General features: G+C 44.0%; 51 protein-coding genes and 3 pseudogenes (2 of these 54 cut by a window edge). 34 read left to right on the forward strand and 20 right to left on the reverse strand.

Features of this window, described 5'->3' with window-relative positions; all coding sequences use genetic code 11:
- From yccS to AB4263_RS01715, 5 genes are all read left to right on the forward strand, one after another.
- A protein-coding gene (yccS, locus tag AB4263_RS01695; protein WP_372097306.1) for a YccS family putative transporter crosses the window boundary here: on the forward strand, positions 1–1985 show its 3' portion. It extends 199 nt beyond the left edge of the window; 1985 of the gene's 2184 nt are visible here — the last part of the coding sequence; the start codon falls outside the window, past its left edge; it ends in the stop codon at positions 1983–1985.
- 332 nt (positions 1986–2317) lie between these two features.
- Entirely contained in the window at positions 2318–2503 is a 186-nt protein-coding gene (locus AB4263_RS01700) for a hypothetical protein (protein ID WP_065584591.1), read from the forward strand.
- Between the two features lie 121 nt (positions 2504–2624).
- Positions 2625–2945: a hypothetical protein gene (locus tag AB4263_RS01705; RefSeq protein ID WP_102332914.1), complete on the forward strand. Its 321-nt coding sequence runs from the start codon at positions 2625–2627 to the stop codon at positions 2943–2945.
- Between the two features lie 161 nt (positions 2946–3106).
- Positions 3107–4369, forward strand: a complete 1263-nt coding sequence (locus AB4263_RS01710; protein WP_372097308.1) for a hydroxymethylglutaryl-CoA reductase — start codon at positions 3107–3109, stop codon at positions 4367–4369.
- A 75-nt stretch (positions 4370–4444) separates the two neighbouring features.
- The gene (locus AB4263_RS01715; RefSeq protein ID WP_372097310.1) at positions 4445–5356 is read left to right on the forward strand and encodes a LysR family transcriptional regulator; all 912 of its coding nucleotides are present in this window, start codon (positions 4445–4447) and stop codon (positions 5354–5356) included.
- A gap of 75 nt (positions 5357–5431) precedes the next feature.
- Here AB4263_RS01715 and AB4263_RS01720 read toward each other — a convergent pair whose 3' ends face one another.
- The 3 genes from AB4263_RS01720 to AB4263_RS01730 form a co-directional block, all read right to left on the reverse strand.
- Positions 5432–6346, reverse strand: a complete 915-nt coding sequence (locus AB4263_RS01720; protein WP_372097311.1) for a YjjW family glycine radical enzyme activase — start codon at positions 6344–6346, stop codon at positions 5432–5434.
- Between the two features lie 56 nt (positions 6347–6402).
- Positions 6403–7968, reverse strand: a complete 1566-nt coding sequence (locus tag AB4263_RS01725; protein ID WP_017060897.1) for a YjjI family glycine radical enzyme — start codon at positions 7966–7968, stop codon at positions 6403–6405.
- Between the two features lie 338 nt (positions 7969–8306).
- Positions 8307–8906: a class I SAM-dependent methyltransferase gene (locus AB4263_RS01730; RefSeq protein WP_017060898.1), complete on the reverse strand. Its 600-nt coding sequence runs from the start codon at positions 8904–8906 to the stop codon at positions 8307–8309.
- 161 nt (positions 8907–9067) lie between these two features.
- Between AB4263_RS01730 and AB4263_RS01735 the strand changes: the two genes are divergently transcribed.
- Positions 9068–9946: a LysR family transcriptional regulator gene (locus tag AB4263_RS01735; protein WP_016797108.1), complete on the forward strand. Its 879-nt coding sequence runs from the start codon at positions 9068–9070 to the stop codon at positions 9944–9946.
- Between the two features lie 57 nt (positions 9947–10003).
- Here the strand turns inward: AB4263_RS01735 and AB4263_RS01740 are convergent, their stop codons facing one another.
- Entirely contained in the window at positions 10004–10354 is a 351-nt protein-coding gene (locus AB4263_RS01740; protein WP_017060899.1) for a hypothetical protein, read from the reverse strand.
- A gap of 305 nt (positions 10355–10659) precedes the next feature.
- Between AB4263_RS01740 and AB4263_RS01745 the strand changes: the two genes are divergently transcribed.
- A complete protein-coding gene (locus AB4263_RS01745) occupies positions 10660–11556 on the forward strand; it encodes a cation diffusion facilitator family transporter (protein WP_065584587.1) in 897 nt (298 codons plus the stop codon).
- 78 nt (positions 11557–11634) lie between these two features.
- On the opposite strand, the gene yddG is transcribed toward AB4263_RS01745, so the two are convergent.
- Together yddG and yjjG are read right to left on the reverse strand one after the other, a co-directional pair.
- On the reverse strand, positions 11635–12567 hold the full coding sequence (yddG, locus tag AB4263_RS01750; protein ID WP_371721354.1) for an aromatic amino acid DMT transporter YddG: 933 nt from the start codon (positions 12565–12567) through the stop codon (positions 11635–11637).
- Positions 12568–12726: 159 nt separating this feature from the next.
- Entirely contained in the window at positions 12727–13401 is a 675-nt protein-coding gene (gene yjjG, locus AB4263_RS01755) for a pyrimidine 5'-nucleotidase (RefSeq protein ID WP_372097314.1), read from the reverse strand.
- A 234-nt stretch (positions 13402–13635) separates the two neighbouring features.
- On the opposite strand from yjjG, the gene AB4263_RS01760 reads away from it, so the two are divergent.
- From AB4263_RS01760 to AB4263_RS01770, 3 genes are all read left to right on the forward strand, one after another.
- A complete protein-coding gene (locus AB4263_RS01760) occupies positions 13636–13788 on the forward strand; it encodes a hypothetical protein (RefSeq protein WP_170962431.1) in 153 nt (50 codons plus the stop codon).
- A 260-nt stretch (positions 13789–14048) separates the two neighbouring features.
- Entirely contained in the window at positions 14049–15197 is a 1149-nt protein-coding gene (gene yiaY, locus AB4263_RS01765; protein ID WP_017069430.1) for an L-threonine dehydrogenase, read from the forward strand.
- Between the two features lie 195 nt (positions 15198–15392).
- Positions 15393–16316 carry a hypothetical protein gene (locus AB4263_RS01770; RefSeq protein WP_029235256.1) on the forward strand — a complete coding sequence of 308 codons (924 nt, stop codon included), beginning with the start codon at positions 15393–15395 and terminating at the stop codon, positions 16314–16316.
- 104 nt (positions 16317–16420) lie between these two features.
- On the opposite strand, the gene AB4263_RS01775 is transcribed toward AB4263_RS01770, so the two are convergent.
- Positions 16421–16855: a YccF domain-containing protein gene (locus tag AB4263_RS01775; protein WP_004730224.1), complete on the reverse strand. Its 435-nt coding sequence runs from the start codon at positions 16853–16855 to the stop codon at positions 16421–16423.
- 247 nt (positions 16856–17102) lie between these two features.
- On the opposite strand from AB4263_RS01775, the gene AB4263_RS01780 reads away from it, so the two are divergent.
- Positions 17103–17228 (forward strand): hypothetical protein, encoded by a 126-nt coding sequence (locus tag AB4263_RS01780; protein ID WP_017060906.1) that lies wholly within the window; start codon positions 17103–17105, stop codon positions 17226–17228.
- A gap of 102 nt (positions 17229–17330) precedes the next feature.
- Here the strand turns inward: AB4263_RS01780 and AB4263_RS01785 are convergent, their stop codons facing one another.
- A complete protein-coding gene (locus tag AB4263_RS01785; RefSeq protein WP_372097316.1) occupies positions 17331–18407 on the reverse strand; it encodes a low specificity L-threonine aldolase in 1077 nt (358 codons plus the stop codon).
- A gap of 306 nt (positions 18408–18713) precedes the next feature.
- Between AB4263_RS01785 and AB4263_RS01790 the strand changes: the two genes are divergently transcribed.
- From AB4263_RS01790 to AB4263_RS01800, 3 genes are all read left to right on the forward strand, one after another.
- Positions 18714–19331, forward strand: coding sequence for an NAD(P)H-dependent oxidoreductase (locus tag AB4263_RS01790; RefSeq protein WP_010428887.1), 618 nt, complete (start codon positions 18714–18716; stop codon positions 19329–19331).
- Positions 19331–21253, forward strand: a complete 1923-nt coding sequence (locus AB4263_RS01795) for a monovalent cation:proton antiporter-2 (CPA2) family protein (RefSeq protein ID WP_016769169.1) — start codon at positions 19331–19333, stop codon at positions 21251–21253. Before AB4263_RS01790 ends, AB4263_RS01795 begins: the two co-directional genes overlap by 1 nt.
- Before the next feature lie 541 nt (positions 21254–21794).
- Positions 21795–23018 carry a DUF819 domain-containing protein gene (locus AB4263_RS01800; RefSeq protein WP_046223963.1) on the forward strand — a complete coding sequence of 408 codons (1224 nt, stop codon included), beginning with the start codon at positions 21795–21797 and terminating at the stop codon, positions 23016–23018.
- Between the two features lie 86 nt (positions 23019–23104).
- On the opposite strand, the gene AB4263_RS01805 is transcribed toward AB4263_RS01800, so the two are convergent.
- Entirely contained in the window at positions 23105–23980 is an 876-nt protein-coding gene (locus tag AB4263_RS01805; RefSeq protein ID WP_372097318.1) for a hypothetical protein, read from the reverse strand.
- 182 nt (positions 23981–24162) lie between these two features.
- Positions 24163–24303: pseudogene (locus AB4263_RS01810) on the reverse strand (L-threonine 3-dehydrogenase); the annotation flags it as partial.
- Positions 24304–24426: 123 nt separating this feature from the next.
- Between AB4263_RS01810 and AB4263_RS01815 the strand changes: the two are divergent.
- From AB4263_RS01815 to AB4263_RS01845, 7 genes and pseudogenes are all read left to right on the forward strand, one after another.
- A pseudogene (locus AB4263_RS01815) lies at positions 24427–24739 on the forward strand (IclR family transcriptional regulator C-terminal domain-containing protein); the annotation flags it as partial.
- A gap of 499 nt (positions 24740–25238) precedes the next feature.
- Positions 25239–25451 (forward strand): DUF1656 domain-containing protein, encoded by a 213-nt coding sequence (locus tag AB4263_RS01820; protein ID WP_010429574.1) that lies wholly within the window; start codon positions 25239–25241, stop codon positions 25449–25451.
- A gap of 10 nt (positions 25452–25461) precedes the next feature.
- The gene (locus AB4263_RS01825; RefSeq protein ID WP_102332923.1) at positions 25462–26328 is read left to right on the forward strand and encodes an HlyD family secretion protein; all 867 of its coding nucleotides are present in this window, start codon (positions 25462–25464) and stop codon (positions 26326–26328) included.
- A 9-nt stretch (positions 26329–26337) separates the two neighbouring features.
- Positions 26338–27693 (forward strand): FUSC family protein, encoded by a 1356-nt coding sequence (locus AB4263_RS01830; RefSeq protein ID WP_154723769.1) that lies wholly within the window; start codon positions 26338–26340, stop codon positions 27691–27693.
- Positions 27694–28018: 325 nt separating this feature from the next.
- Complete coding sequence (locus tag AB4263_RS01835) at positions 28019–29677, forward strand: hypothetical protein (RefSeq protein ID WP_102332925.1); 1659 nt, start codon at positions 28019–28021, stop codon at positions 29675–29677.
- A gap of 190 nt (positions 29678–29867) precedes the next feature.
- The gene (locus AB4263_RS01840; protein WP_102332926.1) at positions 29868–32006 is read left to right on the forward strand and encodes a carboxylesterase family protein; all 2139 of its coding nucleotides are present in this window, start codon (positions 29868–29870) and stop codon (positions 32004–32006) included.
- Positions 32007–32088: 82 nt separating this feature from the next.
- A complete protein-coding gene (locus tag AB4263_RS01845) occupies positions 32089–33546 on the forward strand; it encodes a phospholipase D family protein (RefSeq protein WP_102332927.1) in 1458 nt (485 codons plus the stop codon).
- Positions 33547–33648: 102 nt separating this feature from the next.
- Here the strand turns inward: AB4263_RS01845 and AB4263_RS01850 are convergent.
- From AB4263_RS01850 to AB4263_RS01895, 10 genes and pseudogenes are all read right to left on the reverse strand, one after another.
- Positions 33649–34526, reverse strand: a pseudogene (locus tag AB4263_RS01850) (aspartate/glutamate racemase family protein).
- 111 nt (positions 34527–34637) lie between these two features.
- Positions 34638–36356 (reverse strand): autotransporter assembly complex family protein, encoded by a 1719-nt coding sequence (locus AB4263_RS01855; RefSeq protein WP_102332935.1) that lies wholly within the window; start codon positions 36354–36356, stop codon positions 34638–34640.
- 201 nt (positions 36357–36557) lie between these two features.
- Positions 36558–37709, reverse strand: coding sequence for a BamA/TamA family outer membrane protein (locus AB4263_RS01860; protein ID WP_102332928.1), 1152 nt, complete (start codon positions 37707–37709; stop codon positions 36558–36560).
- Positions 37710–38017: 308 nt separating this feature from the next.
- Complete coding sequence (locus AB4263_RS01865; RefSeq protein WP_102332929.1) at positions 38018–38932, reverse strand: LysR family transcriptional regulator; 915 nt, start codon at positions 38930–38932, stop codon at positions 38018–38020.
- Between the two features lie 159 nt (positions 38933–39091).
- Positions 39092–39445, reverse strand: a complete 354-nt coding sequence (locus AB4263_RS01870) for a hypothetical protein (RefSeq protein WP_372042757.1) — start codon at positions 39443–39445, stop codon at positions 39092–39094.
- A gap of 88 nt (positions 39446–39533) precedes the next feature.
- A complete protein-coding gene (locus AB4263_RS01875) occupies positions 39534–40706 on the reverse strand; it encodes a patatin-like phospholipase family protein (RefSeq protein WP_102332931.1) in 1173 nt (390 codons plus the stop codon).
- Between the two features lie 225 nt (positions 40707–40931).
- A complete protein-coding gene (gene pdxY / locus AB4263_RS01880; protein ID WP_102332932.1) occupies positions 40932–41789 on the reverse strand; it encodes a pyridoxal kinase PdxY in 858 nt (285 codons plus the stop codon).
- Positions 41790–41990: 201 nt separating this feature from the next.
- The gene (locus AB4263_RS01885) at positions 41991–43589 is read right to left on the reverse strand and encodes a bifunctional aspartate transaminase/aspartate 4-decarboxylase (protein WP_102332933.1); all 1599 of its coding nucleotides are present in this window, start codon (positions 43587–43589) and stop codon (positions 41991–41993) included.
- Positions 43590–43742: 153 nt separating this feature from the next.
- Complete coding sequence (gene aspT, locus AB4263_RS01890) at positions 43743–45458, reverse strand: aspartate-alanine antiporter (protein ID WP_154723770.1); 1716 nt, start codon at positions 45456–45458, stop codon at positions 43743–43745.
- Positions 45459–46383: 925 nt separating this feature from the next.
- On the reverse strand, positions 46384–47091 hold the full coding sequence (locus AB4263_RS01895; RefSeq protein ID WP_102333082.1) for a KilA-N domain-containing protein: 708 nt from the start codon (positions 47089–47091) through the stop codon (positions 46384–46386).
- 198 nt (positions 47092–47289) lie between these two features.
- Here AB4263_RS01895 and AB4263_RS01900 point away from each other — a divergent pair, with 198 nt between their 5' ends.
- The 13 genes from AB4263_RS01900 to trbC form a co-directional block, all read left to right on the forward strand.
- The gene (locus AB4263_RS01900) at positions 47290–47796 is read left to right on the forward strand and encodes an EAL domain-containing protein (RefSeq protein WP_235612492.1); all 507 of its coding nucleotides are present in this window, start codon (positions 47290–47292) and stop codon (positions 47794–47796) included.
- Positions 47797–48412: 616 nt separating this feature from the next.
- On the forward strand, positions 48413–48784 hold the full coding sequence (locus AB4263_RS01905; protein WP_102333079.1) for a hypothetical protein: 372 nt from the start codon (positions 48413–48415) through the stop codon (positions 48782–48784).
- A gap of 174 nt (positions 48785–48958) precedes the next feature.
- Positions 48959–49261 (forward strand): type IV conjugative transfer system pilin TraA, encoded by a 303-nt coding sequence (locus AB4263_RS01910; protein ID WP_102333078.1) that lies wholly within the window; start codon positions 48959–48961, stop codon positions 49259–49261.
- Positions 49262–49310: 49 nt separating this feature from the next.
- Complete coding sequence (gene traL, locus AB4263_RS01915) at positions 49311–49616, forward strand: type IV conjugative transfer system protein TraL (protein WP_016800278.1); 306 nt, start codon at positions 49311–49313, stop codon at positions 49614–49616.
- Entirely contained in the window at positions 49616–50176 is a 561-nt protein-coding gene (traE, locus tag AB4263_RS01920) for a type IV conjugative transfer system protein TraE (RefSeq protein WP_102333077.1), read from the forward strand. The genes traL and traE overlap by 1 nt, the downstream gene beginning before the upstream one ends.
- A complete protein-coding gene (gene traK / locus AB4263_RS01925) occupies positions 50173–50895 on the forward strand; it encodes a type-F conjugative transfer system secretin TraK (RefSeq protein ID WP_102333076.1) in 723 nt (240 codons plus the stop codon). The genes traE and traK overlap by 4 nt, the downstream gene beginning before the upstream one ends.
- Entirely contained in the window at positions 50895–52307 is a 1413-nt protein-coding gene (locus tag AB4263_RS01930) for a TrbI/VirB10 family protein (RefSeq protein ID WP_102333075.1), read from the forward strand. The genes traK and AB4263_RS01930 overlap by 1 nt, the downstream gene beginning before the upstream one ends.
- 11 nt (positions 52308–52318) lie before the next feature.
- Positions 52319–52702 (forward strand): type IV conjugative transfer system lipoprotein TraV, encoded by a 384-nt coding sequence (gene traV / locus AB4263_RS01935; protein ID WP_102333074.1) that lies wholly within the window; start codon positions 52319–52321, stop codon positions 52700–52702.
- Positions 52703–52706: 4 nt separating this feature from the next.
- A complete protein-coding gene (traC, locus tag AB4263_RS01940; protein ID WP_102333073.1) occupies positions 52707–55250 on the forward strand; it encodes a type IV secretion system protein TraC in 2544 nt (847 codons plus the stop codon).
- Positions 55247–55594: a TrbI F-type domain-containing protein gene (locus tag AB4263_RS01945; protein ID WP_102333072.1), complete on the forward strand. Its 348-nt coding sequence runs from the start codon at positions 55247–55249 to the stop codon at positions 55592–55594. Before traC ends, AB4263_RS01945 begins: the two co-directional genes overlap by 4 nt.
- Before the next feature lie 4 nt (positions 55595–55598).
- Positions 55599–56324: a type-F conjugative transfer system protein TraW gene (traW, locus tag AB4263_RS01950; RefSeq protein WP_102333071.1), complete on the forward strand. Its 726-nt coding sequence runs from the start codon at positions 55599–55601 to the stop codon at positions 56322–56324.
- 32 nt (positions 56325–56356) lie between these two features.
- Positions 56357–57337, forward strand: coding sequence for a conjugal transfer pilus assembly protein TraU (gene traU / locus AB4263_RS01955; protein ID WP_102333083.1), 981 nt, complete (start codon positions 56357–56359; stop codon positions 57335–57337).
- A gap of 11 nt (positions 57338–57348) precedes the next feature.
- Positions 57349–57671: the start of a type-F conjugative transfer system pilin assembly protein TrbC gene (gene trbC, locus AB4263_RS01960; protein ID WP_102333070.1), read on the forward strand. The gene runs 364 nt beyond the window's last position; the window shows 323 of its 687 coding nt (coding positions 1–323); it begins with the start codon at positions 57349–57351; its stop codon lies beyond the right edge, outside the window.

Consider the following 57671-nt stretch of genomic DNA (forward strand, 5'->3'; position numbering starts at 1 on the left):
CACTCACGCTGACCTTTATCTGTTTCGCCGTTGCGGCTTTCTCTATTGAGCTTCTCTTCGATACGCCTTGGCTGTTCGCGATAGGGCTTTTTGTTTCAACCTTCTTTTTTATCATTCTCGGGGCAATTGGCCCTAAATACGCGAGTATCGCGTTTGGTTCTCTCTTGGTTGCCATCTATACCATGCTTGGTGCACACGAGAGCACCAACCTTTGGTTTCAACCGCTTCTACTGTTAACTGGCGCCGCTTGGTACTACTTCATGTCGATGATTTGGCAGATAGTGTGGCCAATGCAACCCGTGCAGCAAAACTTAGCCACGGTATTCGATCAAATCGGTAACTACATCGATTCAAAAGCGGAACTCTTCTACCCCGTTTCAGACTTGATTCCCCAGCCACACCGAATCATTGAAGCCAAACTCAACGCGAGTACCGTTAACGCACTCAACATGTGTAAGGCGACGCTACTTAACCGCTCTAAGCGCGGACACATTGACGGCCCTAGTGACCGATTTCTTAACACCTACTTTATCGCACAAGATATTCATGAACGCGTAAGCTCAAGCCATTATCGTTATCAAGAGCTAGCAAAACACTTTGAACGCTCTGACGTGTTGTTTCGATTTAAGTATCTACTGGAAGCGCAGGCCACTGCGTGTAAAGAAGTGGCGAGCTCGTTGAAAGTTGGCGCTGAATACCAGCATGGTGACAAGTCTGTATTGGCACTCGATGAGCTGATGTCTTCGCTCAATCATCTGCACCAACAGAATAATCCTAAATGGAAATCACTGCTGAACCAGTTGGATTACTTATTCAATAACCTAGCAACCGTCGAAAAACAGCTCTCGAATATCAGCAACCCAGATGCAGAGAAGATTGAAGAAGGTGTATTGAACGATACCAACCCTCATACTTTGACGGCAATGTGGCACAAGATCAAAGCTAACTTGCACACCGATTCTATGCTATTCCGCCACGCGATTCGCATGGCGATCACTTTGACGCTGGGCTACGGGATTATCCAGGGTTTTGATATCGAACGAGGTTATTGGATTCTACTGACGACACTGTTTGTGTGTCAGCCAAACTACAGTGCAACCCGTCAAAAACTGACGGCGCGTGTCATTGGCACGGTCGCAGGCTTATTGATCGGAGTACCGTTACTGACTTTCTTCCCGTCGCAAGAGAGCCAATTAGTGTTCATTGTGATCAGTGGCGTGATGTTCTTTGCGTTTCGAATCAATAACTACGGGTTTGCGACCGGCTTTATCACACTGCTTGTGCTCTTCTGCTTTAACCAATTAGGTGAAGGCTACGCGGTAGTATTGCCAAGGTTAGCGGATACCTTTATTGGTTGTGCTCTCGCCGTGCTTGCTGTCATTTATGTGTTACCTGATTGGCAGTCGAAGCGACTGCACAAAGTGATGGCGAATGCGCTCGATTCCAATAAGAACTATCTCGCTCAGATCATCGGCCAATACCGTGTCGGTAAGAAAGATAGCCTAAACTATCGTATCGCTCGACGTAGTGCGCATAATAATGATGCAAACCTGACTGCCGCGATCAGTAGCATGTTGGTTGAACCGGGTAAGTACCGCACCTCTGAAGATGAGAGCTTCCGATTCTTAACACTCAATCATGCTCTACTTAGCTATATCTCGGCTCTGGGTGCTCACAGAACGCGTATTGATGATGAAGCGACACACAAACTGGTGCTAGATGCGCACAGAGTAATCCACCAGCATCTCGACGCTCTAAATGATCAACTCTATTCTCATAAAGAGCATTGTGAAGTGAAAAACGCTTATGACCCGGAGCTGGATAAACGTTTGAGTGAATGGCGAGAAGAAGATGAGAATTCTGTCAAAATGGTTCTACAACAGCTCCATTTGATCTATCGAATGCTTCCAGAACTGCATACCTTAGCGACCAAGTTTGCAGTTAAGGTTAAGATCGACAAGTCGTTTGAAACAGAAGCTTCTTGAGCAACAAACAAAATACCGTAAAAACAAAAAGATAACGCCAATTGCTTATCTTTTGATCATCACAAATATTTATACATTGCTTTACCCATACCCCTAATTGGGTAGAGAAATTACTTACCTACCCTTGTGCCACAAGGGTTGAAGGTGTTTTTACATTGTAGGAATTTTCTGGCTTTGATTGACCAAGCCTTAACTTTTCCTAACATTTCTCGGACAAAAAACGACCACAGGAATTTATAGTTGTCTTAGTTTCAAGAAACTTCAAACATCATTTAAAATTCACTTAATCTTGTTTGATTTCCTGAATCAGTAGACTATGCTCTAAAGAGCATATGGATTTGAACAAAGGTCACACTATGAATACACAGCAATTTGAAGCATTTAAGCAGCAAATACAGCTTCTTAGCCCACAACAATTAAAAGCACTTCAGAGTGAGATCGACGGCAACCTCGAAACAGAGAAGCCTTCTTTGCTTACTGATGAAGAATTAAACGCGCTAAATGACCTGTTCAGTTAATAGACAGACATCACTATTTTAGCTTAAGTTCACATTTTCACCGTAAATTTCATCTGTTCACCATTGCGCTCAAAATATCGTCCGCCTAGACTCATTCCATACGTCAATAAAAGGTTCTGATATGTCGATATCTGGTATTCAATCTGGTTACGCCATTATTCAGCAATCCACCAACATGGCTGAAGAAGCCGCAATCGAGCTCAACCAAGCCTCCAAACACGCTCTAGAATCCGACGACACTTTCGAAGCTAGCGATCTCAGCTTTAATCAAATAGAGCCTGAACAAGCCATTTCCTTTAAAGACAAAGAACCTGAACCTGCTTCATCTTCAACCGATTCCTTGATTAAACTGACACAAAGCGCAAGTTATAACCGCGTTGGTGCAAGTGTGGTTGATCGTCAAAACGAAGTCATCGGTAGCCTTCTCGACATTCATATCTAAATTTCGCTCAAATACAGCCTATATTTCGCGAAACTTCGCTGCTTTTTGCTTCAACAACCACACAAACTGTAACTCATTATATCAGGCGCTTGTTTCTGGTTTATTACTCGGTAGAATCAGCGCAAACCAATTTGCTGCACAAACTTTACTTCATACTATTTATGCCAAAACTAAATCTGCATCGCCGTGACTATGTTTCTATTTTAGGAGGCGACATCTCCGCAGACGAATTAGAAAAAAAGCTTCAGCCTCATTTTGAAAAGCCAGTAAATAAGCTGACACCTAGCCCCTACCTGACAGAAAAGAATCTCACACGTCGCTGGACAGCGCTCGATAATGCAGATTCACAGCAAGAACTGCTCGACCCTCATACACAAAGTCAGTTCCAAGCTTATGAGAAAAACATTGAGCACTTTATTGGCACCGTTAAAGTCCCTGTGGGAATATCTGGCCCTTTAAGAGTCAATGGCCTATTTGCTACGGGCGATTACCTCGTACCACTCGCGACCACAGAAGCTGCGCTTGTCGCGTCTTATAACCGTGGTTCTAAGCTGATTACGGCTTGTGGTGGCGCAAGTGCTATGTTGCTCAATGAAGGCGTAACACGTACTCCTGGCTTTGCATTTCAAGGATTAGTTGAAGCCGGACAGTTTGTGGCTTGGGCTGTGACTCAGTATGACCAGTTCAAGAGCTTGGCAGAATCAACAACATCACACGGCAAGCTGACCGACATTAATATCAACATCGAAGGTAACCATGTTTACTTGGTGTTCGAATTTCTAACCGGAGACGCTTCTGGTCAGAATATGGTGACCATCGCAACCAATGCCGTGTTTGAGTACATCATCGAAAATACGCCAGTTAAGCCTGACCATGCTTTCCTTGATGGCAACTTGTCAGGCGATAAGAAAGCCAATACCCAAACCTTGCGCAGCGTTCGTGGCAAAAAGGTAACTGCTGAGGTTAATATCCCTGCAGAGCTTGTCGCGAAGTACCTACACACGACACCAGAGAAGATGGTCCAGTTTGGCCAAATGACCACAGTCGGTGGCGCTTTGAGCGGCACTATCGGTATCAACGCCCATTATGCGAATGCACTGGCGGCACTTTACATCGCTTGTGGCCAAGACGCGGCCTGTGTCGCCGAGTCAGCGATTGGTATGACGCGTATGGAACTCAACAAAGAAGGCGGTTTATACGCTAGCGTGACACTGCCTAACTTAATGGTTGGGACTGTCGGCGGTGGTACTGGCTTGCCAAGTCAAAAAGCCTGTTTAGATTTACTTGGGCTGCATGGTAACGGTAAATCACAAGCCCTAGCTGAAGTTTGTGCTGCACTGTGTTTAGCGGGTGAACTATCGATTGTGGGCGCATTTTGCGCAGGCCACTTTTCACGAGCGCACCATAAGCTAGCTCGTAAATAACCTTTATCCAATTTGGCTTGTTCGATTTTGTCGTTCATGCAAAATCACAAGCCAATCTGAATGCGTGAGTCATAAATGGATTACTTACACTTATCTAGGGTGAGCCTTAAGCACCTCACTGCGCTTCATATTATGCTGAACACCCACAGCGTCACTCAGACCTCAGAGCAACTCTGTGTCAGCCCTTCGAGTGTAAGCAAAACCCTGTCTCAGTTGCGTGACATCCTGAATGATGAGCTTTTCTATCGAGATGGTACCAAGCTTATCCCGACTCCCTTTGCTCTGAAGATAGCGCCCACTGTTCACGCAATTCTTTCAAGCATGAATGGACTGCTTCATCAAAAGTGTTTTACCCCTCAAGAGTACCAAGGCAGTTTTTCACTTTCGATGCGTGAAAGTACCTTCGAAGTATTTGCCTCTAAGATAAGTAAAATCACTACTGAACTGGCGCCAAACGCGAAGCTCAACATCTATTCGAAACAACAGCTCGGCTTCGATGCTTTACTCAGTGGCAAGGTCAATTTGATCTTGTTGCCTCATGATATATCTCAGCCGCCGACCGATAACAAAGAGCTGGTTTGGGAAACAATTCTTCCAGATGAAATGGTTTGTTTGATGGGCGCACACCACCCTCTCGCTCAGCAAGAACTGACGGTAGAAGGCTACTTAGATTACAAGCACATTGGGATTTTAGATAACGAACTGTCTCAGCCTTACTTTGAACAAAACTTGGTTCAATGCCACCAACCAAGAGAGATGGCAATATCGGTCGCGGACTTCGGCGCTGCGGCTGTGTTGTGTCACCACACACCTTTCCTGTTCACTTGCTCTAAACAGTGGGCTGAGCATGCTAAACAAGCTCAGGGCTTAGTGAGCAAGCCCTTGCCTTTTGATTACGGTAAGGTGGCGTACAGCTTGGTGTGGAATAAACCCAACATGAATGATCAAGCGATCAAATGGTTGTGTGACCTATTTTTAGAAGCTTAATATTTTTAGAGACTTAATATCTTTAGAAAGTTAACGTTCTTAGAAGCCTGATTGACCGCCTAAGAAATCTAAAGACTAGGTATAAACCTCAGGAGTTTGCATCGGTCTTTGAACTATGGTGTAGAGCTTATCGTGAAAGCTCTGCATCTGTTTTTCGGTGCATTTCGGCCAATCTAACGCGTCGCCAATGACACCATGATGCTGAAACGCATTGAGTCGAATTCGAACATCACTTGGTAGAGTCTTCAAGTAACGCCCCACTTGTTCAATTTCGTCCTCAAGATCGCTTTTATTTGGGATATGTAGCAACCTAACTTCGTGCAGTTTTCCTTTATCTGCTAAGTAGTTAACGGTTTCAAACACCCTATGATTACCTCTACCCACTAACCATTGATGTGTTTCCGATTGCCATGATTTTAGGTCAATCATCGCGCCATCAAGATAAGGCAACACCTTGTCCCACCCTTGAAGTGACAGCGAACCATTACTATCAATAAAACACGTGAGATGCGCTAACTGTGGATCACGTTTAATCGCTTGAAACAGCTCTATGATAAACGGCAACTGCATGGTCGCTTCACCGCCAGAAACGGTAATGCCACTCAAGAAAAACTGATTATGCCTGACAAGCTCCAGAACCTCTGAGACCGTCATTGTGGTAATTTTGGGGCTCGACTTATGGTCGCAGATATCAATGCACTTATCGCAGTTGGTGCAAGCTGCTGGGTCCCACTTCACTTTGCCATCAACCATGCTTAAAGCACGGCTTGGACAGCCACTCACACAATCTCCGCAATGGTTACAGTGATTAATAGTGTGTGGGTTATGGCAGGTTATACAATCGAAATTGCACCCTTGTAGAAACAGCACTAGGCGATTTCCCGGTCCATCAACACAAGAAAAGGTCAGCACACGGCTGACCTTCGCTTGTTTTTCTGTCTTATTATTTTTAACCCTAGCCATTTGAGTTGTTAGATCAGAAATTTTCATAATTCACATTGTTCGTATTCGAAACGCACCATACACATAACGCACGCACGTTAAAGCTATTCGTATGTCGGCGACATCTCTAAACTCGCCACGCGTGGTTTACGCTCTAATATGCCCGTGTTCTTCGCAGCTTCGGCACCTAAAAAGGTGGTATTGGTGCGTGAGCCTTGCTCGTCATATTTGGCAATGTCAGATAGCTTAATCATGTAACCCGTGACACGAACCAAATCATTTGATGCAACGTTAGCCGTGAACTCTCGGTAACCCGCTTGAATCGCGCCTTTACACAGGTTAAACATCGCTTCAGGGTTAGATTTCACTGTTTCGTCGATGGTCAGAATGTCACTGATGCCCGAGGTGTAGAACTTATGGTGACCCGCGGTTGCACGAACGTAAGAGACAGGATCCGGTTCGGTACCATAAGGAATACGGACACCCGGCGTCACATCTTCATCTAAGCTAATACCGCCTTGAGCATGCAGCAGAGCTTTACCTTCTAATCCATATTTCACTTCAGAGCGTTCAACGATCTCAGCCAGCTTTTCAGAGATACGATGACCAAGCTGATTCGCCAGTTCATCGTGACCATAACGCCCTGCTTGACCTTCTTTCTCCAACAAGATGTTGACTGCTTCCGCCATGCCGTAAATACCAAACATTGGCGCAAAGCGATCCTCTTCGATCAAACCTTCTTTGGTTAAGAAGCCTTCGAAGAAGTTAGACTCTTCATGCAAGAAGCGGCTTCGAACGTTCATCAACTCAACCATGATGCCACTGTAGTTCGGCAGTACTTGTTGTAAGAAATCAGCACTGTCCTCAGACTTCAACGCCACTTGCTTTAGGTTCATACGCACCAAGGTGTTTGAACCACCCGCTAATGGCAGAGAGTTATAGCAGCTCACAATACCAAAACGCTTATCGCCGTAAGCCTCGGCATGCGCTGGATAGTTTGCAATATGTGGTTTACTGCATTCACAGATGTTGCTCGCCGCATGACGAAGTAGATCATCAGGTGTCACGGCTGGGTCGTACATAAAGGTTAAGTTTGGCGCGATCTGCTTCAATTCAGCGTCTACACGTAGAATCGTACGGCAGATAATGTTGTCTGTCGGGCCGATATTCACATGCATAAAGGCGTCTGGCAGTGTGCGATCCAACATGATCCAGAACAGCTTAATCTTTTGGTATACCTGCTCTTCTGTTAAGTCGCCCACGAAAGGCATCAACACATCATCCAACTGACCTAGGTAAACCGGAATTGAAGTGACAGACGGAACATGGTGGTAAAGGATGGTAAGCATGTTCAATGCTTCATCGAAGTTGGTTGCCGCGCTAAGCTCTAAATACTCTGAGCCTTGATGTAAGTATTTAGAATAATCTGGAAGTACATAGCGCGGCTTAAATGGGGCGTGCCCTTCAAACATGTCACACAGCACACCTTGTTGTAAGGCTTGCTCTACTTCTTTGCTTACCGGCATATACGGTAAGCTGGCTTCAGCTTCTAAGGCAAGATAGCTCGACTTCTGTTTTGGTGACAGGTTGGCATCTGAAATGATATTGCTAAAGCGTTGTTGTTGCTCTGAAAGTGGTGAAGAAGTAGATGACGCAGATTGGTGGCTCATGATTAAACCCTTAGTGTTGTTATGGGCTTATTTTATATCTCACCGTTATATTTCCACTAATGAAATGTATGCAAGACTACATTTCCAAAATGGAAATAAATAATTTGTAAATTAGCGGTGTTGAGTTTTCTATGAGCGAGATGAGAAACAGAGAAATAGAGAAATAGAGAAATAGAGAAACCAGAGTTAGTAGTGAAGAAATGAGAAAGCGCTAATTCGTTCTGTTTAAAACGATAGCGCCAAAAAGAGAAAACCCACATAACTGACGGTAGAGTCGTTAATGTGGGTTTAGTAGTTTAAATGAGCATTCTGAATGCTAGCTCAAGGCATACACACGATTACAGATCTGGAAGCGCTTGTTTACGTCCAACACCCATTAATACCTTTAACTCTCCTTGTGGAGTGTCAATCGAGAACGGTGTGGAGACTTCAACGACTGCAAAGCCCGCTGCACTCAATACATTTTCTGAGCGCTGTTGGCTTACACCGTAGTCTTCATTGTCGCTTTCCAAGTACCAATCCCAGTGTACAAACGTGCCGTCGTTTTCAAGCAGCGTGTAAATCAGACTGACTGTGTCTTGTAGGTTCGGGATAAAACCACACACCGAAGAGGCTACCACTAGGTCAAACTGGTTTCTAAATGCTGGATGCTGCGCTGCAAGTCCGCGCGATAAAATATCAACTACCGGTTCAACGTTAGGTAACTCTTTCTTATCTAACTCTTCAATCATCCCTTCAGAGATATCAAGTGCGATGATCTCTTTTGCTAAAGGAGATATTTTCTGGCTGAGTAGTCCTGTACCACAACCAAAATCAAGGACACGGGTTCCGTTTAAATCAACGAGCTGTGTTAACTGGTCAAATACGGATTGTGCGAATACTGCAGTTGCGGGATCTTTATCCCAATCAACGGCGTATTCGTCCCATTGTTTCGCCATCATGGCCTCCATCTTTACTTCTTGTAGGTTCGGAACTTCCCCAGAGTAAACCAAATTAGTCAATTCGTCATAGATTTATCATGCAAAGATGGACTATTTCTAAGATAGTCAGCACAATATTCAGATAATATGCACCAACCCCCGCTCAATATGGAAATGAAATGAACCTTTCTCAAGTCCAAGCCTTTTGTTCCGTAGCTGATTTAGGATCAGTTTCTGAAGCTGCACGCCAGTTAGAATGCAACCGAACCAAACTCAGCATGTCGATTAAAGCCTTGGAAAAAGAGTTAGATGTCGAGCTGTTCGTCCGCAGCGGAAACCACGTTGAGCTTTCAGAAGCGGGTAAAGCGATTTACAAAGATTGCGAAGGCATGTTGGTGACAGCCGCGCGTATTAAACAAACCTGCTTGCATGTTTCGGGCGAATTCAACGCAGAAATTTGGATAGCACGAGATGACTCCCTACCCGATGAAATGTGGCAGGACTTATCTCACGCCTTAAATAACAAGTACCCTTCTACCTCATTCAACTTCGTTCTCGCATCGAGCGGTGACTTAGCTAACCTAGTTGAAACTCAGCAAGTCGACTTCGCATTTGGTGTCGATTACGAACGCGTCGATGACCCAAGAATTATCTACAACCCGCTTGGTAAGATTCGAATGATGTCTGTATGTAAGAAAGGACATGATTTGAGTGCGATGCGACGAGTGTCTGATGAAGTACTGAGAAATTCGATGCAAGCAACCATGGTTTATCTTAATGAAAAGGATAATCCTGAGCTTGAGCCCTTCTCGCGTCGTTACATTGGCTTCTCTAGCTTCGACTTTATGTTGGATACGATTCTACGTGAAGAAGCATGGGGCGTAATGCCTGAGCCATTGATTCGCCATTTACTGCGTGAACAAGAGCTTGCCGTGATCAAACACACCTACGGTTTAACACAAGAAGACTACTGTATGTTTACCGCGGCTGGCATGGCAGAGCACCCAGGAATGAATTGGTTGGCCGACCAGCTTAGTGATTATTTGTTTGATTTCTAGCTCGCGCTTATTGCTTATCGTCGATAACAAAGGGAAAAACCACAAACAGCACTACTCCTAAAAGACCATCACGTGATCCACTAAATAGCGTCCGTCTTCTTCAACCAATACCATTTCAGCGACAAACTCACCTTTGGCGATGGTGTAAGCTTGTTTCCACACAAAGGCGATGGAGTCTGAACGTCTAAATAAAGCAACTTGCTCACGCTCAGCAAAAAAGCCATTACTGTGCTGATAATGGTGACACACCTTTTCTAAATATTCTGGCGTAACAATGTCTTTCATCCTTTGAGTAAAATCTCGACAGTGCTGTTCATGATCAACCTTAGTTGAACCATCCATCAGATTATCCATGATCGGGTTAGCAATCGCCCACAACTCATTATCACTGATATCGTCAAACTTCATATTGATTCACTCCTTGTCCATCGCAGTCGCAGTCGCAGTCGCAGTCGCAGTCAAATCTAGAAGACCAATAAGACCTTAGCGACTAATGTGTTTTATTAATCATAAACGATCCTATTTCAGTTGCACGCCATCACCAAAAACACTCAACGTCAACTTTATTGACACCACACCCTGATCTTAAGTCACTGAATTTTATTGATTTATATGTTCGAATTAAATAAGACATATAAACATCATCAGATAAAGTTTGTAAAGTTAGCTCATTATTAGAACAATGAAGTTATCAAAAACATCTGGAAAATATTATGTGTGACAGGAAAAGCCAAAACGAAAATCGAGTACTATTGTTCTCAGCCCTTTTAGCATCAGGCTTCGCAATTGGCGGATTGGTGTTGGGTCTTCTCGTTGGCTCTCTGGTCATAGTGTTTGACGGTGTCTATTCTCTTATCAGCTTACTGTTAACTTTATTGTCACTAGCTGCTTCAAAATACATTAACCGCCCTTCAGATAGAGAGTTCCCGTTCGGTCGAGCTATCATCGAGCCGATTGTGATTGCGATTAAAGCCGTTGTGATTCTTCTTGTGGTTGGTTATTCACTTTACTCTGCGATTGGTGCCCTAATGACGGGTGGCCGTGAAGTTGATGCTTCTATCGCAACTCTGTTTGGTATTTTCAACGTACTGGGTTGTGGTTACGCTTGGTGGTACATCGCGAATAAGAGTAAACGTATTTCTTCAGGTCTGATTCAGGCTGAGTCTAAACAGTGGCAAATGGATACGCTACTGAGTGTAGCGGTAACCGCGGGTTTCGTAGCGGCTTGGTTAATTACTTTTTCTCCGCTTGCAGAATACGCAGTGTATGCCGACCCAATGATGATGTTGCTAATGTCTTTCTACTTCATCAAAGTGCCTTTCGACATGTTACGTGAGGCGATGCGCGAACTGCTTATGATGTCGGCAAACAAAGATATTTGTGATGCGGTAGATAAGAACGTTGTCGCGGTAGACAAAGAAGCGGATCAAGATTTAGAGCTAATGGGCGTGACTAAGGTTGGTCCTGAGCTAAGAATCAACGTTGATATTCATACCAATGACCAAGATGCAATTGCGGTTGATGATATTGAACGTACGCGCCGCCAACTTAAGCGACGCTTATCGAAGATGCCTTATGAGCTCCAATTGAATCTCAATATCGCGAGTTAAGAATCGAGAGTTAAGAATCGAGAGTTAAGAATCGAGAGTTAAAAAAAAACAAGAATTAACCCATCAACCTCTGGTTAACTAAGACTCTGATTGAACCTTTTTAGAAGCCGACGCCGTAACCGTCGGCTTTTTGTCTCTGGTTACCCACCAGCAAGCTAAAGAGCCAATCGTCACCATACAAACGCCTTGCCAAAACGTCATGCTCAATGACAAACCCAAAATAATAGAAGACAGTAAGGTCGCAAAAATAGGCGTGAAATACGACATGGTCGCCAAGAAGACCATATTGCCGCCAAGTATCGCTGTATTCCAAAGCGCGTAACCTGCGCCCATACACACGCCTGCCAACACTAAGTCAATCGCAGCACTGGTTGTCATCACCATGCCGGTTTCGTTACTCAATGCGTATTTGATCCACAAGGTGATTGCCGTTGCGATAAAGAACAACACAATCGCATTCTGCCCTTTCGCCACTTTCTGAGTGTAATTACAGTAAACCGCCCAAATAATCGCGCCGAAAAACGCCATTGAATAAGTTTTTGGGTTAGTAGCAACATTGGCAGCGATTTGTTCAACAGAAAGCCCCTGATCGCCGCTGATGCTCCAAGCGACGCCAAAGAAGGCCAAGAAGATACTTGGGTAAACCAACCAGTTAATTTTCTTGTCGCTCAGCAGCACCGCAAATAACACCGTCAGTGCTGGCCATAAGTAGTTGATGACAGCCATTTCCAAGGCTTGATGTCTATTGTTTGCCATTCCTAAAGCCAGAGCCAAGAAGATCTCATAACAAACGAACAAGGTGCCGCCAATCAGCAAATAAGACTTAGAAAAGCGTGACAGCTTTGGTAGACCCATAACACAGATCAACAACAGCGCACTCACCGTGTAAAGGCTGGCCGCACCACCGATTGGGCCCAGTTGTTCAGATACGCTTCGAGACAGCGCGATTAAGCAGCTCCAAAGTAGAATGGCAGCAATGCCGTAGCAGCTATGGCGATGAGATTTAAACACACCTCTTCCTTTTCTTTATTGTCATTGGGTAATCAAAGCGAGCTTAAAGCAAAGATAGACTTAAGCACCACTATCGATAACTTACAGTAGGTAAAAATAAGTAGCCGAGCACATAACTGCACTCGGCTATCAATCATTCACTCAAAAATCTAAAAGCAATTATGCCAATAACAGAGCTTGCAGGTCAGCTAAAGACTTAACTTGATAATGAGGGTTAATACCTGCTGGTGCTGCTTTCTCTTGGCTGTTCAACCAACACGTCTCAATACCAAAATCCAAGCCGCCTAAAATATCTGAATGCGGGTTATCTCCGACCATCAATACGCGTTGTTTTGCTGGTAAGCCAACAAGCTTGTGTGCATGTTCAAAGATTTCAGCGTCTGGTTTCGCGACACCGACTTCTTCAGAGATGATCACATGGTCAAAGTAATCTGTCATGCCTGTGCGTTCTAAACGTATAGATTGCAGCTCGGTAAACCCATTCGTGATGATACCCATGTTCACTTTGCCTTTTAAAGACTCCATCAACTCTTTTGCACCTGGGAGCATAGAACAGATATCCGCCATTGCGGTCAAAAATGCACTGTTTAGTTCTGCTGTTGTTGTCTCTAACTTTGTTGCCCAGCTTTCAAAACGCGCGTGCTTCAGTTGAGCTGCCGTAATGCGGCCATCTTGATAATCTACCCAAAGTGGTAAATTAACCTCTTGGTAAACCGAATAATCCTGTTCACTAAAGTCCACACCAAAACGGGAGAACATCAGCTTCATTCCTTGAAAAGCATCAAAGTGGAACAAGGTTTCATCCGCATCAAAGAATATCCAATCGTACTTCATTTTCTGTCCTGTTATTCGCGTTGTTGAGCAGTGCTGTGTTTGTTTTTATCGTAGTTTTGCTTAATTTTTCTCTTCGCCTTGTAGGCTGGCAATCACTTTACTCGTAAATCTGTGAGCCTGTATATAAATCTAATAATTTATAGAAAACAAGCAGCAAGTCATGATGTATCGCAAATTTTGCCACATATTAAACCAATACCATACAAGAAATACATTTAAGTACCGGGAGGTATTATGAAGCACTTTTTACCATCGTCTGTCGTGCTTACCCCTTTTCTTGTCAAATACTATGACGAGGAGTCAGAAGACACGCTTGATTCTGAAGAGTCACAAGAACCTGAAATTGAATGCAGCGATGACTCAGATAAAACGTCGACACCAGCCTAACTAGAAGAGTTTTCAATGAAAAACCTTATTTTTCATTGTTATAGAGCTCCATACTGTCTCTAATTTAGTCGATTTATCGCGATCTATTACTGACAATCAACACAGCCAAAAACCATGAAAACGATTGCTATATGAGCCCTATCACAACGACTAGCCACAAAGTGGTAGTTCGAATTCAAAGTTGTTCCAGATCAATGGTCGACCACTTGAATGCCGACAACATGTAGGAAATTAAAAATCATAATTAACGGAGTTTTCCAATGTCTACTGCATTTTACATCCCTACAATCAACTTCATGGGTACTGGCTGTCTGAAGGATGCTGCTGATAGTATTCAGTCTCAAGGCTTTAAAAAAGGTCTGATCGTTACTGATAAGATCTTGAATCAAATTGGTGTAGTTAAGCAGGTACAAGACCTTCTTAGCCAGCGAGGCGTAGACGCAGTTGTATTCGATGGCACTCAACCAAACCCAACCATCACGAACGTTAACGATGGTCTTGAATTGCTGACTGACAACGATTGTGATTTCGTTGTTTCTCTAGGTGGCGGTTCTCCACACGACTGTGCAAAAGGCATTGCTCTGGTTGCTTCTAACGGCGGCAAGATTGCAGACTACGAAGGCGTAGACCAATCTGAAAAGCCAATGATGCCTCTTATCGCTATCAACACGACTGCGGGCACCGCTTCAGAAATGACACGTTTCTGCATCATCACTGATGAAGAGCGCCACATTAAGATGGCTATCGTTGATAAGCACACAACACCGCTTATTTCAGTAAACGATCCTGAACTAATGCTTGCTAAGCCTGCATCACTGACTGCTGCAACAGGTATGGATGCGCTAACACACGCAATCGAAGCTTACGTTTCTATCGCAGCGACACCAATTACAGACGCTGTAGCGATTAAAGCCATTGAACTTGTACAAGCTCACCTAAGAACGGCAGTAGCGCACGGCGAAGACATTGAAGCACGTGAACAAATGGCTTACGCACAGTTCATGGCGGGTATGGCGTTCAACAACGCGTCACTAGGTTATGTTCATGCGATGGCACATCAGCTAGGCGGCTTCTACGATCTTCCACACGGTGTGTGTAATGCTATCTTGCTACCACACGTTCAACGCTACAACGCGCAAGTTTGTCCTGAGCGTCTACGTGATGTTGCAAAAGCAATGGGCGTTAACGTTGAAGGTATGTCACCAGAGCAAGGTGCAGAAGCTGCGATCGAAGCAATTGTTCAACTAGCAAATGACGTGAACATCCCAACAGGTATCGCGCAACTTGGTGCGAAGCTAGAAGATATCCCTACTCTGTCTGACAACGCACTGAAAGACGCATGTGGTTTTACTAATCCTAAACAAGCGACCCACGAAGAAATCTCTGCGATTTTCGAAGCGGCAATGTAATCTGCCATTAAGTCACTTATAAACTTATCGACAAACGGGCTCACCTACTGAGCCCGTTTTCTTTACCTGCCATATGTTATTCAAGTCTCTGTTTTGAATAGCCACTGATTAAGATAAATCTCTTTAAAAGTCGCATTGTCATAACTGCTTAGTTATAGTCAAACTATTGATACATAGAATGACAAACAGGTTCCATTGAGTCGTTGGATAGTTAACTCCTCATTATTAGCATCGCTCGTTTCCCACTCTGCCTTCGCGGAGGAACAGGATGAGTGTCACAGCCAACCGTTAGAAGACACGCGCGTCGAAAAAGCTTACCACTACCTAAACAGCAAGTTTTGTCAGCCCGCAATATGGTTCGATAACTTCTTTGTGGATGACCGTATTACCGAGGACGCCAGAGCCGGAACCTCTGTACGTTGGTATAATGATTTCATCTATTCTGAGGGCGGTGACGTGGATTATTCCACCAAGCTCAACGCACGCCTGCATTTACCCTTTGTCAGCAAAAGGCTTAAGCTAATCTACGAGTCTGTTGGCGATGAAGAATTCTTAGACTTCTTCCCACAAGATTCTGAAGAGTTAGAAAATGCACTTGGCCTTCGTTATGACGCCTATGCCAAGGGTTACAGTAGTTTCAATATCAAAGCGACATTACGCCCAAGAATAGAGGCTCGCTATCGTTTTACCTACCCGCTCACCACAGATGCAGTATTCAGGCTGACCCAACGTGTATATCAAGAAAAACAAGAGACTGGTGAGATCACCGACATCGACTTTGATCTTTCTTTAAGTGATGATTTCTTGGCTCGATGGTCAAGCTTTGCAGGATATAACGACGACCTTAAAGGTTGGAACTATGGTACAGGGCTAACCTTGTATCACTACCTTGCCCAAGACCAAGCACTTCAATATAGCGCCACGATTAATGCAACGGATGAGCCTCATAATCATTACGAATACGCTCAGGTTTCGGTTACCTACCGACAAAACGTATGGAAAGAGTGGCTGTTCTACGAACTCATCCCTCGTTATCAATGGGAACGAGAACCTCATGAGAAACACACCGAAGAAGCCAACATCACCCTTAGGCTTGAAGTCTTGTTCAACAATGTCTAGTGAGTGTTTGTGAGATTGGGGCATCGTTAGATAGAAAACGAGGCACAAAAAAGCACATCATGTGATGTGCTTTTTCAGTTCTATATAAGGCTTAAACTGTAGTCTTAACCCTTGTAGTTTCTTACTCGTGCCGCTTCTGCTTCACGCTTGTCGACAACGGTTTTACCGATTGGCGCCAATGAGATAACCGCGAGCTTAAGGTGCTGAATCGCAAACGGAATACCTATAATAGTAATGAAACACGCTACTGCTGACATGATGTGACCAATCGCCAACCAGATCCCCGCAAATAAGAACCAAATAACGTTACCAATCACGCCTAGCGGGCTCGTGCCGATGTCCATTTCATTGGTTAGCTCATCACGCGAAATCGCTTCCTGACCAAATGGGAAGAATGAGAAGTTACCCATAACAAAACATGCTCTACCCCATGGAATACCAACGATGGTTAGGAATGCGAGCAGTCCGAAGAACCACCAAGCTAGTCCCATAAATACGCCACCGAACAGAAACCAAATGATGTTTCCTATTGTTTTCATTCTGTATTCTCCAAATCTTTGAATGCTATTTATTTAATATGCCGAGTAAGGCAATGCTTGTTGTAATAGGTTCATTATTGTTGAACCTTTATGAACCGTTTATGAATCACTTACATTTTATGTGATTGATATACACCACGGTTCTCTAAATCTACATAGGGCTAAACCCATTTATTTGATACCATACACTTAGATTTTTAGTACCAAAAAGCTAAACAGACTCAACAACGAATTTAAGGCCGAATTTATGAATAACACTGAGCAACCTAAAAAGAAAATGAAAAACTGGGTGCCAATCGTCTTCTTCGGACTTCTCAGCACTGTTCCAGTGTTCATGTTCTTAGTTGATGTGTACATCAACCAGTATATGTAACAGAGCCGGACATCCTAGCTATATAAATGGATATAAGAACCCTTTCCTGTATCCATTTCAGTTCCAATTAGATCAGTTCTTCTTCAGCCAGCTCTTCGTTAATCAAATCAGCTCTTCGCTAATAAAATCTAGAATGTCTATCAGCTCATGATCAGGCAAATTTAGTAGGTTATCCCCTACATACCATTCAATCTTACATTGGTTTGGCAACTCACTGATCGCTGGGTTTCCTATCCAAATCTTGTGTTTCTTCGCTATGTTATCTCTCAAAATAATGCCGTCTTCATAGCTCACAGGTAAATATAGGTGAAGCATGTTGACCTGCGGTTGCTGCGGATTAACGGTGAACTGAGGGTAATCTTGTAATATTTGATAAACCTGTTTAGTGCGTTCATACAGAGCTGGCATCAGTTCTAATCGCTCATCAAACTGCATCGCAGCAGATACCACATAAGGCGTTCGGTGATACACGTTACCACCTTGGCGCTTCATCCACGCCGATGCCTTCGCTACAAAAGCTTTATCGCCTAACAGTAGCGAACCACCAAGGCCATTGAGACCTTTATACAGCGAGACATAGGCGCTATCGAACCCCTTAGCAATCTCGCGGTATGGCTTTTGGTAATACGCGCCACACTCCCACAAGCGGGCACCATCCATATGAAGGTGAATCGATTGCTCTTTGCAGTACTGTTTAATCGCCTCAAGCTCTTCCCATTCGGGTAACTGCCCACCAATTTCTCGCATCGGCAGTTCATATAATGCGGCTGCGATTTCATCAGGCCATGCCTTTAAGTCATCGACATTCCAAGTGCGGAATACGTTACCGACAGGAAGAACACTAAAACGATTTTGAAGCTGATACCCTTGGCGTTCATGGCGCATAATATGACTCGATTCATGCATCGCCACTACTGGGTTTCTTCTCTCTTGGCACGCAATTTCTAGTGCAGTCGGTTGATTCATGGTGCCCGTAATAACAAACACAGCCGCTTCATAACCGAGCAGATCTGCCACTTTCTTTTCAAAACTCTCAATAAACTCGCCATCACCGTAGCTATCGTGAGTAACATTATTTGTTTCACACCAGTGAGCCATCTGAGCGAATGTTTGTGCCGGAGTTGGTTCTAAGTGACCAGAAAGCAAAAAATCACATTGTTGACGCAGATCTGTACTCATACTCTTTCCTTTATTCGTTATCATTGTATGAAAAGTTGTCGAATGGTTTCGTTCTAACGTTAAGGTGACATAAAGTAAAAATGTTAGCTTTTATTATTAACGAATATTTAGTTTTACAAGCTCATATCCTTTCGAAGTATTGAATTGTATAAACAATACAGTGCCTTAAAACAAGGTAAACTATACGAAATGAGATAATGAAAAAACAATCACTATTAGCTAATTCGTTGTTCTTCAAGCATTCTTCTATTATTGTATATCTATAATCCCAATAGGTATTATTCGTTTATATACAAAGAGGGCTATATGTCGAAAAATCGAGTTTTAGTGCTATTCGCACACCCTTCTCAACATCGTTCTGAAGCAAACAAACCGTTATTTGAGCAAGCAAAACGCGTTGACGGTGTCACGTGCGTCGACCTCTATGCCGAATATCCAACGTTCAAGATCAGCATCGATCGTGAGCAAAAACGCCTATTGGACCATGACATCATCATTTTTCAGTTCCCCTTATATTGGTACTCCACACCGGCAATTCTCAAAGAGTGGCAAGATCTCGTTCTAGAGTATGGCTTCGCCTATGGAACCGATGGCAACGAGTTACAAGGTAAGAGCTTACTGTGTTGCATCACTGCTGGCGGTAAAAAGGATGCTTACCAAAGTGATGGCTACAACCACTTCACTATTCGAGAACTGCTTCACCCAATTGAACAAACCGCGTCTTTATGTGGGATGAACTATCTTGCGCCTTTTGCGCTTTTTGGATCTCGTACCGCTTTAGAAGAAAACCGTATTCAACAACATGTCGATAGCTACAGAACTCTTTTACAGGCCTTGGTTGCAGGTGATATCAACATCAAAAGAGCCAACAAGGCAGAAAAGTTGAACCATATTGTGGAAGAATTGATGGCAGAGGTTAAATAATGACGGGATACTTTCTACAAGCATTTATCTATTTAATTGCAGCCGTGATTGCGGTCCCTATTGCCAAAAGACTTGGACTTGGATCAGTTCTCGGCTACTTAATCGCTGGCGTTGTGATTGGTCCCATCATTGGATTGGTTGGCGAAGAGACAACAACCATCCAGCACTTTGCCGAGTTCGGTGTAGTGATGATGCTGTTCTTAGTCGGGCTTGAACTTGAACCTAAGATGCTATGGGCGATGAGAAACCGATTGATGGGGCTTGGTGGCCTTCAAGTTGGTGGTACGACCGCTATCGTGATGGGAATTGCACAGTTCTTTGGTCAACCTTGGACGATTGCTTTAACTATCGGTTTGATCTTTGCGCTTTCATCGACAGCCATTGTTCTACAAACGTTCAATGAGAAAGGCCTGTCTAAAACGGAAGGCGGTAAAAACGCTTTCTCGGTACTTTTGTTCCAAGATATTGCCGTTATCCCAATGCTGGCGTTCATCCCTTTGTTGGCTCTTCCTGAATTGGTTGCTTTGGCAGAAAGTGCCGCCCAAACCGCTGCACACCATGATGAACTCAGTTTAGTTGCAGGTTTGCCAAGTTGGGCATACGGACTTGTTATTACGGCTTCAATTGCGATTGTGGTCGTCGGTGGACATTATCTAAGTCGGCCACTGTTTCGTTTTGTTGCGAGCTCTGGCTTACGCGAGATCTTCACTGCAACTGCACTGATGTTGGTGATTGGTATTGCCGCGCTAATGAGCCTTGTTGGTTTGTCGCCTGCCCTAGGTACTTTCTTAGCAGGTGTGGTACTTGCCAACAGTGAGTTCAGGCACGAACTGGAATCTAACATCGACCCGTTTAAAGGGTTATTGCTTGGATTGTTCTTTATCACGGTAGGCGCAGGTATCAACTTTGGCGTTCTATTTAACGATTTCGCACTAATCATTGGCTTAACTCTTGGCGTGATGGCGCTGAAAGCCTTGGTGTTGTTTACACTGGCTTTAATCTTCAGAATCAAAAACAGCGACCGCTGGCTATTTACATTGAGCTTGGCTCAAGCGGGGGAATTTGGTTTTGTACTACTCAGCTTCTCAGCACAGAACCATGTATTACCTGCGGATATTGTTCAAACACTATCACTGGTTGTTGCCCTCTCTATGTTCTTAACTCCTGGTCTGTTCATTCTGTTTGATAAAGTCATTCTGCCCCGTTACGAGCAAAAATCGAACGATCGAGAAGAAGACAAAATAGAAGAGAAAGGTACCGTTATCATTGCAGGCATCGGCCGATTTGGTCAGATCGTAAACCGCTTGTTGGTATCAAATGACGTCAATACCGTAGTATTGGATCATCAAGCAAACCAAGTGGACTTATTACGCTCCATCAATATTAAATCTTACTTTGGTGATGCTACTCGTCACGACTTGTTGCATACCGCGGGTATCGAAGAAGCCGCGATGCTTGTTGTTGCTATCGATAATCAAGATTCTAGCGTCGAATTAGTGAAGTACGTAAAACACACGTATCCAAAAGTTAAAATCTTGGCGCGTGCATTTGACCGTGGTCATAGCTATCGCTTAAGAGAAGCCGGCGCCGATTTTGTGGAATCAGAAACGTACCATTCAGCACTTGAGATGGGCGCACAAGCCTTGCGTTCTCTTGGGCATCATCCATTTTTTGTTGAACAGCAAAAATCAACGTATCAACGTGTCGAAAGTCGTAAATCTGAAAAGCTTTATCAAGCTTGGTCTGAAGCCGAAGAAAATCCACGCTACGACAATAACTACCGACAGATCTTCATTCACCTGGAAGAAGCGATGAAAGAAGACATGAAAAAAGACCGTTCAGACAAACACTCTCGTTCTGAACGTGGTTGGACACCTCCACCGAAAGGCTATGCAGATGGCTTTGAGGAAGAAGAGTCTTAAGCAGAATCTAGACTACAGCTCTAGATAACCATGCTATTCAACCATCAAAAGCGGCTATTTGAGCCGCTTTTTCTTTCATTTAACCCCGACAAAACCTCAAATGAGCACAAGTATCAGGTGCTGAAACTCTTAATCCGAAAGATTTGTGTGATCTAGCTAAAATTTTTAATTTCTGACCACATGGCAAAAGTGGATTCGATTTTTACATTATTGAAACATTCCCACCCCGCATAAACCACACCAAAAACATGGCTATATATGCACTCATTCCTACCATTCAAGCATCCACCCAATTCTTAGCGACCACTCTCTAAGGCTTGAATTACATTGCATATATCGAAATACGCCGCAAAACCCCTAACAGATTCATTCATCAATCAAATAAATAACGCACGACATTCACAAATTCAAACCATCAAAATTAACATAAACATTTCAAAATATGTCTATCGTTACAATTTGTAACGAATGGCGGTTGTCGGTATAGTCCTGCAATTCAAAAAAGTGAGACCTTTGCGCTCACCTTAAAGGAGATATAATAATGATTACTAATGATGCTGTAATAATGGGCATGTTAGCTGTTATTCTTGGCGGTGTTTTTATCACGGAAAGTAGCCAAAATAGCGCACTGAAAAAATTCTACTCGTTCGTTCCGGGTCTATTGCTCTGTTACTTTGTTCCTTCTCTATTGAACAGCCTAGGCATCATCGACGCATCAAACTCAAAGCTGTACTTTGTTGCAAGTCGTTACCTATTACCAAGCGCACTCGTTCTACTGATCATCTCAGCTGATCTACGCAAAATCTTCGGTCTTGGCTCAAAAGCCGTCATCATGTTCCTAACGGGTACTGTCGGCATCATCATTGGTGGCCCTTTGGCAATTCTGATTATCGACCAAGTTAACCCTGACCTAGTATCTGGCGATGTATGGCGTGGCCTTACAACTGTGGCTGGTTCTTGGATTGGCGGCGGTGCGAACCAAGCAGCAATGAAAGAAGTGTTCGAGGTTGATGACCAACTCTTCTCTGCAATGATTACGGTTGATGTTATCTGTGCGAACATTTGGATGGCAGTGTTACTTATCATGGCTGGTCGCCAGAAGAAGATTGATGCATGGTTAAAAGCAGATACATCATCTATCGAAGAGCTAAAAGAGACGGTATCTAAGTACCAAGAAGAGAACGCTCGCCCAACAACCACAACCGATCTCATGAAGATCACGGCAATTGCCTTCGGTTTAACAGGTTTGGCTCACTTATTCAGTGACATGATTGCACCGTGGATCTCAACCAACGCGCCAGAGCTTGCGAAATACAGCCTAACATCTGGCTTCTTCTGGCTGATCGTAATGGTGACAACGTTCGCGCTGATCGCTTCATGCTTCAAATCTACACGCAGCCTTGAGCACAGCGGCGCGTCTAAAGTTGGTTCAGCGTTCATCTACATCCTAGTTGCAACTATCGGTATGCAAATGGATGTGACAGCTATCTTAGACAACCCAGGTTACTTCTTCATTGGTATCACATGGTTAACTATTCATGCCCTTCTGATGATTGTAATGGCGAAGCTAATTCGTGCACCATTGTTCTTCATGGCTGTAGGTAGCCAAGCAAACGTAGGCGGCGCTGCATCGGCACCTATCGTCGCGGCTGCATTCCACCCAGCATTGGCACCAGTAGGTATCCTAATGGCGGTATTGGGTTACGCTCTCGGTACATACGGCGCTTACATCTGTGGTCTCATCATGCAAGTTGCTGCTGGTTAATAGAATCGCTTAATCCAATAACACCAAAGGCTGAACGATGATCGTTCAGCCTTTTTCGTTTCTAAAACTGTATTTCAAATAACGGCTTAATCGAATAAAGACGCCAGTTTATTTTCCACTACAGGGCTGATATTGAAGCTCAACATAAAATCTGGACGCGTTTCTTCGTCTTTCTCAAGGTAATAGTTCGCTTCAATGCCAAACTTCCAAGGACGTCCGTTCAACACAGTAGTCTTGCTTACGCTTATATTCAACGGAATTTCCGCCTGATCCTTATTCCAGTCATACGAGAATGTCGGTGCTGAACCTACCGTCCACCCACCTTCCAATAACTCCACCCAAAATAACTGCGTAGACGTCTTGTTAATACGAGTATCAGAGTGATCCGCCTCTTTGCCCGATACGCCATAAAGATGGCTTGGGAACACACCTACAACGCGTTCAGCACTCACTTTTCCGTACATAAACTCAGGGCCGACAGCAAATTGATCTGCCGTGAGCTCGCTGCTGCCCGTTGGTAAAGAAGCAAACAAACCAAAAGCAGCAATAGTCCCACCGTCCATTTTGGGCGCATAGGCTAGATCAAAAGAAATGTCGCTCACTCCTGACTGATCCATATGTTGGGAACTTGTCGGAGTATCCACATTGAAATCATTCTGAACATAAGAGATAGCAGGACGGAAGATGACTTTGTCGCCATTATCCATAGGGAACGGCAATGTCGGCTGTAATACGGTCGCGAAAGCATCTCCTCCACCATCGTAACCACCTGAATACTGAAGCTTTAGATTGAGACTAGCGTAAGCTGTATTTGGGTTTGCAAGTTCCTTTGCTTCCTGTTCTGCCGCTTGATCGCTTTCAGATTTCGAAATGTCGACCTTAGCGCTAGCAAAATTCGGCGTTAATAATAGTCCAGTTATTATCAGTGCAATTGGTTTACAAGCCGTGAGCCCTCTCTTCAATAGTAAAACAATAAGATGTAACTGCTTATTGAGTATTTTAGAGATTACTGGGCAGTAAAATGGCCATTAAGTGACATAGGTAATTTAGTTAAGAAAAAGAGAGCTTAGATACAAAAATGCCCCAAATCGCTTTGAGGCATTTTCAAATAATCAGGAAGCTCGGGAGTGTTTACTCCTTTTGCTTATTCCCAATCGAGGATAACTTTACCTGACATACCAGAGCGCATCATGTCGAAGCCTTTCTGGAAATCGTCCACTTTGTAGTGGTGAGTAATGATTGGTGTTAGATCTAGGCCTGATTGGATTAGTGAAGCCATTATATACATTAGCGAAATAAGTTTTTTGAAAGCAAGTATTTAAAAAATTTCAGGAGAACAATGGCGACAAAGTGGCGACATATATAAAAACAGGTCACCCATATGTCTCTATTGGCATAAAGTGACTAAAAATTCGTTCACACTCAGCTAGCAGACACCGAGTTTGTGAAAAGCACAAAAAATACCCTCGAAAACGTCGAGCAACTTATCGATGAACTTAAAGCGATTAAGCTACAGCATTTTGGCGAAGATAATGAAGCACAAGAGCCAGGCTTACGTTGTATAGCAGCTCCAGTTTACGACCGTTTTGGTACCGTAATTGCCAGTGTCTCAATTTCATTTCCTACCATTCGATTTGATGAAGAGAAAAAAGCTCACTATGTGGAGCTACTGCATAAATATATCCAAGCAATTAGAGTTTAATGGTTACCCAAGCAAGTAACAATAAAGGTTACGGTGACAGTGACAATAAAGGTTACGGTGACAGTGATATCACGATAAAACTTGCATCGTTAGAAAGGTAACTTCTTTTACGTTACCGCAGAGTTCAATGGTTTTATGTAAGCAAGAGCGCGCGTAACTCTTGCCTTACATACTCTCAGCTAAAATCCACAATATTAAACAATTTCCTAACGTTTATAATTTTTATCTCGCTCCCCCCTCACTTAATCTCCAATTAAGACCGATAAAAAATGCCTCTCTCCACATCAATAATTTAAAGAAAAATAAGTATCTCTAATAATAGTTTTAATATTAGATTTTATTCTATACGACTAGTTTCGTTCGTACCCACTTATCACTGTTTCATCGAAATGGAAAACAAAATCATCATGTAACTCAATATCCAACGAATTCGATGGATATAGTCCTCTATAAGCGATTATCACAATAAATCGAACTCCGTTATCGTTGCATTCATCAAACAAATAGAGAACAGAACCATGAACACAATGCCACATGAACTTGTGTGGGGTGAAGTCTACTTCCCACCGCTGTTATTGGTTATCGCACTGGCTTACATATTGACAATGCTAACAGGGTCAATCGCTACCAGGTTTGGCCTTCATAAGTACGTCGCCTTTCCTGCAATAGCAGAACTGAGCTTGATCGTGATTTTTACTGGCGCTATCGGCCATTTTATTACCATTTTTTGAGGCACTTACTGTGATCAAACGTTATCTCATCACACTTTTATTATTGGCTGCTGCGGGAACTGTGGTTTATAGCTATTACCAGTCGTATTCAAGTAACCCGTGGACCAGAGACGGACAAGTGAGTGCTTATATTGTCTCGATTACACCTCGAGTCACGGGTCAAGTGATTGAAGTACATGTCGAAGACAACTCTAAAGTGAAAAAAGGCGATCTTCTTTTTGAAATCGATCCGAGTATTTACAAGGCGACCTACAAAAAAGCACTTGCCACTCAAAAACAAGCGTTTGCCCTACTCGCCAAAGCCAAAAACGAAGAGCAACGCGCGTTGAATTTAGAGAAAAGAACACCCGGTGCGGTGCCCGCACTTACTCTAAACAACTTGAACAACGCGGTAGAAACTAGCACCGCGAATGTCGAACTCGCAAAAGCGAACGTAGAAGAAGCACACCTCAACCTTGAATACACCAAGGTATATGCGCCTACTAACGGCTATATCACCAATCTGAACCTACGTGTAGGTTCTCAAGTTGTCGCGAATTCACCTGTGGTTGCGCTAATTGATGAAGATAGCTTTTGGATTGAAGGTTATTTCAAAGAGACTGATTTAGTCGGCGTCGACGCTCAGGATACAGCCTATGTTACTTTAATGATGCATAACAATGTTCAACTAGAAGGACATATCAAAAGTATTGGCTTTGGTATTGCCAAACAAGATGGCAGCACAGGTAATGATTTATTGCCAAACGTGAATCCAAACTTCCAATGGATACGTCTAGCTCAACGCATCCCTATCAAAGTTAAGTTAGACAACATACCAAAAGACGTACAACTGCGTGTTGGTATGACTGCCTCGATTAAAATAATCAAAAATAGCTAGGTGATTCTTATGTTCACTGCATCGACTAAAGAAGCGATTAAAGCCGCACTCTCTATCGTTATCGCAATCTGCCTAGCGTTGTGGTTTGGCTGGGAAAAACCGTATTGGGCTGCGATAGCCGTTGCAGTGATGACATTGAACGAGAGCTTCGCTCATTCAATAAACAAAGGCCATAACCGGTTAATGGGAACCTTGTTAGGGACCGGTTATGCCTTTTTCCTTATCGCGCTGTTTTCTCAAGACCGTTTCTTGTTTCTAACATTTTTCACCCTGTTTCTTGGGGTGTGCATCTTCATGTCGAGCGACGAGAAATACGGCTATATCTTTTCAATAGGATTTGCCGTGTGTTCGATTGTTGCTTGTATGGGCGGGTTTGATAGCCAAACCACTTTTCACTTTGCAGTACTTCGGCTTCAAGAAACACTATTAGGTGTTGTCGTCTTCTCTATTGTGTATCGCATCGTGTGGCCTGTGAATACTGAACTCAACTTTGTACAACGTTTCGAAACAAGTAAACAAGCCTTGTTAGATGCGATGGAAAAAACAGACGACATCGACATTGCCGCACTCGAAAGCAATACCGCAAATATTGATAAGCTGTATCAACTTTTAGATCTGCCACTGACCGGAAGTTACCACCTTAAAGAGAACACCCAAACATGGCGTTTGCGTATCGATGAAATGGCACATATCCAAGATACACTACTCAAACAAAGTAACAGCGAATCAGACGTAGGTATCCAATGGACAGTTCTTACTCACAACTTGAAGACGTTCGATGTATTAACACCAGATCAATCTCTGGTTGATGGTGAACTCAATGTAATGGGCGATCATAAAGCAGTGTCTTGGCATCATGCTCATCGCACGTTTGTTGAACATTTGAATGAAGATGGGAGAAAAGTGCTGCAAGGCGTGTCGATGTTTATCACATCGTTGTTGATTTGGATTTATCTTCCAATACCCGGTGGTTTTATATTTCCTATGTTAGCCGGTATATTCTCTTCTATGGTGCCGACCATGCCACCAAGCATTATTAAGGATGCCTTCTATGGCGTTTTGGGTATAGGATCGGTGATTTTGTTGCAGTACATCTTTGTGATGCCACTAATGACAGAACTATGGGAGCTAGGCCTATTCTATTTCCTTAACATTATGGTCATATGGAAAGTGTTCGCGACACCTAAGCTCATGATACATCGAATTTTGGGTATCAACTTGTTGGTTGTTCTTACATCTGGTGCACTTAACCTCACTCCGGTTTATAGAATAGAAACACCACTGTTGATGCTGGTGAATATCTTGGTCATTTTAATGATCGCTAAACTGTTTACTGATCTATTCAGAGTAAAAGTAACCGCTTAGAACTGGATACACTAAATCGCTCATAACAAACGGCCTGCCAAGTATTTTTACTTAGCAGGCCGTTTTGTCATCTGTTGTAAATCATTATAAGTCAGTCGATTAACGTTAATTCTTACTAAGTGAGGATAGCGTCCATCAAACGCGATTAACGCGATCTGCCACCTCATCTTAAAATCCTCTCATTGATTGAAGCAATGCATTTTTAGTCGCGACATTCACACTAGAAATCCTAACGGATAAATACATAACAACTGAACACGACGTTCAGTTTTACATTGACTGTGTGAGCTTCGAAGGTTTGAGGCTACTCAGCGTGGAAACCGTCATGAGTTTTTTTGAAATCCGCAACAGCGCCTGTAAGACCCATACTCTTTCTGTGTTAGCGAGCGCCCTATTACTTACTACTCCTATTTTTGCGTCAGCAGAAGAAACCAAAACTTACAGCGAAGTCATGAAGCAAGGTCGAGTAGTGTTTGATAAATATGGTATAAGTCGTGATTTACCAAAGCTAGCAATCAGTTCACTGGTACAGGGTGAGCATCTAGTTGAACACGCACATCGTACTCTGCAAGTTGGTGATCAAGTTCGTGACTCAAGCGTCTACCTTGTTAAGAACACCGACACTAAAGGCAACATCGATCTGCGTGTAAAATATAATCCAACAGAGTTGGACGATAACGACAAACTGCTAAATGAAATAGAAACTTTCACACGTACCGAATATCGCTTGCGTAACTATGCAGAAAGCTTCGATCCTTCTTCAGTTCGCGTGCAAGAAGTCAGCGATAGCAAAGTCATCGTCAGCTTTAAATATTCGAAGTATGGCTTGCCTCAAGACATCGCATATTTCCGTTTTTTGAATGTCGACATTGAGTTAGTCGACGGTCAACCAAAACGCATGCTTATCAGCAATGAAAAGCCGTTCAAGCACCATACCTACAACGTAGAAACTTATCATCAAGAGATTGAGTTCTACACATTAGATTCTGGAAAGGTTGTCATTGCTAGTAAAATGACTGAAGTCACCGGTACATCAAAGAACAAACCCATGAAGATGACGAGTTTAGTTGAACCCGTTGCAATATATGAAGATGACAACGCTGTACAAGTTCTTAATGAAGAAAGACTTGAGGAAGTATCCGACCCAAGAATGCAAGAAGCTAGCGTGAAACTAGACCGAGTTTTTCCGTTAATGGGTGACATGGTGCGACGCCAAGGCATTGACTTACCGCTTCCATTCGGCGTATCAGTTGCTTATCGCAACCAAGATATGGACATTCCAATGACCGATTACGTGATTGGTGGTGTTCGCTTGAATGACTTATTTGACCCAGAAGATAGCGTTGCGACGGTTAATGCCGAAAGCCTTTCGATACGCGGTGACATTAATATCCTGCCATTCTGGAATGTATTCGGTTATGTCGGAAAGGTAAACGTTGATGCGAATATTGACGCCTCTTATACCGGCGCCGCAGGAGAATACCTACAAGACAAACTAAACGACAAACTACCTGGATTGGGCAACAAACTATGCGAAGGCGTATCGGCCTTGTGTAACAGTGGCCGTCTAAATGTACCACTGCATCTTGAATATGACTTGCGCGGAGCCGGGACTACGTTATCCGTTGGTTATAAAGAGTTCTTTGCCTCCGTTACTGGAACCTACTCCCAAACACGCCTGAAAGGGCTGGATGATTGGGGCGATGGCATCATCACGGTTCAACCTATGTTGGGTTACCAATTAGTCGATTATCGAGCTCAATTTTTTGTTGGTGCTGAATACCAAGGTTTAAATTCTCGTATGCAAGGCACCGTAAAAACTGATGACATCGAATTTGATTATGACGTTGGTGTCGACATCGATCAGTGGGCATTCCTAACAGGGGTTAACAAACAGATCGGCAAACATTACAACATGACCGTGTTGTACAACAAAGGTGAAACTCGTTCGGCTTTGACATTGAATTTTGGCTATCGCTTCTAGATCTAAATCACGCATAGGGTGGTCACGGCCACTCTTGAAGGATGGCGTCCTACTTATATGATTCCATTAATCGCAATAATATCTTTAATATACATTCCATAACAAAATGACATGTATCCAAGCTCGACAACGGTCGATGATAGCGTACGGAATTGCTAGTTTGGTAACAACAAAAACTGTGGACATAATTATGAAACTCAACAAACGATCAATTCTTGCTGTGGCCATTTCACTGCTACTAGCGGCTTGTGGCAGTGATACTAAGCCTACCGTTCCTGTGCCAGACAGACCAGAACCGTTAGTTCCTGCACCTGCTGAACCATTTGATGCTCAAATCGGTAACGTAACGATTAAAGCGACCAAAGAAGAATTGGTTATTACTTCGAATACCGAAAATGACAAACTCGCATCTATTGAATCTTTCAAAGGGATTAAATATGCCGAGGCTCAGCGCTTTGAGCACAGCAATATGCTGCCTTTATCAGATAATACGGATGAGTTTGAAGTTATTGACGCAACTCAATTTGGGTATGCATGTCCTCAACTAAAAACGACATCACAAACGCAAGATGAGAACTGCCTTAACCTCAATATCTGGCGTCCAGCAGGCGTAGATTCTGATGCAGATCTACCGGTTTATGTATTCATTCATGGTGGAGACTTTGAATATGGCTCAAGTTCTGAAGCACTTGTGCATGGCGATACTGTTGTTGCTCAAGGAAGTGACGATGGTAAGCCTTTCATCTATGTAAACTTGAACTACCGTCTTGGTCAGTTAGGTACTCAATGGGTAGAAGGCGAAGATGAAGATGGCAACTATGGCCTAGGTGACCAAAAGCGTGCCTTGGAATGGGTACACAATAATATTGCTGATTTCGGTGGTAATGCTCAAAACGTGACTGTTATGGGTCAAGGTTCTGGTGCTATGTCCATTGGTTTCTTACAGCAAGATGAAGATATCGCAGGTCAATATTTCCAACGTGCCATCATGCAGAGCAACCCGTATGGTTTTGAGTACCCTAGTTATGACGTAGCTAAGGACCGCAACAATGACTTTGATGCAAACACTTCGATCGACGAGATCATGGCGTCGCAAGAAACAGCTTTGAATGGTATTGAACAGCTAAAAAATTGGTTATTGAGTTCGCTATCGGTTTCTGTTTCTTATTTGGGTCAAGAGTTGGAAGTAGGCCCTAAATCAGGAAAGACCCCTATGCCAACACTGATGCCATTTGCTCCTTATCTAGGTTGTGAGTCACTTGCTACCAGTGATGAGTCAGAGACAATATGTATAGAACCATCTAAATCACCACTAAATTCTGATTTTTCTGTACAAACGATTTTGGGAAACAATGCTCATGAAGCAAATAGTTTTGGGATGTTGTTCAGTGTGACCTTTTTGATTCCAACTATCATTGACGAATTTCTTTCAACTGAAGCAATAAAAGGTAAGCGTTCAGAGGCCATTGCCTTAGATGCGTTGAAATGGCTAGATGATGAGCACAATCAAGATCGTTTATTAGCAAGAATAAATAACATGAGCTCTAAGGACGTTGCTGCAAATGCAGGTCTTTCACTCACTGCATATACAGCTGTTACTGAACTATTTTGGGGGATGGATTCAACTGTTGATATAGGAGTTCTTACGCCAATTTGTCTAGCTAAAGACGACCCAATAGAAGTAATCGAATGTATCGCAAAAAATGTAGATATTGAATTAAACGGCCATGAACAAACGAATAAAGTTTTAAACCTAACTGACTTCTACCCTAACTCAGAATCTAGCTTAGGTGGCGCTCTTGACAACATGAAGCAATTTAAAACCTTGCTAAATGACACCTTGTTCAATGGTCCAGCTCGTCATATGGCAGCAAACAGCGGAGTAGAAGCAACGCTATACCACTTTGAGCACAAGCCAAGCTTTAACATGTGGAACTACAATACCTTGCCAAATGGTGAGCTATCCATCATCGATTTATTTAAAACGATTGGTTGTGTCAGCGGTGCGTGTAACGGTTCAGAGTTGCCGTTTGTATTTAACAAAGCCGTGCGTTTTGATGGAAGTGAAGTAAGACCATCAAGCAAGGATAAAGCACTAATGAACGAAATGTCGCGTCTTTGGTTTAGCGATGAATTGTTCGAAGGCCAACAGTACAGCGATGCTACCGACAATGTACTTGTAATTGATGGTACAGGATTCAGCGAAAACAGTACTACCTTAGACTGGGACTATGTCACAAACCCAGGTGTTGATCCTAAGCTTCGTAAAGGTCGCTTAACCGGTCTAGCAGAGGAAGGTCTTATGCCTTGGCAGTGGTACCTAAACTAAACATGCTCAACACCCTTCCTACTTTACGGCCAGCTCGCTGGCCGTTTTTATATCCAAATTTTACGTTCAAACGCAGGTAGTTATGACACTTAGCAAACTAAAAACCGTATGCACAATGATGTTGATTACTGTGGTCACAGGCTGCGCCCAACCATACCCCGATGTTGAACCTGACTTTGAGGCAAACTGGCAAAGCACAGAACACCAAGCCGAAGTGTACCTGATCCCGACTGCACCAGAAGCCTTTGCTCGTCGTATCGAGCTCGTTCGCCAAGCACAACACTCTATTGATATGACCTACTTCTCTTGGGAGCGTGACACGCTTGGGTTGATGCTTCTAAATGAGCTCAAGCAAGCGGCGGATCGTGAGGTTCATGTCCGACTGACCTTAGATGACCTACTGGTATTTAATGATAAATGGCTAGCGGAATTGGACTCACACCCCAATATTGAGATTCGACTGTTCAACCCTTTTGAATCACGTAAAGCTGGCTGGATTGGTCGTGCGTTCAACTTCTCCACTCATCAAAAACAACTGGATAATCGGCTTCACGAAAAGTACTTCAATGTTGATCATCACTCGATGATTTTAGGTGGAAGAAACATCGGTAATGATTACTTTGGCTATAGCGAGAATGCCAATTTCTTTGATATGGACGTTTTGTTTCGAGGTGACGTAATCGCATCTTTCGACAACAATTACCAAGCACTTTGGGACAGCCAATATGTGGTGCCAATTCAAGAGCTAATCAAAGTCAAAGAACAAGGCCAATACAAAGCGTTTACCAAGGCAATAAATAAAGGCGAGAAGAATAAAAAGCCGATCACTTTCGATATTGAGCAACAGATAGATCGCCTAAGCGAACCAAGGTTTATTAAAGCATCGGTAACCCCTTTATTTGATTCATTAGAGAAGCTCAATGACAACAAGCCCTACTTTCGTCAACGTACCGAGCACTTAATGAAGCAAAAAGCACCGACACCTTCTAAGGCTGTTATTTCTACGCCTTACATGGTGCCAAGCGATAACCAGTTTGTATTCATCGATGCCCTCAAAGAGCACCAAGCCGAAGTCACCTTACTGACGAATTCATCGGCCTCTAATGATTCGGGCTTTGTGCCTGCGTATTACGAAAAACACCGTGAGACTTTACTCAACAAGGGTATAAGTATCTATGAGTACAAAAGCCAAGCTATCAATGATGACCACTACTTTCATGTTGATACCTACTACCACAACAAGACCGTAATTTTAGATGAGCGTGTCACCTATATTGGTTCTTCTAACTTCGACCCAAGATCAGACTTTCTCAACGTTGAGTTTGGTGTGTTGATTGACAGTGAAGAGTTTGCGAAGCAAGTGACACACTACTTAACGCGTCAGAAAGAAGATTTGTTTTGGGCTGTGTCGCGAGAACAGTCTGGCGAGACGAGCTGGGCTTCAGGGGAACAAATCCATACTAAGAACCCGAACTACAGTTCGTGGAACAAAGTACCGAATTGGTTATTTCGAAAAATGAATGGCGAGTTCGAGCTTTAAGTGTCGAGCTTCGAATTTTAATTTTTAATCTTCCACCAGTCCAAATGCAAAAAAGCCGCGTAATTCGCGGCTTTCTCATGTTTCAAATAGACGTATCTGAGCTTAAAGACGGTAGGTCATCGCTCTTTGGGCTACATAGTTCACCATATCAAGTGTTGTGAAGATCGAATTAACATCGTTAATGTCGTAATCCACATGTCCACGCTCAACATACTGCTCAGCGAGACGATAAATATCGACGACACGCTCAGCTACCGCTTCCATAGGATCAATAAAAGTGACTGTTGGAAATGCCGTTTCAAGTTGCTTTCTAACCAAAGGAAGTTCCGTACACCCCAAAATAACCGTATCAACACCCTTCTATACGATGCTTTGAACCGCAAGAAGTGCCGCATTGCGGTCAAACTCGCCCGCTTTAATACCGTTGGTTTCTCGGATTGCTTGTCCACACGCGGTCATCTCGCCCGTCACTTCGCCATAGATAGCGCTATGAACGTTATGTTCTTGCTCAAAAGCATCTGGCTTAACGAATACGAGATTGGCGTCAGTTAGGTAACGGTCGTAGATTCCCGAGTTGTATGTGCCGTTGGTACATAAAATACCGACAATAGATTCAGGATTCTGCTCTTTGTTTTGATCAACCGTAGTTTGAAGCATATCGACGATATAAACATTGGTATGTTTTTGAACTTCAGGTCTGAAATAATGAGCAGTGTTGCAGGTCATAACGCCAAATTGAACGTTCGCGTGTTCTAAAATGCACGCGGATTCAATTAGCTCTGGAACAGGGTCGATACCGCCTTCGTTAATGGCTTCAGAGCGGTCTGGCATATCTGAATTTTTGACCGCAATCATGGCCATGTGGTCTTGGTCTTTAAGCGCGCCGTGTTCTATCTCTTTTTTTGGCGACGATATCTTGGAACAGAGCATCAGCTTCAGGCCCCCATATTGCCAAATACACCGAATCGTACCTTTTTCATTGTTTTTACCTTTGTGTTTGCTAGAGCACAAAGGTCATTACGCTCTGTCGATTTGCTTGAATCCCATTGGATAGATCGTATCCTCGCTAGAGCTTAAACAGCATACGAACATTAGAACTGAGTCCCCAAGGAAAAGTGAATACGAAACTCATCTCCTGCAGGCGCATCTAACCCGTAAGCAAAATCGAGTTTTACAGGCACCAATTGTGAGTTCCAAATCAAACTAAGACCTGTGCCGCGCTTCCAATCCGCTTCATCATCGAACGCATCACCAACATCAAAAAATGCGCCCATCCAGATTGAGCGGTAAACCTGATGTTGGTACTCAAGCCCTGCTGTTAGCATGTAACGTGCACCTGTTAATTCACCGTTGTCATCTTTTGGAGAAATCGATTCATAACCATAGCCTCGCAAGTTCCCATCGCCACCAGCAAAAAAACGCAGTGACGACGGTACATCCGACAACGATTTAGCTATGTTAATGCCGACATTTGAACGGAAATGGAGCTTCTGACTTTCGCTAATATCCCACGAAAGCACGCTGTTTCCTTCCAACCGCAACAACCTTGAATCAGAGAACAAACTAGGGTCAGAATACTCAACAGAATAGATGTGTCGATGATTGAGCTCCAATTGATCATTTTTACGATCAACCTGAGAAAAACTGATGCCAGGTAACAGTAATTGCGATTGGTCTTCCTCAGAGGCCTGACGGTACTGTTCATGCAAGTATTTGACGTAAATGGTACTTTGCCAATCGCTGTCTAATTGCCAATAACGTTCAAACTTAAGATCGTTTGAAAAGCTATTGGTGTCTCGATGATCAATTCGTTTCGATTCAAACTGAATACCAAAGTAATCGGTCGTGACTTTCTCCGTCGGGATTTTGTACCCTAACTGCAGCGATTGCTCTTGTTCAGACAAATATGTCTGTGTTTCAAAGCTGTGCCCTCGTCGGTTATACCAAGGCTTTGACCAATTTAAAGACGCTCTTAAACCGAGATCGGTAGAGTAACCACCACCCACCTGCACAATGTTGCGAGAGCTTGGCTCAGCAATGATTTCGACTGGTACTTCAAGATTGTCATCAAGATGATTAAAGTCACCGTGTACTACGACACTCCGAAACCACTGAGTTTCAAACAAGTCAGACTGCAGCTCGCCCAACTTGATGGTGTCGAAGTCGTCCCCTTGCTTAAATGTCGGAATTTTCTCTATACGCGCAGGTTCAACACCATCATCAGGAATGCTGATAGCGCCAAACTTGTAGCGTGGGCCACTAGAAAAATGCAGATGAATATTGGCGATGTTTTCACTAGGAATCACTTCGATCTTAGACTCAACAAACCTACCGTCAAAATAACCTTTACGCTTTGCCAAAGAGAAAATCGCCCGTTTAGTTTGGTCGTATTCTTGGTGAGATAATGGTGAGCCTGAATCTAACTTACTTTGCGTGAGTATTGTGATGAACTCTTCATCTTTACTCGCTTCACCGGTGACTTTTACAACCGATTCTGCAATGTACATGACAGGCCCAGAATCGATATTCAAGGTGAGGTAATCACTGTCATCAAGTTCGATATCTATCTGAGGATGATAATAGCCATAAGGGTTGAGCGCGTCTTGAACCCGTTTCAATAACTTAGTATGGGATAGCTGGGAAGCTGGGACATCAACCAAAGATTCTAAATATAACTCTACATTTTCAGTGAGAGTTTTGTCCAGCCCTTTAACCTTAAAGCCTGCGCCTATCGCAGCGGGGTGAGTAACCATGAAGAGTGAAACTGCCAGTATTACTTGTTTAATCGAGGTCTTCACGCCGTTACCCAGTTGCTTAAAACCAAGACAGGTTATGAGCAAAACATGAAATCGTAGAATCTCTTATGGAGGATCTCGCCCTACAAACTGACAATCCGTACCCTAAGTGATGGTAAAATTACTTATACAGTGACCTAACCCCTTATGAGAGAACACAAACAAGGCGCTAAATTAGCGCCTTTTAAATGGAAAAAACCAAACTACTCTGTTTGTTTAGAATCCACTGCCTACATTAAAGTAAACGGCACTTTCTTCATGGCTTTGCGCGTAGTCCATTCCAAGGTGTAAACCGTAACGTCTTGCGATTTGGTATCGGAACCCCACACCTCCAGCATTGATGGTGCTATCGTGACTTACGATGTTATCTTGCTTTGCAGTACCAGAACCGTAGAACCCAGACACCTTCCAACGATGATTAATGCTATACGTGAGTTGCCCTTGTATTGTTTCAATTTCATCACCTTGGTAGCGGTAAGAAGACACTCCGCGTAAAGACACATACGGCTTCGCTGTTGGGGAGACAAGCCGATCTTGTTGGTCGAAGTTTTGATAATTCGCGGCTAACCCTAGCATCCATTTCTGAGTGATTGGGATATAGGCTTCGCCATCTATGTTCAAATTTCGGTAATTGTAATCACTGCCAATCGCATCGTCGTACACCATGTAATCTGCAGACAATTTGTAACCTTTGGTTGGATAAAATAGATTATCTCTTGTGTCATATTCAGCTTCCAAACCTAGACCAGAAGTAACCGATTCATTACCTAAAATTCGGTCTAAAACCGTATTATCAAATTCAATCTCAGACTTAGCTAGTAACTGTTTTATCCCCAACATCCAAGGCGACTGTCCGATCCTAAATTGTACCTTTTGTGAAAGAACGGCCACTGAAGTTGATGTACCTATTCTAAGATCATGGTCTATCGGTCCCCAGTTAATTGATGTGTACAAATCCAAATTCGCAACACCAAAGCCACCACCACCTGTATAACGGATAGAGTCATTCATCCATGAACGTCTGTGACCACCAAAAACAAACCAAGTCTCGTTTTCTGTACCTACCGCCCCAACCACTGACATTGCAGAAGGAACAAGCTGCGCACCACCATCAATAGCAGATAGCGCTGCCTGCTTTCGTTGTCGCTTTTCTTCATCTGTCTCGTGTAAAAACAAGCCAGCTACACCGCCACCGTAACCTACTGCAGGTTCGGTAATCAAAATCGGAATAGGCAAAAAGCCATGGGCATTTTCTGCAAGGTGATGCCCCATATCAAATTGACCATCAACAGGATCATAAAACGATGCTAAAGAAGAAGTGGTAAACAGAGAGCAGGAAAGAAGAACAAAGCCGCCGTAGCGAGTCATAAGATTGGCCTCATAAAAAAGGCCGGGCAATGAAACCCGGCCAAAAGTCTGCGTCCTTGCAGTAAACATAGAAATTAAACACTTATTGCCGATAAAGGGGGTCCTTAATCGACAGGACTAGAATAGGCCAAACGGTGGTATTGCCCGACTCTCATATAGAGGGTCAAACCCATCAAAATATGACCTTTCCAACGAGGTGAAGCTCAGAGCGCGGATACAAAAAAAAGGCTCTAAGTGAGCCTTTTGGGGAAATAACTGCGTAAGTTACGGTCAAGAATTAATACATATAAACCATTGAAATGAAAAATTTATGGTCGGTAGTTACTGATTAATCGCTCTCGGTATTCTGAAATTACTGAAGTCAAAGAGCCCTTGATATCACTGACCTGTTTCGAATGAGGACACCATAATGCAAAACCAAATTTGAAACCTTCAACCATTTGAGCTGTTTGAATTGGTTCAATTTCGTGTTGAGAAAACTCTGGGTCAGAGAAAAATGATTTAGGTAAAAGTGCCCAACCCAAGCCTTCTTCCACCATTTTGATCACCAACGCAAGTTGATCGATCTCTTCGTGGTCTGAACTTACAACGATTTTTTCCGACATCCCTTCTTCAATCAGAGATCTCAGTACAAACTGTTTCGAGTTTCTTAAAGCAACCAGTACATCTTCTTTGTCTAAATTGGTAAATTCACCGCCCTTTTGTACGAACGGATAGAATTCAATATGGCCTAAAAAAGTTGCGTCTAAACTGTGCATCGCACGGCTATCGTGAACATTCACCAAACCGAAGTGATACTCACCGTCCTGTATCCCTTGCTTAATCACTTTCTTATTACGAACCAGAAAGTTAACTCGCATCATTGGGAAATCACGTTTGAGTTGCTTTCGAATATCGACAAGGACACGTTGAGGAATCACGCTTGAATAAGCGATTGTGATGTTTTCTAATCCCCCATAAGAAAGGCTCAACGCAAATTTGTCGAAGGTACGTGCTTGCTCAATGGTTTGCTTGGCATAGTGATAAAGAAGATGCCCATCTTCAGTGGGCTCTACCGAGCGGCCGACTCTTTCAAAAAGGTTTACTGCGAGTTGGTCTTCAAGGTTTGTAATTACCTGTCCGATTGTCGTTCTGTGCTTGTTGAGCTTAACGGCAGCTTTACTGAAAGAGAGCTGGTCATAAACGGTAACGAACGCGAGAAGTTGTTCAATGCTAAAATTCATTTTGGTGTGCTTATTTTTAATCGTTATATATTTAAATTATCACAGACTGACGAAATATCTACTTTGTCAGATAATAATAGTGAGATGAATTCGTCTGGTTTAAGCAAAAAAAAACCTACTTAAGTCAGTAGGTTCTATCATTGATGTGTAATTAACAACTTAAATATATTCGATAACTCGTGCTAAGTAGTTAAAGTCGCCTGAATCACCGTGGTAATTGCGATAAACATCGACACTGAAATATCTAGGTTGATCCGCTTGAATATGTTCAGCAATACGCTGCTCAATGGACTCTAGAGTTTCACCCGTTTGCGAGTAAATGTATTTCTTGGTGCTCTTTTGAAGCTGGCGTTGCTTGGCTTCTTTGTGAGTGACGTAATTGTTCACTTCAACCCACTTTCCAATGTAATCAATCGCCACGTAGTCCGAATTCTCTTCAACCATGATCAAAGCCGCTTCTTGCTGAACATCGGCCAGTTGTAGCATGTCATTGTCGACTTTTTGCTGATCCATTGAGGTTGCATTTTGTGCCATTGCAGCGCTAGAGGTTGCTAAGATAAGTAGCGTTAATGCTGTTCTTTTCATTTGATAATATCCCTAATTAAGGTAATTCGGTTACCCAAGGTTTGCCTTGAGTTGCTTTGTGATAACCATATTTGTATATGGTTAATAGGTAATGTTCATCAAACATGTCTTTGGTGCGTTTTGCATAACCAAAGTCGTGTTCCATATAAGTAAATTGCATATCGATATTGTTGATTTCACAGATGTATTTCATTCGATATAAATCACCACGCGTTTGTGCAAGCGTCAGGCTTGAGACGCTCTTTGCTACCAAATCGAGTCCCTTATCTCTCAACGAGTGATACGGGGCTTTCAGCGCACCATTTCGAATAACATCGAGTTGTGGTGGTGTTTCTAACCCAAGTGAATCTGAGATCTGTTGATAGTCGAAGTTAGAGGGATTGAAGAATACTTGAGTCGCTAAACCGCCATCGACGTGTAGTTCTTCAAAGATTTCATCTTCATGCTCTACATCGATGAACTGCGGTGGGAACACGCCAGGAATAGACGCACTTGCGGCCAACACTTTATATATGAGTTCAGACTTATCTGGCATGTCGCTATTTGCTATTGCACCTACATTCCAAATGACAAGCTCACCAGAATCAAAATGAGTGCTACCAATAAACAGACGTTTGCCACTGCGATGTTGCGTTGCAATTTGTTCAATCATCGGTTCAGGGAAAGCCTCAGCAATAAACTGGTACAAGTTTTCTCCATCGGTAAACGCATCTTTAAAGACAGTGTTCAAAAAGTTCTTTTTTCCGAGCACTGATTTATCATTAATGTTCAACATTACTTCTTTCATCTTCGAAAACGCATCTCCCCCGATAAACACAAACGGTGCAATTAACGCTCCTGCGCTGATGCCAGTCACTATGGAGTAGTCCTTCAGCTGACCTGACTCTTCAAGCCCTATCAATATACCCGCACCAAAAGCTCCGTTTGCGCCACCTCCGGACAACGCTAAGATGTTCAGTTGATCACCTGATACAGTAATCGGTGTGGTTTGATCAGTTGGAGAGTATAAGAAGTCTGGCGACTCACTCGCCCAAATACGCAATGGCTCAGCGACTGATGATGCATCTTCTACAGTGACTTCTTTGTAATTGTCTTTGTTTACGCGTACGTCTAGCGTGTGAGGTGAACTACAAGCCACTACCAGGAATGACAAAGCAACGGTAAGACCCGAAGAGATTAGACGGTTCATATTTAGGCTCATTTAGTGTTCTCTAAAATGATTCAGAGACTCTGTTTAATAAATAAGGAACCTAAAAAACAGAGAGGTTAATAAATAGGGTAAAGTGAAGTCCGTCTCTTTGTGGTCGTAATATAGCTAGTATCCGGCTTAATTCGTAATCTCGTTTGTAGGACGCTACCCATCGAATAGTCGCCCCCCTTAGCTTGACCTTAAGCACTGTTGGAGTTAATCGCTCTAGCCTATTTTGACCACGTTGAAATCGTGGGTCGGCTCAACAAATTCATATTGAGCATTAATCGTTTGTAATTCCCAAGTGCCATAACTCTTAGTCAGCTCCAACACACCATAGACAGCGTTGTTTGCATGACGAAATGCAGCCACCGGAGACATTCTTTTCATTAATCCCGCAGTAAATAGGCCAGAGATAAGGTCGCCAACACCAACTGGCTGTTTCTCAAATTCGATATTCGGTCGTTGGGCTAAATAGCATGCTTTTTTCGTTGCTAGGATCATGCTGAACGCATCATCGGATAATGAGTGCAGATGTTTCACGAGCACCATTTTTGGCCCAAGTTCCAGCGCTTTCTTACAGGCCGTAACCGCATCATAAAGCGAGTCGATTTTGGTATCGGTCAATTCGCTCAGCTCAAATTGATTTGGCACGATGACATCAGCTATGGGCAGCAAATGTTTGACAATAGCCGCTTTCACGCCATCATCAACAATGCAACCTTTGTCCGGGTCGCCCATTACAGGGTCACAAATGTAGAGTGCGCTATGGTTCTTTTCTTTAATGAGGTTAACCGCCTCGGCAACCGCTTTGCATTGGTCTGCACTTCCTTGATAACCCGAAAGGATTGCGCCACAGTCTTTCAATGCACTGATGTTGTCTAAGCCTCGAATTAAGTGTCGAATATCGTCTGAACTAAATGTTTGGCCTGTCCAACCTTGCTCATATTGAGTGTGATTCGAGAACTGAACAGTATGGATTGGCCACACATCGAGTCCCATTCTTTGGATTGGAAAAACCACAGAGCTGTTGCCTGCATGCCCATAAACCACGTGAGATTGAATAGAAATAATACTTTTCATACGCCGCTCTTCTGATTTTGTCGGAATGAATTTCGCTTGGATTTGGCGACTAAATAAACACAACGATTGCATCCAATAGATAGCTACTTGAACACTGTGCTTATTTGGTCGGAATAGCCTCGACATCGCCGAGGCTTATTCTTAGTGATTTGAACATCGATGACTTAAAATCATGTATTCACTTCTAAGCTTGATTAGAACTTATGCGCCTTGAAACTCAGAGAAGTGTTCGTCTAACACCTTGCGAGTTGCGCGGCCAATTAGTTCATACTCATGGTGAGTCAGGTTAGCCAGTGACACACGAACAGAAGCGTGAACTACATCGAAGCCTTTGCCAGGAAGCAAAATAACGCCTGTTTCGTGTGCAAGTCGGAACAGGAAGTCTTTGCCCTTTTCATTCGCTTTGAACCATTCAACGAAAGCTGGGCCGTACAATTTGCCGCCCAAAGTGTCGAGCTCAAGCAATGTGTAGTAGTCCACACGATCTTTGTTTTCTTCAATTTCTACACCCATGTTTTTGTACAACGTTTTGTAGCGCTCGCGAATGATACGTTTGCACGCTTCTTTGTAGTTTTGCTCTGAGTCCATTAGGCAATTCAATGAGAACAGTGCCATCTGAACTTGTTGTGGTAGTGAAAGACCTGCTGTGTGGTTGAGTGCAACACTTCGGCTGTCGGCAACGATACGGTCGATGAACTTAATACCGCGTGGTTCTGGGTCTAACGTCTTGTAACGCTCATCCAGTTCAAGTTGACGCGTTTCTGGTAGGCTACGCATTGCATCATCGAACACATTATTGTGTTGAATCGCAATCGAGCCAAGGCGCCAGCCTGTCGCACCAAAGTACTTAGAGAATGAGTAAACACAAAGCGTGTTGTATGGAAGTTTGGCAAACAGAGAAACGAAATCGTCTGCGAATGTGCCGTACACATCATCGGTGATAATGAACAGATCACTACGTTGTGTGTTCACGAAGTCTGATAGGTTATTCAGAGTCTCATCAGAGAACTTCACTGATGCAGGGTTTGCAGGGTTCACCACACACAGCAGTTTGATGTCTTTGTCTTCAAGCTTCTCGATTTCAGACATAGGTAACTGCCATGTTGTCTCATCTAAACGAAGCTCTACAATCTCTAGTTCGTATTCTGAAAGCTCAGGGATTTCTAAGTAAGGAGTGAAGATTGGTGTGATCAACGCAACCTTATCGCCTTTCTTTAGTAGACCGTTGTGAAACATGGTTTGGAACGTGTACGTCATTGATGCAGTGCCACCTTCCGTTGCAAACAGATCGAAATCCGTCGTCATTGGCATTGGACCGTACATCTCTTCTGCAATGTATTGTTTTACTACGCTTTCGATATTCGTCAACATGCGTGGTGGTACTGGGTAGTTACACGCTAAGTACGCATTCACAAGCTCATTTAAGAACACTTGCTTCTCAATACCTAAGCGATCTTTTGCGTAGCTCAGAGCTTTTTCAATGAATTGAACACCTGGGTTCTGTTGATTGTTGTTTGCGTAAGAATCAAAACGCTCAACAATACCAACACCATCTGGAATACCACCAAAGCTACCGTCTAAATATGAGTATGTACGCTCCGCTTCCATTACTGCGAATTCACCTAAACGAATAAATGCTTTACGTGGCAGCGTTGCTAGGAAGTTTGGATTACCACGGCCTGCATCTAATAAAGCACGGTCTGGTACTGTTTGCGCGACTTCAATTAATTTGTCTTTTAATTCAAACGGGCTTAAATTAGCGAATTTTGAAAAGTCGATAGTAGTATTTTTTGTAGTCATAATATTTACCTAATAATTTAATCTTAAACACTTCTAATTAAATAAAGTGTTTTACTTAAGTGTGATTATTCAGGCCTACCCTATTTTTTGATTGGGTAGGTCTGTTAATAAGTTGATAATTGTTTTAAATCTATAATGAGTTCGCGGTTTTAATTACATACCCGCATTAACGGTAATAATGCCGACGATAATTGGTCCCCATAGAGTCAGTAACACGTTGGCTACTGCGTAAGTCACAGTGAAAGAGAATACTGGCGTTGCATTGCCTGTTTTTTCCATCAATGCTGCGAATGCTGGGTTTGCACTTCGACCACCAGTCACACAACCTAACGCTTCTACTGGGTTCTTGATCTTCAATACAAAGTACGAGAAGAAGAATGAAATAATCTGTGGAATGATGGTGACTGCCATACCCAAGAACAGAAGTGACATACCGTGTTCTTTGATGGTATCAACCGCTTGGGGGCCTGCTTGTAGGCCAACAATACCTACAAATGCCGCTAGACCAAAGTCACGAATGAAGTTTGCTGCACCCACTGGGAACTGAGCGACATGTGGGTTTCGGCTACGTAACCAACCAACAAGTAAACCAGAGATCAAACAACCTGCACCAGAACCAATCGTTACGGGAATACCTGCAATCTTGAAGCTAATTAAGCCAATAAGAAGGCCCAACACCATACCGAAACCGAGTACGATGAAGTCAGTCATAGTCGCAGAACCCATTCGCTTACCGATGTATTTTTCAACTCGGTTGATGTCTTGAGCCGTACCCGTTAGCTGGATAACATCGTTCTTCTCAACAATAAGGTCTTGAGTAATGGCCACTGAAGTACCTGCACGCATGTAGTCTGTCACATACACGCCGCGGAATGAGCGTTGATTTGAGCTGTCTTTGATTTCTTTTAGCGAGCGACCTATTAGCTTGCGGTTATCAGCGATAAGTTGACGATTTTCTTCAATAACTTCATAGCTTTCCGGTAATGCTACTTCATTGCTTTGTGCCTCGCTCTGTAGCTCATGAACCGCATTTCTACGGCCGGTAACCACAACAAGGTCGCCTGCTTTAAGCGCTGTGAACTTGTCTGCACTTAGCTCTTTTCCGTCGCGCTCAATAAGTTCGATACACGCAGCAAGTGATGATTGATTCAATTGTGCTAGCGTTTTCCCAATCAGTTTATCGTCGTTAGTTACTTTAAAAGCACGTGTCACTAGAGCGGTTACCGCGTTAAATTCGCCGTCTGCTAAATCGCGTTTGCCGTTCGAGTTTTTCTCTTCTAGAGCGATAGCTTCAGATCGGATATCCCACTTCATGAGCGTTGGGAATACCCAAGTCACCATCAAGATTGGACCTAAAGAACCAAAGATATATGTTACGGCGTAACCAACAGCGACGTTAGTTTGCATTAGGTGTTTGGCTTCTTCGGATACGCCGCCTAAACGTGCAATCGCATCGCCTGCAGTACCAATGATTGCAGATTGAGTTAAGCCACCAGCCGCTAGACCTGCAGCAGTACCTCTATCTAGGTCAAATAACCACGCAGCAGCAAGCACACATAATAAGCCTGAAACCGTCATAACAACCGCAGAGAGCAGAATGTTAATGGTTCTGAAGTTAAGGGCTTTAAAGAATTGCGCACCGCCTTGATAACCCACAGCATAAATAAAGAGCGCAAAGAAAATACTTTTTACGCCGGGATCAATCTGAACACCAAATTGTCCAATAATTACGCCCATTAATAATGTTCCGGCTACCCCGCCTAAAACAAATCGGCCGATAGTAATTTTACCAACCATATAACCCAATGAGAGTGTAATAAATAATGCGACAAATGGTGCCATGTCAAACAGATTAGAAATAATGTCCATGACAAATTTACTCTTGTTACTAAATATAAGGAGTAAATAATCTAACGAATAACTTAATAATGATATTTGTTGGATTATTCAAATTAATACAGCGTCTCGCTGCTTCGAAGTGAATATTAGTTAGAAAAGTGTTTTTAATGTAATCCCATTTGATGGATCTGATCATCGCATCGTCAACTGTCATGTTCACATAACGAACAATTAAGAACTAAGCCTTTGTTTATATTGAAACTTCAATAGAGCCATCTTTGAAAATAATTTTGAAATTATTTCAGTTTATTTTGCTCTACGTAAAGCTTTGTAGCATAGTTCAATGACGCTAAGTCTCGAACCTACGATCTAATCAACTACACTCGTCATACGTCTTAATCATATACCTTAGCCTCATTATAAAAATCAACTTGAAGCAACACAATCAAGCGGCTATTAAACGAACTCTCTGACCTTTTAAATTAATGAAGAAACTAGAAGTGGATGGATCCGACTTAAACAAAGTAAGTGTGATAGTGCAGGTATATTCACTGATTTAGTCTTCACGAAAACCCTTATGGTGAAGAGAATCTTCTCAATACCACTGGGTGGGTCATCGACTTATATTTAGGTTAGAGCATAGTACGGATGGCCAACGTAGAGTGCAGACAAAACTGCATGTCGCAGTTAATACAAACACTCCAAGCATCATCGAGGTATATGGAGATAGTCCTTATGACACGAAAGCTTGTCGCTTTGGTCTGCCTTACGTTCAAAGTTGCCTTTCTGGTCTACCAACTGATATACACCTTTACCTTAGCTATCAGTTCTAAATGTTCTTGTAGCTTCTCAGGAGATTGAAAGGAAGCATGACAAATTTCATCAAATCTAATCATAGTAGATTTCAAGTAGATCATCACTCTTCCATTGAGTTACTAAATATTAGTAATACTTATCACAGAACATGTCTTGTTAGCGCACTATGATTTCGACTTAACGCCATTACATCATCTACCAACTTCTCGATTTGCTTTTGCTGCATTTGCATTCGGCCTTGGAAGCTTTGATATTCACTTTCATCCACTAATGCTAAACCATTCTCTCTAGCTTGTTGCTTAAGGAATTGTAGTTCAGGGGTTTGACTGCGCAACTCATTTGCCAAGTCTTGTTTTAATATTCTTTTTGCCAACGCATGTTCGAATCCATGCTCTTGGAACCAAGTATTGGTGTTGAATACGGCATTGTAGTACACATGAACATTTTGGCTTGTTACGTTTTTCGCCTTCGCCAACTCAAAAATTAAGTCGTTTAAGGAGAGGTCTTGCGGAACGGTTGGAGCTGGAAGAGCTGCAGCTGTGGGCATACTGTCGAACGCACGAATGACATTTAGATGAAACTTAGGGCTAACCCACATTGCATAAGAATAAACAAGTTCTTTGCATACCCAAGTCCCCGCATTACTACCGCCACGTTTGGTGTTTACAGCAAAGCAGAAATTACTGCTTTGCTCAATTTCATTAACCAGTTCTTGAGTTTGCTGATTCTTGATAAAAATACTTGGACGATGTCGATTGTGTCCACCACTCGCTTTATGCAGGTCATTTAACGAATACAAATTATCAAGTGTGCGGATGTCTTTAGAAAGGATTGTTAGATTTGGCATGATGGCCTCCTTGAGATTTAGCCTGCTAAATCACCACTCGGAGTTCCTACGCTTCGGGTGGTGAACTGAACAGGGGTAGGAATACCGCTCTCAAGGACACGGCCAGCCGAAGCTGCCCTGCCCAGCCCACCATAATTCAGATGCATTTTGCTTAATAGATAAGCAAAGCCACCATGTTTAGATGTGCCGAAGCCGCACATGAAAAAAACCAGCAAAAAGCTGACGTCCATGCGCCTTGAGAAAAACAAAACGGGTTCCTACGCCCGGCACTGGATTTTGCCAGTGCCGTTACAGATTAACGATGTGGGAGATCGGTGTCAAACGTTTAATAACGTTGCATATTGTATAGAGTACGACTCTTACAATCGGCTTGCCTTACCCATGAACGTAGACAGGATTGAGACAAAAAATTCCAGAGAAAACACGCGGTTCCAGATAGACAAAATGTTTACACGGTCCATTGATGAAGGAAAGTCCGCTGTTCTCGATGGGTATATTAAGATGACTAAACAATTAGATCTCAATCTAGTAGCGGAAGGAGTTGAAAATAAACTCGAAGCTAAAGGGCTTTTATTCAGAGGCGTCTTTCAACATCAAGGTTACTATTACGCCAAACCTATGCCGATTGAAGATCTCCATCGCTGGGCTTTAGCTCATGGTTATACTCACGAGCGGATTAGTGAGACGCTCACAAAAACGTCATAAAGCTTACCTTAATCCACAACGAAAAGATGTTGTTGCTAGTACTCCTGGTTTAGCCTATTGGAGCCCAACCAGGATAGCAGACCGTTTCCGCCTTATACATCAGAGCATGTTCTTCAGAAAACCCTTTTGGCCCCGTTCTTTCACGAGCTATCGAACCCCAAGTCCATTGTGCGTTTCCGATGTTTTCAAACATTGTCTTCCCCATTAATGTTGATTAATACTGACTACGTTGATATCGCAGTCTTTGAACTCAAAGTCGAAAAACACATTCGTCGGCTTTTTATTCCATCTGCATACCAACACCCGCATCACCGTAAGAGTGGCTGCCTTCACTATTGCAAAAAGCGCCGCCGATGGGCGCAGGCCTGCGTAATATGCCTAAAAAGTTCAGGAGCCTTATCTGGGGCGACGTCCAAGGCTGTTTTTCTACTCAATTAAGCATGCTGGTTGAGTGGTTCAACAGAGTTACTTGGGAATACCAGACACCACACCCTTTGGGTGTGCGTATTCTACTACAAGAATGCACAAGCCAGTTTGTAGCACGGCTCTTGAGAGAGAGCCCATTGTTTTGTTCTTTTAAAAGAGCAAAACAATGTCCTTAAAAGGAGTTTAAATAATGCAAATTGTATACGGATATTGTCGTGAAGATGAGGCGGTGAGTTTATTGGACCGCTTTGTTGAACAAGGGGATTTTGTCAGCTTCAAAGAACTGGGCTCGGTCGGGCGTGAATACATGGCATTTGCTGCTTTGTTGCCTTTTACTGACCGCCTCCCCTTTCCTTTCTATTGGAAAGGTGTTCATTTCGTTTCGGTTCAAAAACAAACCCAATCAGTCCGTCAACTCACGCCACCACCATCAAAGAATGCTCGCAAAAAACATTATCGTAAACTCAAGAATACGATCATGACCCCTCAAAATTGGAAACAACACGTCAGTCGCAATCGCGGTTTGAAGTATGTAAACGCTTCCTTGTTGCCTTTAATGTAATCGAGAAGAACCATGGGGCTCAACGGCAACACCTTCACTCATGCGGCCCAAAGCATTCCCCAAAATATGGGGAACTAACAACGTCCATTTTTCAACCCACCAGATGCACGACACCCCTTTTGATAAAGGCGGTGCGATGTCGTGCCTCTTTTATTTACATTTAAAGGTAACCACATGAAAGATAAAACCTCACGCTTCAACCTTCCTCTTACGTATTGGCGTCACTTTTGTACGCTCATGGCCGTCTACTTTGCCTGTGCGTCACCCGCTTGCGCTGATGACCTTTTTGCCAGTGGTAAAGATACCGTGACCAACACGGTCGGAACGGGGTCTTCTGGCGAGTTCTACATTCTGGTGGCAGGCCTGATTGGCGGCATCATCGTTGGCATCATGCAAAAGAACTGGGTGGGTGGCATCATCGGCTTTTTCGTTGGCGTGGTGTTCTGGGAAGTCGGTAAAGGGTTTGTAGGTTTGTAGGCTTATAAACCACATAAGGAGAGCGCGAAACTATTCGCCTTATTTCACCATGGATCATCAAGACAAACAAACCCTCTTCGCTTTTCCAAACTACTTACAAACCGACGTCAAAATAGTCGGATTTCCAATCGATGAAATACTCCCTTCTATCTTGTTGTTTTTGATGTTGTTCAACATCAATCGGTTGGTCGCGGTCGCCGTGTGTATCGGATTTTTCCTCACCATTCGCAGCTTAAAAGTCCGACACGGCCCCAAATTCATCATTCACTTCATCCACTGGTATGGGGATGACACAGCGAATAAAACCATTTTTAAACGCACGCCCCCCGCCACAAAAAAATATTGGATTTACTGATGCTCAATGAACATAACGGCGAGGCGCTTAAAGCGGCTCGCTTTATCAATTACGTCCTCACCGCGGTGGTGTTGATCACCGCCTTAGGAACCGCTGGGTTGAGTTTTGTTTTATTAAGCCAAAACCAAGCGGAAAAGCGCACCTTCGTGCCACCTCATATCGACCGAGCGTTTACGATCTCAAGCGATGCGGTTGATGAAGCGTATCTGTCTATGATGGCCGATTGGTGGATACACCTAAAATTTAATGTCACGCCCTCTAACGTTAAACGTCAATTCAACTTACTCATTACCTACGTGCCGCCTAAATACTGGAGCGGCTTACAAGACAAGTTAATGCGAGAAGCCGAATTTATCATCGAGAACGACGTCACCAGTTTTTTTGAAGTTGACACGCTGTCTATCAATCTCAATGAAATGAAAATACGGGTCAGAGGCACACTCAACAAAACCATCGCGGGGCGCACACTCGACCCTGAGCCCGTGACGTATCTACTCCAAGCCAATTATTCAAGTGGCTTGATTGAACTTCACACCATAGCTAAAGAGATACCGTTATGAAAATACGCTTGATTTATGCTTTTGTTGGTTTGTTGTTACCCATCATAAGCCACGCCCATACGATTGACGCAAAGACCTACTATTTTGAGCAAAATGACACCATTGTGTTGCCCTTATCCTCAGTCAACACCAATCGTTTAGTGGTGAAAGACGACAAGATATTAAACCTTCATTGCCCTAGAGGATTTTGTCTCGCTAAAGCCAATCAACGAGACCAATCGGGCTCTATTACCGTCAAACTCAACATCGCCTTGCCTTTTACCGCGCACGTCACCACAGAAAAAGGCCAAAATTTCTCGCTTTTTATTAATCCTAAAGCCGTCCCTGCGGTGGTCAGCGAGTTCATTTCGCTTCGCTCTACTGAAGAGAAAAGTGTCTTTGAAAAAGATCTCGAATACCCTTTGGCCTTGGGGCAACTCTCCAAACAAATGATACATTGGCAGCGCTCCAAGACGCCTATCCCAGGGTTTCGTGTCCATCCGATTGACCCAGAGACACTCCCTAAAGACACGTCACCACTGGCCATTATTCCGCAAACCCTGTTTGTCGGTCGCCCTTTCTCAGGGCTTATTTATCAAGTTAAAAATCAATCCAGTGACACCGTGACACTGACCGAAGCGCAATTTTACAGTTACGCCAGCCGGAGCGCCTCGCTTGATCGTTATACCTTGGCCCCAGGTGATTCCACCCATCTGTACATCATCACAGGAGGACACTAATGAGACGATTTAAACAGTGGCTTTTAAGAGAGTCGGACTTAGAGGATGGAGTCAATGCCAATAAGCAAAGTAAGCAACGCAACCAAATACTCAGCTTATTGACCGTTGCGCTCTTGGTCGCGGTTTTTTTTGCATTTAAAGCCTTTAAACAACCTCGCTCCTCGCTTGATATTGCGCAAGAGGTCGTTGAGTCAGCCCCCAATTTTGGGGAAATCATTACTGATGATTTTACCGACAAAGACAACCGCTCAGCCTTGACCTTACAAGGTCAAGACATTGAAGACGTAAAAGAGAAGATGGAAAACCTCAATCGAGACGTCGAACGTTTGATAACGAGCAATGAAAATACGCTCACACAAATGAAAAAAGAGAACGAAACCTTACGCGATGAAATACGCCGCCATCAAGAAGTGCAGCGCGCCGTCGCCTTGCCATCAACCCCATCACCAGCCTCAAAGGAAACCCGTCACCTCACCGTCATGGGAGAGCCTGCGCCGTTTGGATCGCGCCCACTTCCTCCCAAACCTTTGCCCTCTTACGCCACCAATGATCTGCAAAAAGAGAGCTTTCAATACAGCAACGCCGATAAGGCCTCGTTTGATGACCAAGGACAAGCGTTTGACTCGTTTGATTTTTTTTGGACAGCCTCCTCAGAGTCAGCGTATCAACGCACCGTCGACAATTACGTCCCGTCGGGCACTTTTGTGACCGCCAAAATCACCGGTGGCGCGGATGCCAATGCCGGAGCGTTCGGTCAAAGCGATACCGCGCCTATCGTGTTTCAAACCGTGCATGAAGGCGTGTTGCCCAATGGAGAAAAGAGCCACCTCAAAGACTGCACCATTATTGGGAGCGTGTACGGTGACCTCTCTTCCAATCGCGGCGTGGCGCGCACTCACACCCTCAGTTGCATTCGGGACGGTCGCATTTTAGACATTCCTGTACAAGGCACCGTCTTTAACTTTGGCCGCAATGGCATCCGTGGTACTTCAATTTTGCGTAACGGTAAAATCGTCCAAATGGCGGGCATCTCAGGCATCTTAACCGGACTGGGTGAGACGGGGGCGGGATTGGCCAGCACCACCTCAACCTCAGCGCTGGGCTCAACGTCGAGCCTCAACAGCAAGGATGTGGGATTAAGTTTATTGGGCAATGCCACCTCAGACGTGGGGAGTAAGCTTTCGGATTACTACATTGCCTTAGCCGAGTTATATCACCCCTTCATCGAAATCAATCCAGGGGGCATCGTGAATATCGTCTTTACGAAAGGGTTCCCTCTCGATGATGAGGAAGTAATCAAACGCTATGTTGATTATCAAGCAAAAGAGCAAGAGCAAGCAAAACCGGACACCCTTTTAGAAACCATCACCCTCAACCCTCTCGCGGCAGAAGTTAACCAACAACTAAATTAAGGTCGGCTTTTATGACTATCAAACTTTTCACCGCGCTGCTTATCAGCGCCGCCCTCGCCGGCTGCTCGGCGGGCTTTCAAGATGAATTCAGCTGCCAAAAAATCGGCGGGACACCCGGCTGCGCCAGCATGGATGACATTCGCAACATCTCGACCCACCCAACCACCCAACAAGTCGTCGAGGCTAACGTCCTGGCTTCCCACCCTTTTGCCTTACTGCCAAGACGCACGCGTGAAGGCCACCCGATTCGAACCCAAGACACGGTTAGGAAGGTGGTGGTTTTTCCCTTTACTTCGGATGACACCACCACTTACCTCGACACAATGGATATTTACATTGTGTTAGACGAGTCTACCTGGACAGGTCGCCCTGTTCAGGCTATCAAAAAGGATTAACGTCATGGGCGTATCAAAATATTTAAAGGGTTTTTATCAAGAAGCCAAACGTGAATATAACCACCTGCATTCTGAGCTGCCTTACCGGACTTTTGATGCGCAGGACGGCCTCTTTCATAACAAAAAAGGCGTAGGATTTGGATTCAAATTAAGCGTCTTAGCGGGGGCGAATGACGATATGGTGGAGGCGTTTAACCGTCTCATCATGGATTTACCGACTGGCCATAAATGGGATTACCATTTTTCCATGATGGGCCACAACCGCGTGAGTCATTTGATTGAGCAAAATGCCGCGTTGAAATCCGCTCGTGCGGGTATTTGCGGTGAATTAGCAAAACAAGAAGCCGATTACGCCAACTTTGCGGCTCACCACGGCTTTTTTCATCGTCAGAAGCATTACTTTGACATCAAAGATTACAGCGCGTGGTTGTTTGTCTCCAGTACCGACGATGTTGACCAAGTGTTGGATTGCAAAGAGGCGCTCACCACGTCTTTATCCCAAATTGGACTGGAGCTCACGCCGCTTACCCCCGAAGGCTTAATCAACTACGTCGAAGGCATTCTCAATTTTGACCCCACACAAACCGCCCCTCGTGAATCTGACTATGCTCCCGAAGCGTTTATCTACAAACAAGCCCTCTCTCCTGATACCGAGTTTTTAACGCGCCGACATTACACCGACGTTCGCTTTAGTAACCGCCAACATCAAACGGTGACCTCGCGGATCATTTCCTTGGGCTTACGCAGTACGCCTCGCACTTTCCGCCTGTACGCTTTGCCCGATTGTTTTGCGTCCTTAAAGAGCGTGGCTAAAAATGTGCAATGTCCACACCTCATGACACTCAATTTTCGCCATCAAGAATCGGGCAGTTTTGCGACCAAAAATGGCGGGCGCATTGGAGAGTTGGAAAAAACGCTCAAGTCCCCGATGGCATTTTTCTTCCCTCAAGCGAAGAAAGAGCAGGCCGAACGTGAGCAAATTCGAGATGAAATGTCGGATGGCATCAACAGCATGGCATACATGCACCTGACGCTGACGTTATTTACCAACAAAAAATCCGAGCGGCTGCACCGCACTACGGCCATTAACGCCTTTCGCTCTGGCGGGATTGATTTACAAACCGTCTCGATGCTGCAAGGCCAAGCGCTCATGACGACCTTACCGTTCATGATGACCGATGGGTTTTGGGCCGATTGCGACCGTGCTGGACGCATTCAAACCGTAAAAACCGGCAATGTGGCCAACCTCTTGCCTCTAGTGATGGACGTAAAGAATTTCAGTGGCGGTATGATGCTGCCCACCATGCGCCAACAAGCCTTTTGGTTTAATCCGTTTAATTGTGGTTCAGATAACTACAACATCGCCCTGACCGGAGGCTCCGGGGCAGGAAAATCCTTCTTTGTGCAAAAGCTCGCCGAAACCCTCTTTGCCATGAACGGCAAAATCTGGGCGTTAGACAAAGGAAAGAGCTTTAAAAAGCTCACCTTGATGCTTGGCGGACACTACATGACGGCTGAGAAGATTTACCTCAATCCATTTACTCACCTGGAACGCATTGCTATGGGGGATGACTATACCGATGAGAAAGGCGAACAGGTCAACCCTCTTAAGGAAACGCTGCACACCATCACCGGACTCTTTGCGACCATGGCCTGCCCCACGCATGAAATGGGGGATTTTGAAAAATCGGTTCTCGGGGATTGCATCATTACGGCTTGGCAGGCACACAAAAGCGAGACGTTGGTTGACCATGTTCAAGAAGCGCTGTTTGCGGCGGCCGAAAAACAGGGCGGTGATAGCCGCCTTTCTGATATCGCCATGCAACTGAATAAATACCGCTCAGAGGGGATCTACGGGGACACCTTCAATAAACCGTCCATGCTGGATCCCAATGTCCACTTTACCACCATTGAACTGGACGGATTTCCCTCGGACATCATGCGACCGGTGATTTTTGCGCTGATGTCGAGCATTACTCAGCAGATGTACCTGTCTGGCTCTCGTTCAACGCCGAAGATGTGCATCATTGAAGAGGCGTGGTCTCTGATGGCGGGCTCTAATGCACAGGCGCAAGAATTCATCAACACCGGTTACCGCACCGCCCGAAAATTTGGGGGATCGTTCTGCACCGTGACGCAAGGTATTGAGGATTTTTACAGCACACCCGAAGCGCTCGCCGCGTTCAATAACTCCGATATTCATATCACTCTGCGTCAAGGCAGTGGATTGACAAAATTCATCAAAGACAACCCTTCACACTTTTCGCCCTATGAGCAGTTTGTCATCAAGAGCTTTGAAAAGTCCTCCATCGCCGGTTACAGCTCTGTCATGCTAAAAACCGGGGATGTGACCACCTTTCATCGCTTGTTTGCCGACCCTTTTACCCGAGCATGCCTTTCAACAGAGCCGCATGAGTTTGAATACTGTGAAAACTTGATGAACCAAGGCCTATCACTGATGCAAGCAGTCAATCAAACCGCCGAGCATTTTTACGGAAAGGAAATTGAGACCTTTAATACCCTCATCTATGGCAAGGAGGCCAAATGAAATCCATCCGTCACCCACGTCTTATCTATGCCTTGTTGGCTATAGCGTTAATGATGTTCACCCTGATAGCCATCAAGCTCAATACAGCGCCTCAAATCGTGGTCTTCGATCTCGAACAAACGTTATCGCAATATCAAGACCAACTCATTGAAGCCAACCTCGACGATCAAGAGCACAGCGCGCAACTGGCGACCTTTGATACGGATCTCAGGCGACTCTTGAAAGAATACGCGCAAGTGCACCACCTCGTGATCTTCGTGCCAGGCGCGCTCATCAGCGGCGCGCCAGATAGAACCACTGAGATCCAATATTACGTTATCGAGGCGCTTAAAAAGGAGTCATGAGCTTATGATTGTTCCCAGTCATTCATCCCTCACACCCACCGCCCTCTTAAAAGTGGTCAGTGTCACTTTACTGACCATCGCCCCCACCGCGCTTGGCCAACAGTTTGGGCGTCAAGGTGAACTGTTTCCTATTGCAGAAGTGGACATGTTGCAATGGATCAACAACCGATTGACACACTTAGAAGCCACGGGAGAAACCGCAAAGATGCAACAACAGTTTGTGGAGAGCGTAGAAAATAGCGTGCGAAGGCCCACTCCCGTAAAAGGGTTGACCACCACCACCGCGCCCAACACCTTTTACATCGATCCATCATTAAAGCTGGCCACCGATATCAAAGATGCACAAGGCAACCTCCTTTATGCCAAAGGCGTCATCATCAACCCCTTTGATACTGACACTTGGCCAGTCGACATTCCCAAACAATCATTCGATTACTCGCATGTGATTGTCTTTCTTGATGGTGACGACCCAAGACAGCGCGCTTGGGCCAAACAATACCGCGCAGATAAGCCGATAAAATGGACCCTCACCAACGGCAGTCCAGAAGACGTCGCCAAGGAGTTTGACGCCCGAATTTATTTTGACCAACAAGGTCACTACAGCCGTCAATTTCAAATCTCACACATTCCCTCTCTGATTGAACAAGACGGGGCGCGGTGGAAAATCACAGAGATCGATGTGACGCCGTTCACCACAGCCATGAACAAGAGTGAGACGGAAATAAAATAAGGAGAAAGACCTTGAGAACCCATGGGTTATTACTGTTTAGTTTGTTCCTATTTCCTTGGCAAACCCAAGCTCAATCCGCCGCTTGCACGGGGCATTTCTTAAATCCATTGTCTGACATTTGCTGGGACTGCCTATTTCCTATGACACTGGGCAGTGTGCCTCTCATTAGCTCGACATACCCTGACACCACCAATCCAAGTCTGCCTATTTCCTATTGTCCTAAGCCCCCGCCCATTTTTATGCAAATTGGCTTAAACATTGGGTATTGGGAGCCGTATTCCTTAGTGGACGTGACGCGAGTCCCTTATTGCATGGTCAACATGGGGATGCAGTTGAGTAATGACAATAGCCAACAAATAGGAGGCTCGCAGCACGACTCAAGCAGCAAAACCAGCGGCAATGCTTTCTATCACGTGCATTGGTACAAATATCCGGTGATTTATTGGCTACAACTGATGCAGTCGGCGGCCTGCATGGCCACGGATAATTTCGATGTGGCCTACCTCACCGAACTTGATCCCTTTTGGGATGATGATGAGATGTCGTTCATTCTTAACCCCGAGGCGATTCTATTCGGTCACCCCATCACGCAGCTCTCTTGTATCACCGAAGCCATGGCGACCACCACGGGGCGCGTTTTGCCTTTTGATGCACTTTTTTGGTGTTTAGGCTCACAAGGCAGCGTCTACCCATTAACCGGTAACAGCGCTTATTCTCATACCGGTCCTCAAGTTGGCACTCTAATGTTAGAGCGTTTTAATTTTAAAATGCACAGGCAAGGCATTGTATGGGAGACCCGGGGCGAGGATGGTGCGGTCTGTTATCAGTGGCCAGAGCCAATCTTACCGAAAAGTCGTTATCGCTATCAATTGTCGGCGCCGATTGGTGATGCCGCTCATTGTTATCCCTACGGCACAACATCGTCACTTTGGGAGCAAGGCAAAGATAACCCAACCACCGGCGGTAACTTTGGTTTTGTGAACTGGCGAAAACGTAACTGCGTATTTTTATAAGGAAAAAGACAATGTTATTTAAACCACGAGCCTCATGGCTGTTACTGATTCTGCTCGCGAGCCCTCTTGCATTGGCCGAGACGGGTTACTCGCAAGAAGAACTCAAAGCCCTTGCCAAGCAAGAGCAAAGTATTGCAGCGCCAGCCCATCAAAGTGAACAGGCCCTCCTGCTAGAGCGGAGTCAAAAACATAAGCAAGAAGCGTTGTCGATGAATCAACACCTCGATAACGCGTTGCAAGACTCGCCACTGGCGAGTGTTCTTGGGATGCCTCAAGTCAACCCAAACAAAAAGGCGCAAGGTGTGATGGTGTTTGTCTCACTTTCCATGCCAGA

The organism is Vibrio sp. 10N.261.55.C5 (genome assembly GCF_041470505.1).
In the GTDB taxonomy this organism is placed as follows: Bacteria; Pseudomonadota; Gammaproteobacteria; order Enterobacterales; family Vibrionaceae; genus Vibrio; species Vibrio crassostreae_C.

Excerpts from the sequence above, each read along its gene's own strand:
- AB4263_RS01700 (WP_065584591.1), top strand. The coding sequence starts at position 2,318 with ATGGATTTGAACAAAGGTCACACTATGAATACACAGCAATTTGAAGCA.
- AB4263_RS01705 (WP_102332914.1), top strand. The coding sequence starts at position 2,625 with ATGTCGATATCTGGTATTCAATCTGGTTACGCCATTATTCAGCAATCC.
- AB4263_RS01710 (WP_372097308.1), top strand. The coding sequence starts at position 3,107 with ATGCCAAAACTAAATCTGCATCGCCGTGACTATGTTTCTATTTTAGGA.
- AB4263_RS01715 (WP_372097310.1), top strand. The coding sequence starts at position 4,445 with ATGGATTACTTACACTTATCTAGGGTGAGCCTTAAGCACCTCACTGCG.
- AB4263_RS01720 (WP_372097311.1), bottom strand. The coding sequence starts at position 6,346 with ATGAAAATTTCTGATCTAACAACTCAAATGGCTAGGGTTAAAAATAAT.
- AB4263_RS01725 (WP_017060897.1), bottom strand. The coding sequence starts at position 7,968 with ATGAGCCACCAATCTGCGTCATCTACTTCTTCACCACTTTCAGAGCAA.
- AB4263_RS01730 (WP_017060898.1), bottom strand. The coding sequence starts at position 8,906 with ATGGCGAAACAATGGGACGAATACGCCGTTGATTGGGATAAAGATCCC.
- AB4263_RS01735 (WP_016797108.1), top strand. The coding sequence starts at position 9,068 with ATGAACCTTTCTCAAGTCCAAGCCTTTTGTTCCGTAGCTGATTTAGGA.
- AB4263_RS01740 (WP_017060899.1), bottom strand. The coding sequence starts at position 10,354 with ATGAAGTTTGACGATATCAGTGATAATGAGTTGTGGGCGATTGCTAAC.
- AB4263_RS01745 (WP_065584587.1), top strand. The coding sequence starts at position 10,660 with ATGTGTGACAGGAAAAGCCAAAACGAAAATCGAGTACTATTGTTCTCA.
- yjjG (WP_372097314.1), bottom strand. The coding sequence starts at position 13,401 with ATGAAGTACGATTGGATATTCTTTGATGCGGATGAAACCTTGTTCCAC.
- AB4263_RS01760 (WP_170962431.1), top strand. The coding sequence starts at position 13,636 with ATGAAGCACTTTTTACCATCGTCTGTCGTGCTTACCCCTTTTCTTGTC.
- yiaY (WP_017069430.1), top strand. The coding sequence starts at position 14,049 with ATGTCTACTGCATTTTACATCCCTACAATCAACTTCATGGGTACTGGC.
- AB4263_RS01775 (WP_004730224.1), bottom strand. The coding sequence starts at position 16,855 with ATGAAAACAATAGGAAACATCATTTGGTTTCTGTTCGGTGGCGTATTT.
- AB4263_RS01780 (WP_017060906.1), top strand. The coding sequence starts at position 17,103 with ATGAATAACACTGAGCAACCTAAAAAGAAAATGAAAAACTGGGTGCCA.
- AB4263_RS01785 (WP_372097316.1), bottom strand. The coding sequence starts at position 18,407 with ATGAGTACAGATCTGCGTCAACAATGTGATTTTTTGCTTTCTGGTCAC.
- AB4263_RS01790 (WP_010428887.1), top strand. The coding sequence starts at position 18,714 with ATGTCGAAAAATCGAGTTTTAGTGCTATTCGCACACCCTTCTCAACAT.
- AB4263_RS01795 (WP_016769169.1), top strand. The coding sequence starts at position 19,331 with ATGACGGGATACTTTCTACAAGCATTTATCTATTTAATTGCAGCCGTG.
- AB4263_RS01800 (WP_046223963.1), top strand. The coding sequence starts at position 21,795 with ATGATTACTAATGATGCTGTAATAATGGGCATGTTAGCTGTTATTCTT.
- AB4263_RS01820 (WP_010429574.1), top strand. The coding sequence starts at position 25,239 with ATGAACACAATGCCACATGAACTTGTGTGGGGTGAAGTCTACTTCCCA.
- AB4263_RS01830 (WP_154723769.1), top strand. The coding sequence starts at position 26,338 with ATGTTCACTGCATCGACTAAAGAAGCGATTAAAGCCGCACTCTCTATC.
- AB4263_RS01835 (WP_102332925.1), top strand. The coding sequence starts at position 28,019 with ATGAGTTTTTTTGAAATCCGCAACAGCGCCTGTAAGACCCATACTCTT.
- AB4263_RS01840 (WP_102332926.1), top strand. The coding sequence starts at position 29,868 with ATGAAACTCAACAAACGATCAATTCTTGCTGTGGCCATTTCACTGCTA.
- AB4263_RS01845 (WP_102332927.1), top strand. The coding sequence starts at position 32,089 with ATGACACTTAGCAAACTAAAAACCGTATGCACAATGATGTTGATTACT.
- AB4263_RS01860 (WP_102332928.1), bottom strand. The coding sequence starts at position 37,709 with ATGACTCGCTACGGCGGCTTTGTTCTTCTTTCCTGCTCTCTGTTTACC.
- AB4263_RS01865 (WP_102332929.1), bottom strand. The coding sequence starts at position 38,932 with ATGAATTTTAGCATTGAACAACTTCTCGCGTTCGTTACCGTTTATGAC.
- AB4263_RS01870 (WP_372042757.1), bottom strand. The coding sequence starts at position 39,445 with ATGGATCAGCAAAAAGTCGACAATGACATGCTACAACTGGCCGATGTT.
- AB4263_RS01875 (WP_102332931.1), bottom strand. The coding sequence starts at position 40,706 with ATGAACCGTCTAATCTCTTCGGGTCTTACCGTTGCTTTGTCATTCCTG.
- pdxY (WP_102332932.1), bottom strand. The coding sequence starts at position 41,789 with ATGAAAAGTATTATTTCTATTCAATCTCACGTGGTTTATGGGCATGCA.
- AB4263_RS01885 (WP_102332933.1), bottom strand. The coding sequence starts at position 43,589 with ATGACTACAAAAAATACTACTATCGACTTTTCAAAATTCGCTAATTTA.
- aspT (WP_154723770.1), bottom strand. The coding sequence starts at position 45,458 with ATGGACATTATTTCTAATCTGTTTGACATGGCACCATTTGTCGCATTA.
- AB4263_RS01895 (WP_102333082.1), bottom strand. The coding sequence starts at position 47,091 with ATGCCAAATCTAACAATCCTTTCTAAAGACATCCGCACACTTGATAAT.
- AB4263_RS01900 (WP_235612492.1), top strand. The coding sequence starts at position 47,290 with ATGAAAAAAACCAGCAAAAAGCTGACGTCCATGCGCCTTGAGAAAAAC.
- AB4263_RS01905 (WP_102333079.1), top strand. The coding sequence starts at position 48,413 with ATGCAAATTGTATACGGATATTGTCGTGAAGATGAGGCGGTGAGTTTA.
- AB4263_RS01910 (WP_102333078.1), top strand. The coding sequence starts at position 48,959 with ATGAAAGATAAAACCTCACGCTTCAACCTTCCTCTTACGTATTGGCGT.
- traL (WP_016800278.1), top strand. The coding sequence starts at position 49,311 with ATGGATCATCAAGACAAACAAACCCTCTTCGCTTTTCCAAACTACTTA.
- traE (WP_102333077.1), top strand. The coding sequence starts at position 49,616 with ATGCTCAATGAACATAACGGCGAGGCGCTTAAAGCGGCTCGCTTTATC.
- traK (WP_102333076.1), top strand. The coding sequence starts at position 50,173 with ATGAAAATACGCTTGATTTATGCTTTTGTTGGTTTGTTGTTACCCATC.
- AB4263_RS01930 (WP_102333075.1), top strand. The coding sequence starts at position 50,895 with ATGAGACGATTTAAACAGTGGCTTTTAAGAGAGTCGGACTTAGAGGAT.
- traV (WP_102333074.1), top strand. The coding sequence starts at position 52,319 with ATGACTATCAAACTTTTCACCGCGCTGCTTATCAGCGCCGCCCTCGCC.
- traC (WP_102333073.1), top strand. The coding sequence starts at position 52,707 with ATGGGCGTATCAAAATATTTAAAGGGTTTTTATCAAGAAGCCAAACGT.
- AB4263_RS01945 (WP_102333072.1), top strand. The coding sequence starts at position 55,247 with ATGAAATCCATCCGTCACCCACGTCTTATCTATGCCTTGTTGGCTATA.
- traW (WP_102333071.1), top strand. The coding sequence starts at position 55,599 with ATGATTGTTCCCAGTCATTCATCCCTCACACCCACCGCCCTCTTAAAA.